Annotated in this window: 60 protein-coding genes (2 of these 60 cut by a window edge); 44 read left to right on the top strand and 16 right to left on the bottom strand. The window is 43.3% G+C overall.

Features of this window, described 5'->3' with window-relative positions; translation table 11 throughout:
* Positions 1 to 2: a 2-nt sliver of a gamma-glutamylcyclotransferase family protein gene (locus NI468_RS06205; RefSeq protein WP_180180878.1), read on the top strand. Its footprint begins 325 nt before the window's first position; a 2-nt sliver of its 327-nt coding sequence is all that appears in the window; its start codon lies off the left edge, out of view; its stop codon straddles the left edge of the window (only 2 of its three bases are visible, at positions 1 to 2).
* Positions 3 to 260: 258 nt separating this feature from the next.
* Here NI468_RS06205 and NI468_RS06200 read toward each other — a convergent pair whose 3' ends face one another.
* Positions 261 to 713 (bottom strand): DUF441 domain-containing protein, encoded by a 453-nt coding sequence (locus NI468_RS06200; RefSeq protein ID WP_004645490.1) that lies wholly within the window; start codon positions 711 to 713, stop codon positions 261 to 263.
* Positions 714 to 853: 140 nt separating this feature from the next.
* On the opposite strand from NI468_RS06200, the gene NI468_RS06195 reads away from it, so the two are divergent.
* On the top strand, positions 854 to 1,561 hold the full coding sequence (locus NI468_RS06195) for a pseudouridine synthase (protein ID WP_005103491.1): 708 nt from the start codon (positions 854 to 856) through the stop codon (positions 1,559 to 1,561).
* 42 nt (positions 1,562 to 1,603) lie between these two features.
* On the opposite strand, the gene NI468_RS06190 is transcribed toward NI468_RS06195, so the two are convergent.
* From NI468_RS06190 to NI468_RS06180, 3 genes are all read right to left on the bottom strand, one after another.
* Complete coding sequence (locus NI468_RS06190) at positions 1,604 to 2,047, bottom strand: GNAT family N-acetyltransferase (RefSeq protein ID WP_004278907.1); 444 nt, start codon at positions 2,045 to 2,047, stop codon at positions 1,604 to 1,606.
* A gap of 96 nt (positions 2,048 to 2,143) precedes the next feature.
* Positions 2,144 to 2,491, bottom strand: coding sequence for a type II toxin-antitoxin system RelB/DinJ family antitoxin (locus tag NI468_RS06185; protein WP_004645487.1), 348 nt, complete (start codon positions 2,489 to 2,491; stop codon positions 2,144 to 2,146).
* Positions 2,492 to 2,605: 114 nt separating this feature from the next.
* A complete protein-coding gene (locus tag NI468_RS06180) occupies positions 2,606 to 3,514 on the bottom strand; it encodes a pseudouridine synthase (protein ID WP_253100674.1) in 909 nt (302 codons plus the stop codon).
* A 126-nt stretch (positions 3,515 to 3,640) separates the two neighbouring features.
* Here NI468_RS06180 and tsaE point away from each other — a divergent pair, with 126 nt between their 5' ends.
* From tsaE to hfq, 4 genes are all read left to right on the top strand, one after another.
* Positions 3,641 to 4,120, top strand: a complete 480-nt coding sequence (gene tsaE / locus NI468_RS06175; protein ID WP_253100671.1) for a tRNA (adenosine(37)-N6)-threonylcarbamoyltransferase complex ATPase subunit type 1 TsaE — start codon at positions 3,641 to 3,643, stop codon at positions 4,118 to 4,120.
* The gene (mutL, locus tag NI468_RS06170; RefSeq protein WP_253100668.1) at positions 4,110 to 6,077 is read left to right on the top strand and encodes a DNA mismatch repair endonuclease MutL; all 1,968 of its coding nucleotides are present in this window, start codon (positions 4,110 to 4,112) and stop codon (positions 6,075 to 6,077) included. Before tsaE ends, mutL begins: the two co-directional genes overlap by 11 nt.
* Before the next feature lie 6 nt (positions 6,078 to 6,083).
* Positions 6,084 to 7,028 carry a tRNA (adenosine(37)-N6)-dimethylallyltransferase MiaA gene (gene miaA, locus NI468_RS06165; protein WP_004645483.1) on the top strand — a complete coding sequence of 315 codons (945 nt, stop codon included), beginning with the start codon at positions 6,084 to 6,086 and terminating at the stop codon, positions 7,026 to 7,028.
* A gap of 91 nt (positions 7,029 to 7,119) precedes the next feature.
* Positions 7,120 to 7,629: an RNA chaperone Hfq gene (hfq, locus tag NI468_RS06160; protein ID WP_253100665.1), complete on the top strand. Its 510-nt coding sequence runs from the start codon at positions 7,120 to 7,122 to the stop codon at positions 7,627 to 7,629.
* 119 nt (positions 7,630 to 7,748) lie between these two features.
* On the opposite strand, the gene NI468_RS06155 is transcribed toward hfq, so the two are convergent.
* Together NI468_RS06155 and NI468_RS06150 are read right to left on the bottom strand one after the other, a co-directional pair.
* Positions 7,749 to 9,056, bottom strand: coding sequence for a peptidylprolyl isomerase (locus tag NI468_RS06155; RefSeq protein WP_044109557.1), 1,308 nt, complete (start codon positions 9,054 to 9,056; stop codon positions 7,749 to 7,751).
* The gene (locus tag NI468_RS06150; protein ID WP_004278895.1) at positions 9,056 to 11,509 is read right to left on the bottom strand and encodes an LPS-assembly protein LptD; all 2,454 of its coding nucleotides are present in this window, start codon (positions 11,507 to 11,509) and stop codon (positions 9,056 to 9,058) included. Before NI468_RS06150 ends, NI468_RS06155 begins: the two co-directional genes overlap by 1 nt.
* Positions 11,510 to 11,630: 121 nt before the next feature.
* Between NI468_RS06150 and NI468_RS06145 the strand changes: the two genes are divergently transcribed.
* The 28 genes from NI468_RS06145 (at position 11,631) to pyrF (ending at position 33,584) form a co-directional block, all read left to right on the top strand.
* A complete protein-coding gene (locus NI468_RS06145) occupies positions 11,631 to 12,644 on the top strand; it encodes an aminoglycoside phosphotransferase family protein (protein WP_253100662.1) in 1,014 nt (337 codons plus the stop codon).
* Entirely contained in the window at positions 12,645 to 13,334 is a 690-nt protein-coding gene (murU, locus tag NI468_RS06140; protein ID WP_253100659.1) for an N-acetylmuramate alpha-1-phosphate uridylyltransferase MurU, read from the top strand. It abuts the gene before it with no gap.
* 85 nt (positions 13,335 to 13,419) lie between these two features.
* Complete coding sequence (gene rsmG / locus NI468_RS06135; protein ID WP_005097338.1) at positions 13,420 to 14,052, top strand: 16S rRNA (guanine(527)-N(7))-methyltransferase RsmG; 633 nt, start codon at positions 13,420 to 13,422, stop codon at positions 14,050 to 14,052.
* Positions 14,053 to 14,077: 25 nt separating this feature from the next.
* Entirely contained in the window at positions 14,078 to 14,860 is a 783-nt protein-coding gene (locus NI468_RS06130; RefSeq protein ID WP_005170377.1) for a ParA family protein, read from the top strand.
* A complete protein-coding gene (locus NI468_RS06125) occupies positions 14,857 to 15,744 on the top strand; it encodes a ParB/RepB/Spo0J family partition protein (RefSeq protein ID WP_253100656.1) in 888 nt (295 codons plus the stop codon). The genes NI468_RS06130 and NI468_RS06125 overlap by 4 nt, the downstream gene beginning before the upstream one ends.
* Before the next feature lie 33 nt (positions 15,745 to 15,777).
* The gene (locus NI468_RS06120) at positions 15,778 to 16,416 is read left to right on the top strand and encodes a MotA/TolQ/ExbB proton channel family protein (RefSeq protein ID WP_253100653.1); all 639 of its coding nucleotides are present in this window, start codon (positions 15,778 to 15,780) and stop codon (positions 16,414 to 16,416) included.
* Positions 16,417 to 16,426: 10 nt separating this feature from the next.
* On the top strand, positions 16,427 to 16,849 hold the full coding sequence (locus tag NI468_RS06115; RefSeq protein ID WP_253100705.1) for an ExbD/TolR family protein: 423 nt from the start codon (positions 16,427 to 16,429) through the stop codon (positions 16,847 to 16,849).
* Complete coding sequence (gene msbA, locus NI468_RS06110) at positions 16,849 to 18,576, top strand: lipid A export permease/ATP-binding protein MsbA (RefSeq protein ID WP_005106562.1); 1,728 nt, start codon at positions 16,849 to 16,851, stop codon at positions 18,574 to 18,576. Before NI468_RS06115 ends, msbA begins: the two co-directional genes overlap by 1 nt.
* 3 nt (positions 18,577 to 18,579) lie before the next feature.
* The gene (lpxK, locus tag NI468_RS06105; protein WP_004645471.1) at positions 18,580 to 19,584 is read left to right on the top strand and encodes a tetraacyldisaccharide 4'-kinase; all 1,005 of its coding nucleotides are present in this window, start codon (positions 18,580 to 18,582) and stop codon (positions 19,582 to 19,584) included.
* Positions 19,585 to 19,596: 12 nt separating this feature from the next.
* The gene (kdsB, locus tag NI468_RS06100) at positions 19,597 to 20,358 is read left to right on the top strand and encodes a 3-deoxy-manno-octulosonate cytidylyltransferase (RefSeq protein ID WP_253100650.1); all 762 of its coding nucleotides are present in this window, start codon (positions 19,597 to 19,599) and stop codon (positions 20,356 to 20,358) included.
* A 14-nt stretch (positions 20,359 to 20,372) separates the two neighbouring features.
* Complete coding sequence (locus NI468_RS06095; RefSeq protein ID WP_219309103.1) at positions 20,373 to 21,353, top strand: DNA polymerase III subunit delta' C-terminal domain-containing protein; 981 nt, start codon at positions 20,373 to 20,375, stop codon at positions 21,351 to 21,353.
* A gap of 15 nt (positions 21,354 to 21,368) precedes the next feature.
* Positions 21,369 to 21,710, top strand: a complete 342-nt coding sequence (locus NI468_RS06090; RefSeq protein WP_004645468.1) for a PilZ domain-containing protein — start codon at positions 21,369 to 21,371, stop codon at positions 21,708 to 21,710.
* A gap of 27 nt (positions 21,711 to 21,737) precedes the next feature.
* On the top strand, positions 21,738 to 22,511 hold the full coding sequence (locus NI468_RS06085) for a TatD family hydrolase (protein ID WP_005106566.1): 774 nt from the start codon (positions 21,738 to 21,740) through the stop codon (positions 22,509 to 22,511).
* Positions 22,512 to 22,552: 41 nt separating this feature from the next.
* The gene (locus NI468_RS06080; protein ID WP_005252237.1) at positions 22,553 to 23,167 is read left to right on the top strand and encodes a TetR/AcrR family transcriptional regulator; all 615 of its coding nucleotides are present in this window, start codon (positions 22,553 to 22,555) and stop codon (positions 23,165 to 23,167) included.
* A 9-nt stretch (positions 23,168 to 23,176) separates the two neighbouring features.
* On the top strand, positions 23,177 to 23,728 hold the full coding sequence (locus tag NI468_RS06075; RefSeq protein ID WP_253100647.1) for a type II secretion system protein: 552 nt from the start codon (positions 23,177 to 23,179) through the stop codon (positions 23,726 to 23,728).
* On the top strand, positions 23,718 to 24,269 hold the full coding sequence (gene gspI / locus NI468_RS06070; RefSeq protein ID WP_420909022.1) for a type II secretion system minor pseudopilin GspI: 552 nt from the start codon (positions 23,718 to 23,720) through the stop codon (positions 24,267 to 24,269). The genes NI468_RS06075 and gspI overlap by 11 nt, the downstream gene beginning before the upstream one ends.
* Positions 24,266 to 24,907: a type II secretion system minor pseudopilin GspJ gene (gene gspJ / locus NI468_RS06065; RefSeq protein WP_005247320.1), complete on the top strand. Its 642-nt coding sequence runs from the start codon at positions 24,266 to 24,268 to the stop codon at positions 24,905 to 24,907. Before gspI ends, gspJ begins: the two co-directional genes overlap by 4 nt.
* Positions 24,908 to 24,913: 6 nt before the next feature.
* Positions 24,914 to 25,885, top strand: coding sequence for a type II secretion system minor pseudopilin GspK (gene gspK / locus NI468_RS06060; RefSeq protein ID WP_253100644.1), 972 nt, complete (start codon positions 24,914 to 24,916; stop codon positions 25,883 to 25,885).
* Positions 25,886 to 26,037: 152 nt separating this feature from the next.
* A complete protein-coding gene (locus NI468_RS06055; RefSeq protein WP_180037416.1) occupies positions 26,038 to 26,634 on the top strand; it encodes a 6-pyruvoyl trahydropterin synthase family protein in 597 nt (198 codons plus the stop codon).
* 46 nt (positions 26,635 to 26,680) lie between these two features.
* Positions 26,681 to 27,394 (top strand): uracil-DNA glycosylase, encoded by a 714-nt coding sequence (ung, locus tag NI468_RS06050; protein ID WP_005247316.1) that lies wholly within the window; start codon positions 26,681 to 26,683, stop codon positions 27,392 to 27,394.
* Positions 27,391 to 28,512, top strand: coding sequence for an enoyl-CoA hydratase/isomerase family protein (locus NI468_RS06045; RefSeq protein WP_005263342.1), 1,122 nt, complete (start codon positions 27,391 to 27,393; stop codon positions 28,510 to 28,512). The genes ung and NI468_RS06045 overlap by 4 nt, the downstream gene beginning before the upstream one ends.
* Positions 28,513 to 28,518: 6 nt before the next feature.
* Positions 28,519 to 29,034, top strand: a complete 516-nt coding sequence (gene tadA / locus NI468_RS06040) for a tRNA adenosine(34) deaminase TadA (RefSeq protein ID WP_005263341.1) — start codon at positions 28,519 to 28,521, stop codon at positions 29,032 to 29,034.
* A 60-nt stretch (positions 29,035 to 29,094) separates the two neighbouring features.
* Entirely contained in the window at positions 29,095 to 29,526 is a 432-nt protein-coding gene (locus tag NI468_RS06035; RefSeq protein ID WP_005263340.1) for an SRPBCC family protein, read from the top strand.
* A gap of 17 nt (positions 29,527 to 29,543) precedes the next feature.
* Positions 29,544 to 30,227 (top strand): (d)CMP kinase, encoded by a 684-nt coding sequence (cmk, locus tag NI468_RS06030; protein ID WP_004645457.1) that lies wholly within the window; start codon positions 29,544 to 29,546, stop codon positions 30,225 to 30,227.
* Between the two features lie 110 nt (positions 30,228 to 30,337).
* Entirely contained in the window at positions 30,338 to 32,014 is a 1,677-nt protein-coding gene (gene rpsA / locus NI468_RS06025) for a 30S ribosomal protein S1 (RefSeq protein WP_004278854.1), read from the top strand.
* Positions 32,015 to 32,177: 163 nt separating this feature from the next.
* Entirely contained in the window at positions 32,178 to 32,483 is a 306-nt protein-coding gene (locus NI468_RS06020; RefSeq protein ID WP_004278853.1) for an integration host factor subunit beta, read from the top strand.
* 24 nt (positions 32,484 to 32,507) lie between these two features.
* On the top strand, positions 32,508 to 32,867 hold the full coding sequence (locus tag NI468_RS06015) for a lipopolysaccharide assembly protein LapA domain-containing protein (RefSeq protein WP_004278852.1): 360 nt from the start codon (positions 32,508 to 32,510) through the stop codon (positions 32,865 to 32,867).
* 36 nt (positions 32,868 to 32,903) lie between these two features.
* On the top strand, positions 32,904 to 33,584 hold the full coding sequence (pyrF, locus tag NI468_RS06010; protein ID WP_253100640.1) for an orotidine-5'-phosphate decarboxylase: 681 nt from the start codon (positions 32,904 to 32,906) through the stop codon (positions 33,582 to 33,584).
* A 435-nt stretch (positions 33,585 to 34,019) separates the two neighbouring features.
* Here pyrF and NI468_RS06005 read toward each other — a convergent pair whose 3' ends face one another.
* Both NI468_RS06005 and NI468_RS06000 read right to left on the bottom strand, forming a co-directional pair.
* Positions 34,020 to 34,928: a LysO family transporter gene (locus NI468_RS06005; protein WP_129716661.1), complete on the bottom strand. Its 909-nt coding sequence runs from the start codon at positions 34,926 to 34,928 to the stop codon at positions 34,020 to 34,022.
* Positions 34,929 to 34,996: 68 nt separating this feature from the next.
* Positions 34,997 to 36,418, bottom strand: a complete 1,422-nt coding sequence (locus NI468_RS06000) for a flavin-containing monooxygenase (protein ID WP_253100701.1) — start codon at positions 36,416 to 36,418, stop codon at positions 34,997 to 34,999.
* A gap of 219 nt (positions 36,419 to 36,637) precedes the next feature.
* Here NI468_RS06000 and NI468_RS05995 point away from each other — a divergent pair, with 219 nt between their 5' ends.
* From NI468_RS05995 to NI468_RS05975, 5 genes are all read left to right on the top strand, one after another.
* On the top strand, positions 36,638 to 37,645 hold the full coding sequence (locus NI468_RS05995; RefSeq protein ID WP_253100637.1) for a helix-turn-helix domain-containing protein: 1,008 nt from the start codon (positions 36,638 to 36,640) through the stop codon (positions 37,643 to 37,645).
* An 84-nt stretch (positions 37,646 to 37,729) separates the two neighbouring features.
* Positions 37,730 to 38,881, top strand: a complete 1,152-nt coding sequence (zapE, locus tag NI468_RS05990) for a cell division protein ZapE (protein ID WP_005252217.1) — start codon at positions 37,730 to 37,732, stop codon at positions 38,879 to 38,881.
* Positions 38,882 to 39,247: 366 nt separating this feature from the next.
* Entirely contained in the window at positions 39,248 to 41,413 is a 2,166-nt protein-coding gene (locus NI468_RS05985; RefSeq protein WP_253100634.1) for a malate synthase G, read from the top strand.
* A 127-nt stretch (positions 41,414 to 41,540) separates the two neighbouring features.
* Positions 41,541 to 42,989 (top strand): aldehyde dehydrogenase family protein, encoded by a 1,449-nt coding sequence (locus NI468_RS05980; RefSeq protein ID WP_253100631.1) that lies wholly within the window; start codon positions 41,541 to 41,543, stop codon positions 42,987 to 42,989.
* Positions 42,990 to 43,081: 92 nt separating this feature from the next.
* A complete protein-coding gene (locus NI468_RS05975; protein WP_005247305.1) occupies positions 43,082 to 43,744 on the top strand; it encodes an SOS response-associated peptidase family protein in 663 nt (220 codons plus the stop codon).
* A 77-nt stretch (positions 43,745 to 43,821) separates the two neighbouring features.
* Here the strand turns inward: NI468_RS05975 and NI468_RS05970 are convergent, their stop codons facing one another.
* The gene (locus NI468_RS05970; protein WP_004278843.1) at positions 43,822 to 44,286 is read right to left on the bottom strand and encodes a MarR family winged helix-turn-helix transcriptional regulator; all 465 of its coding nucleotides are present in this window, start codon (positions 44,284 to 44,286) and stop codon (positions 43,822 to 43,824) included.
* A 741-nt stretch (positions 44,287 to 45,027) separates the two neighbouring features.
* Here NI468_RS05970 and NI468_RS05965 point away from each other — a divergent pair.
* Entirely contained in the window at positions 45,028 to 46,551 is a 1,524-nt protein-coding gene (locus tag NI468_RS05965; protein ID WP_005247303.1) for a TerC family protein, read from the top strand.
* A gap of 570 nt (positions 46,552 to 47,121) precedes the next feature.
* Here NI468_RS05965 and thiM read toward each other — a convergent pair.
* From thiM to NI468_RS05950, 3 genes are all read right to left on the bottom strand, one after another.
* Positions 47,122 to 47,961, bottom strand: coding sequence for a hydroxyethylthiazole kinase (gene thiM / locus NI468_RS05960; RefSeq protein WP_253100628.1), 840 nt, complete (start codon positions 47,959 to 47,961; stop codon positions 47,122 to 47,124).
* 40 nt (positions 47,962 to 48,001) lie between these two features.
* Positions 48,002 to 49,162, bottom strand: a complete 1,161-nt coding sequence (locus NI468_RS05955) for a hypothetical protein (protein ID WP_253100625.1) — start codon at positions 49,160 to 49,162, stop codon at positions 48,002 to 48,004.
* A 161-nt stretch (positions 49,163 to 49,323) separates the two neighbouring features.
* A complete protein-coding gene (locus NI468_RS05950) occupies positions 49,324 to 49,581 on the bottom strand; it encodes a hypothetical protein (RefSeq protein WP_004278839.1) in 258 nt (85 codons plus the stop codon).
* A gap of 361 nt (positions 49,582 to 49,942) precedes the next feature.
* Here NI468_RS05950 and pepN point away from each other — a divergent pair, with 361 nt between their 5' ends.
* Positions 49,943 to 52,549 (top strand): aminopeptidase N, encoded by a 2,607-nt coding sequence (gene pepN / locus NI468_RS05945; RefSeq protein ID WP_253100698.1) that lies wholly within the window; start codon positions 49,943 to 49,945, stop codon positions 52,547 to 52,549.
* Positions 52,550 to 52,764: 215 nt separating this feature from the next.
* A complete protein-coding gene (locus NI468_RS05940) occupies positions 52,765 to 52,974 on the top strand; it encodes a hypothetical protein (RefSeq protein WP_004278836.1) in 210 nt (69 codons plus the stop codon).
* A 33-nt stretch (positions 52,975 to 53,007) separates the two neighbouring features.
* On the opposite strand, the gene NI468_RS05935 is transcribed toward NI468_RS05940, so the two are convergent.
* Positions 53,008 to 53,454 (bottom strand): universal stress protein, encoded by a 447-nt coding sequence (locus tag NI468_RS05935; RefSeq protein WP_004278835.1) that lies wholly within the window; start codon positions 53,452 to 53,454, stop codon positions 53,008 to 53,010.
* Positions 53,455 to 53,590: 136 nt separating this feature from the next.
* Positions 53,591 to 54,034 carry a universal stress protein gene (locus NI468_RS05930; protein ID WP_004731460.1) on the bottom strand — a complete coding sequence of 148 codons (444 nt, stop codon included), beginning with the start codon at positions 54,032 to 54,034 and terminating at the stop codon, positions 53,591 to 53,593.
* 266 nt (positions 54,035 to 54,300) lie between these two features.
* Here NI468_RS05930 and NI468_RS05925 point away from each other — a divergent pair, with 266 nt between their 5' ends.
* Positions 54,301 to 55,287: an alpha/beta hydrolase gene (locus NI468_RS05925; protein WP_253100622.1), complete on the top strand. Its 987-nt coding sequence runs from the start codon at positions 54,301 to 54,303 to the stop codon at positions 55,285 to 55,287.
* Between the two features lie 90 nt (positions 55,288 to 55,377).
* Complete coding sequence (locus NI468_RS05920; RefSeq protein WP_005252206.1) at positions 55,378 to 55,722, top strand: SMR family transporter; 345 nt, start codon at positions 55,378 to 55,380, stop codon at positions 55,720 to 55,722.
* A 39-nt stretch (positions 55,723 to 55,761) separates the two neighbouring features.
* On the opposite strand, the gene NI468_RS05915 is transcribed toward NI468_RS05920, so the two are convergent.
* Both NI468_RS05915 and leuE read right to left on the bottom strand, forming a co-directional pair.
* The gene (locus NI468_RS05915; protein WP_253100695.1) at positions 55,762 to 56,937 is read right to left on the bottom strand and encodes a benzoate/H(+) symporter BenE family transporter; all 1,176 of its coding nucleotides are present in this window, start codon (positions 56,935 to 56,937) and stop codon (positions 55,762 to 55,764) included.
* Positions 56,938 to 57,046: 109 nt separating this feature from the next.
* Positions 57,047 to 57,215: the 3' portion of a leucine efflux protein LeuE gene (gene leuE, locus NI468_RS05910; protein ID WP_129716684.1), read on the bottom strand. The gene runs 491 nt beyond the window's last position; the window shows 169 of its 660 coding nt (coding positions 492-660); its start codon lies off the right edge, out of view; its stop codon occupies positions 57,047 to 57,049.

The following is a 57,215-nucleotide window of genomic DNA, read 5'->3' as shown; positions in this document are numbered from 1 at the left end:
AGACTGGTGTGTGTCATTTATTGAATTTCTGATTTTTATCAGGTCACCGCTTTTAAAAATCATTCACTTTCCTTTGCTTGAATTTTGAAAGATCGAATTAATAAATATTCCGTTGATTTGATAGTATCTTCTGAGCAAGCCTGACGTACTGCGTTAGAGATTAGCGCAAGATAATCATCGGGCGATCTGCATATTTCCCGTTATATGATTATTTTTGAGAAATCTTTGCATACTGGTGAAGGGCGCTGATGATTTGAACATTATTGTGTACTAATCAATAACGATAAAATCCCAGCCGCAATTAAAGGACCGACTGGAACACCGCGTAATACTGCTACACCAGCCACTGTGCCTAATAACAGTCCGGCCACCACATCTGGCTGATTGGACATCAGCTTCACTCCACGTCCGCCCAGCCAAGCAACAAAAACCCCAATCGCGATTGCCAGCAAAGACTTCCAGCTCAGGAAAGATTTGAGAATACTTTCTCCTGAAATTTTGCCACTGGCAATCGGTGTCAGAACACCAATGGTCAGAATAATAATGCCGATATTTAAACCATGCGCCTGTACATAAGGCAATAAACTGCTGAGAGGCGTGATTTTTAAAACAATTAATACCGCTGCAGCAATGGTGACGGCGCTATTGTGACTGAAAATACCGCAAGCCAGTAAAACCAAAAGAACAATCAGATTCAGATCAAGTTGCGACATAAGCGGGAGAGAAAGAATGAAAAATAAAGCTATTGTAGAGCTTTTCAACGCATGATACCTAGAAAACAGCGGAAGAAACCAAATTCATGACTGTTTCAGGATAGAATGCACAGGTCTTCACTCGATACAGGTATAAACAGATGCTATTGGAAAAAATGTTGCAGTCACAAGGTTTCGGCTCCCGCAAGCATTGTCAGCAACTGATTAAAAATGGTGCTGTTTCAATTCAAGATGAAGTGATTGACAATCCCAAACATAAACTGGATTTGAATAACTTAAATTTCGAGGTTTATGGGAAAAGTCATACCTATCGGGAAAAAGTCTATATCGCCTTAAACAAGCCACAAGGCTACGAGTGTTCGCATCAGGCGACGCATCATTTTAGTGTGTTTGACCTGTTTGATGACATTTTGCTGAATCGGGGGATTCAGTGTGTGGGCCGTCTGGATCAGGATACCACCGGACTGTTATTGCTGACCGATGATGGACAGTTCCTGCAAGCGCTCACCCATCCCAAAAAACATGTCGCCAAAGTTTATCAGATGCAAACTGCGGATCCAGTCACGGATGAACAGATTCAGCAACTAGAACAAGGTGTCGAATTGAGAAATGAAAAAGGTATTTTTGCGGCTACTGAAGTGACTCGATTGGCTGAGAACCGTCTGCAAATGACCATTCATCAAGGCGTCTATCATCAGGTGAAGCGCATGCTAGCTGCCGTAGGCAATAAAGTTGAACAGCTACATCGTGCACAGATTGGTGCTTTGGCTTTGCCTGAACTGGCTGAAGGAGAATGGTTGTATTTAAATGCAGAACAGGTGGCGCAGGCCAAATTCCGCTCAGAATAATAAATTTTTTATTCGCTTGAAATGTGATGAAAAGATTAGGAGTTATTTCAGGAAACAGTGATAAGTCTGAAATTCATCATCCTTGATAAATCCCATAGATTCATACAATTTATGCGATTGATAATTATTCTTTTGGGTTTCCAGAGTGATTCTTAAGGCCTGTTCATGTTTGGCAAATAAAATCGCGGTATCAATCAGTTGTTTGGCTGCGCCCTGACGCCGAAACACCGGGGTGATATAGACATCATCCAGAATATAATAGGTCGAGCAGGCCACTGAGGAAAAACCCAGATACAGGATAATAAAGCCGGTAAAAGTATCATCTTTGGTATTAATGAAAATGACGGTCTGCCCATCTTCAAAACGCTGTTTTAAAAATTGGTAAGAGAGTTCAGGATTGGAAGACGTACCATAAAACTGTCGATATTCATCAAATAATACCGCCAGCTGATTCAGGTCTGCTGACTGGGCGCGTCGTACGAGCATTGCATACTCCATGCTAATTTTTATTGATTATCAGCATCAAGCATAGCGAAGTTTGTGAGTGGCAGGCTTTAGAAATTGTTCGGAAATGCAACAATGTTAAATTTTGTCGCTTTCACCCAAAATGGCATTCAGCTCTTCAAATAAATCAAGATGATCATCATCCAGCTGGATCTCCTGATCATCCAGCAGATTCAGGGCAGAACTGGAAAGCGCATTTTGCTCGGTTTTAGCTTCATTTTGTTTCAGCTTGCGCAGCCGAATCAGTTGTTCCAGATTGATATTCTGGTTTTCAATCGAGAAGGGGATCGATTTGGTAATCACCACTTGCTTGAAAAAAAGACGCACGGCCTGAGCTGGCGTAATCCCCAATTGCTTAAATACCGCAAAGGCTTGTTTCTTCTCTTGCGAGTCTAAGCGAATTTGATAAACTTCAGTTTTTCTCATAATATTTTTAAAGCTTTAAATTACTTAACTTTTCGCCTTTATTCTAATCAATTACGTTTGAAATTCAATCTTAAAGCGACCGATTTTAGAAAATAATCTGTAATGACAAGCGATTTACAGTGTCAATTCAAGTTGGGAGCTGAAATTCATGCTTTTCTGCGTGATCGGATCGACAAATTGAATATGTTTGGCCAATAAACTTAAAGGTGCAGAAAAATCATCTTCCGCCTTGTGCGCTACCTGTGGGTAAAAGGGATCGTGCTGAATCGGAATACCCAGGTGATTCAAGTGGACCCGTAATTGATGCTGCTTGCCAGTATGTGGTTTTAGCTCATATTTGGCCCATTCTGTATTATGTTCCAATAGATCAATTGCCGTCTCGCTATTCGGCGTTCCGTCTAGCACGTGCATGGTATAAAAGGGCTGTCCCTTTTCCATTCTTAATCGCGTGATCAATGGAAATTTTAAATCAGGTTGATAGGCCGCAATCGCATGATAGGTTTTTTGCACCTGCCGTGTAGCAAACATCTGTTGATATAGGCCACGTGATTCCACACATTTGGATATCAGGACAACACCTGCCGTTTCACGATCCAGCCGGTGAATGGGCGTTAAATGTTCATTACCGGTCTGATTTTTGAGCCGAACCAATAGCGTTTCCTGCAGATATTGTCCGGTCGGACTCATGGTCAAAAAATGCGGTTTATCGACCACCATGAAATGCTCATTTTCAAATAAAATCTGATGTTGAAAAGGCACATGCACTTCATTTGCCAAAAAGCGGTAATAGAAACAGTGGCTATTGGCCTGAAATGGACTTTCTGTGGTTAATTGATTGCCCTGAGCATCATAGACCAGACCCTCGTTGAAACGGGATTGCCATTCATCTGCTGTGATATGCGCAAATTGTATGCATAAATAAGCAAAAACTGTCGGGGGAGCATCTGGACTGGCTGGCAAAAACACTTTACTGGCACTGACCCCATTCAGCATAGGCGGGTTAAAATCAACAGTTGGTTGCATGGCAGGCAGATTAACCTCTTAAGGAACAGATGCTGTGAAAAAATACAGTTTCTCACACAGGTGAATAGGCTTTTAAAGCGTGGCGATGCTATCATATTTATTCTTTTGCATCATGTCGTGAGTAATATGCCTTATTCATTTAATGTCACTTTAAATCATGAAGACGATACCCAAAAACTGGCCAAAGTTCTGGCGGAAAATTTCCCTGCGGGGGTCGTGTATCTGGTTGGTGACCTGGGGGCAGGAAAAACGACGTTAACGCGTTATTATTTGCAACAGTTGGGTCATAAAGGTTCAGTGAAAAGTCCAACTTATACACTGGTCGAACCCTATCAAATTAATGGTCAGGATATTTTTCATTTTGACTTGTATCGTCTGAATGACCCTTATGAACTGGAACTGATGGGCATCCGGGATTACCTGGAAACACCGAATGCGCTATTTTTATTTGAATGGCCATCTAAAGGTGGTGATGAAATTCCGCAAGCTGACCTGATTATTGAAATTTTAAAATCTGAAGATGAACTTACCCGTACTGCAAGCCTGATTTCATCGAATCTTGCTTTACGAGAGGCTCTGGAGCGTCAATTTTCACATGTCGAATGATTTAAGTCTGCGCCGTATTCGTGCCCTTGATCCTGCACTTGCCAACCAGATTGCCGCAGGTGAGGTGATTGAACGTCCGGCTTCTGTGGTCAAGGAGTTACTGGAAAACTCGATTGATGCGGGGGCGACAGAGCTGATCATTCGGGTCGAACAGGGCGGCAGTACTTTAATTGAAATCATCGACAATGGACGCGGAATTCATCATGAGGATTTACCGCTGGCCGTGATGCGTCATGCCACCAGCAAAATCCAGAGTGCTGATGAGCTGTATGCGATTAGCAGTCTGGGCTTTCGTGGCGAAGCACTGGCGTCGATAGCAGCAGTTTCACGCCTGACCATGATCAGCAGTCAAAGTGACGAGGGTATCGGTTATCAGGTCGAAGTCAATGGCACGGCTTTTGATCATCAGGAAATTCAGGCTGTTGCGGCCTCAAAAGGAACGCATATCCGGGTTCAGGATTTGTTTTTTAATGTGCCTGCACGGCGTAAATTCCTGAAAAAACCGGGCACTGAATTTGGTCATATCGAAGAAATTGTGCGCCGTATGGCACTGACGCATTTTGATATCCGTTTTGTGCTAGAACATAATGAAAGCATCAAACTGAATTTACCCGTGGCGGATAGCGGCGCTTTGCGTTTTCAGCGGGTACAGCAATTGCTTGGCCGCCAATTTACTGAAAATGCCTACTGGATGGATGCAGACAGTATCAACATGCGTTTGTCTGGCTGGCTTGGCCATCCTTCAGATGCACGTGCACAGGCTGATTTGCAGTATGTCTATGTAAATGGCCGGATTGTCAAAGACAAAACCATTTCCCATGCCTTACGGATGGCCTATGACGGCATCCTGCATGGGCATCAGCATGCGGCTTATTTACTGTTTTTAGAAGTTGATCCAGAAAATGTGGATGTAAACGTCCATCCGACCAAGCATGAAATTCGCTTCCTGAATCAACGTGAAGTACATGAGTTCGTACGGCATTATGCCAAAGAAACGTTGGCACAATTCCAGACCGCAACTGCAGATTTAGCCGAGGCAATGAAACAGGATCAACAGCCTGGCTTGACGGCCCCGCAACCGCGTTATCAGGAACAGTTCAGCCTGCATCAGACTGCGCATTCTCAGCCACAGGTGGTGAGAACGACATCTGCCTTAAGTGAAAATGAAACTTCAGATGTGCTGACCGATTTTGCATCTTCAGGTCCACAAACAGTGCATTATTCCCAAGATTACCGTAAATCTTATTCTGGTTCACAGCAGCTGAATAATGCCTTGCAAAGTTATTTAGCACCGCTCAGAGAAAGTTCGGAAACCGAAGTATTTAGTCCTGAGCAGTCTTTTCAGACACATGTAAAGGCCAAAGTGGATGAGCATCCATTGGGCATTGCCATTGCCCAGTTACATGGTATCTACATTCTGGCACAAAATACCGAAGGTCTGATTATTGTCGATATGCATGCGGCGCATGAACGTATTGTTTTGCAGCAAATGAAATCAGCCTGGGATAAACCTGAATTCTGGACGTCACAGCAACTACTGATTCCAAAGGTCGTAAACATTAGCCGGATGCAGGCCATGCGTGTCGAAGAGCTGAAAGAGCAGTTGGCACGTTTGGGGCTGGAAATCGATCAGTATGGTGATGAGCAAGTTATCGTACGTGGTGTACCGGCTATTCTACACAAGGCCGATTTCGATGCCCTGATTCCTGAATTATTGAATGATTTAGATCCGGGGGATCAAGCACAAAGCCTATTGCAGAAGCGTGACCAAATTTTGGCGGGAATGGCCTGTCATGGTGCAGTGCGAGCGCATCGTATCCTAAGTTTGTCTGAAATGAATGCTTTATTACGGCAGATGGAACAAACCGAATTTGCCAGTCAATGTAATCATGGTCGTCCGACTTGGCGCGCCTTTCCATTGGCTCAACTAGATAAACTTTTTGCTCGAGGAGAGTAGTTTTACATGTCCAATCAATTGCCGGTCATCAATTTAATGGGGCCAACTGCAAGTGGTAAAACCGCTTTGGCATGTGAACTGTATGAGCAAGGGGGATTTGAGCTGATTTCGGTCGATTCTGCACTGGTTTATCGGGAAATGGACATTGGTACAGCCAAACCTTCTAAAGAGGAACTGGCGCGCTATCCGCATCATCTGATTGATATTATTAGTCCACTTGAAGTGTATTCTGCAGCCAACTTTGTCGAAGATGCTTGCCGCCTGATTGATGATATTCATGTGCGTGGTAAAACCCCGATTCTGGTTGGCGGAACCATGCTGTATTTTAAGGCCTTGCTTGAAGGTTTGTCAGATAACCTACCAAGTGCAGACTATGCTATCCGGGCAGAGATTGAAGCCAAGGGTGAGCAGGAGGGCTGGGAAGCGGTTTATGCAGAATTATGTGCAGTCGATCCGATTGCCGGTGAAAAATTCAAGGTTAGCGACAAGCAGCGCATTATTCGAGCCTTGGAAGTTTTTAAATTGACTGGTGAGCCGATTACAAAACTACAGGCAGAACAACCTAAAAACTTACCATATCGTTACAGTTTCCATAATTATGCACTGATGCCAGATCGGTTAGAATTACATGGGCGTATTGAACAACGTCTGGAAATTATGTGGAAAAGCGGTTTTTTAAATGAAGTTGTTAATTTAATTGAAAAATACGATTTTAATGAAAATTTACCTTCCATGCGTTCAGTGGGTTATCGTCAGGCTATGGAATTCTTAAAAAATGCTGATAAAACCAAGGAAAAGCAACGGGAAATGGAGGATAAAGCTTTATTTGCGACACGACAACTTGCAAAACGTCAATATACGTGGTTAAGGTCTTTGCAAGAAAAGCATAAATTTACAACATATTTTACGCTACAGCAGGCTCAAGAAGACTTGCGAAACTGTCACGGATAAAGCAAAATTTAGGGACTATCTTTTTTATAATTTTTAATTGAAAAATAGAGATAGTTTTTGCGCTGATTTTTAATTTTTTTGGAGTTATAACATGTCTAAAGGTCAAACTTTACAAGATCCATTCTTGAATTCTCTCCGTAAGGAACGTATCCCAGTATCTATCTTCCTGGTAAACGGTATTAAATTACAAGGTCATATCGAATCTTTTGACCAATACGTGGTTTTATTAAAAAATACAGTAAGCCAAATGGTTTATAAGCATGCAATTTCAACTGTAGTACCTGCACGTAATCCACGTCCTGCTGGCGCGCCTGCTGGTCCACAAGGTGCGGGCTTCGGTGGTCAAGGTGCTGCAGGTGGCTTTGGTGGCGGTCAAGGTGCTGGCGGCTTCGGTGGTCAAGGTGGTTTTGGCGGTCAAGGCGGCGGCTTCGGTGGTCAAGGTGGCTTCGGCGGTCAAGGCGGTGGCTTTGGTGGTCAAGGCGGCTTTGGTGGTCAAGGTGCCGGCTTCGGTGGTCAAGGTGCTGGCTTTGGTGGTCAAGGCACTGGTTTTGACAACGACACTAAATTTGAAGACTCTTCAGACGATGAAAACAATCGTTAATCGAGTTTGAAAATTAAAAAACCTCTCTATATGAGAGGTTTTTTTATATCTGTACGTTTTAAGTTTTTTAAATAAAAAGCCAACGAGATGTCGTTGGCTTTTTAGGATTATGGTAAGGCTTAACGGTTACGTTTAGGATCCAGTTGAGGATCTTTGATTTCTACATAAGCATTATTGCGCGTTTCACGTAACCAGCTATCTAATTCGGCATCAAATTGACGTTCACCAAGCAATTGGCGAGCCATACGTTCCTGATATTCCTGTGTCATATCTTGTTGGCGTGTTTCACTCACTTGCAGAATATGCCAGCCAAACTGGGATTGAAATGGTTTACTGAACTGACCTACTGGGGTGCTTTTCATCTGCTGTTCAAATTCAGGTACCATTACCCCTGGGCTAACCCAGCCAAGACTTCCGCCATCACGAGCCGAGCCAGTATCATTGGAGAACGTTGAAGCTAAAACAGTAAAATCTTCACCTTGTTTGAGGCGGTTATACAGACTATCAATCATTTGTTTGGCATTTTCAGGACTGACCACTTCAGACGGTTGAATCAGAATGTGTCGTGTTAAATATTGAGGAACAAGGGCTTTCTGTTCGCCACCTTTACGTTCCAAGAGCTTCAGAACATGTACACCATCAGCGACAGGAATCAGTTCAGAAGTTTGACCTGGTTGCAGGGTGGTCACGCGTGCAGCCAGTTCTGCTGGAATTTCTGACAGGTTTCTCACACCCATATCAGCAGCTTCGACTTTAACGCCGCCAGTGCTGTACTTTTTGCTGATCGCCTGAATGTCATTGCTGCTATTTAATTCTTGCTTTACCTTTGTTGCAATTTGTTCAGCATTTTCACCGCTTACCCGTAAATGCAGTACATGGACCTGACTGCCAAGCAAAGCTTGACCTTGCGGGGTATTTAGGAAGTTTTTAACATCTTGATCTGTAATTTGAATACGTGAAGTCACGATTTGTTGACGTAAACGATTCAGTGCTAAATCTTCAGCGATACGGTTACGTAAAGAAGCATAGGTATTGGGCGCCATGGCATCCAGTTTCTGCTGGAATGCTTCCAGACTCGGTGAACCAGAATCACGGGCAACTTTCAGGACGGCTTCATTTAAAGCTTTTTCATCTGGACGAATATTATAACGTTTAACTTGTTCAAGCTGTGCCTGACGAATAATCAGTTGCTCTAAAGCTTGTTGCTCAAGATATTGTTGTGGTGGAACTGCCTTTTTCTGTTTTTGCAGCTGATGTGAGATTTCGGCTACACCTTGAGCCAGGTCACTACGTAGAATGATACTATTGTCGACTACAGCTACAACTTCATCTTTAGGTTGGGCAACAGCAAAAGTCGTCATCGCTGAAGAAAGGCATAGCGCAAGTGCGGTTGCTTTAAAAATTTGTTTTAACTGTTTTGTCTTCATTAACGTTCTGTCCAAGTTTGATTGATATTGTTAAAACCTAGAATACGATTTTCTAGTAATGAGGTGAGTTTGCTGCTTAACCCACCTAAGCCTTTCAGGCTGACTTCGGCCATAATGGCGCGTTTGGCTTTGACGCTTGAATCATTAACGTCGTCTAAGTCATTGTAATATGAGCGACCGTAAACAGAAACTCCCCAACAGCATGACTCATAGTTCACGCCAAGTAAATATTCCCGTGCGACACTATTGTCGAGGTCAAACTGGGCATGTCCAACCAGACGCCAGTTGTTGGCAATCGGCTGGATAAATGAACCCACCACATGATCATAGCTCTTTTGACGGTTCGGAATATCTTTGCGATAGAAATAGCCTAGGTTATAAAGATTGCCTTGCTCACCGGTATAATAAACCTGCAAATCTCGTTGGGCATTCGATCCATTCGACATCCAGCTTGAGTTCAGATTAACGTGAACATTATTTGACAGCTGGCTGGTCAGTTGAATTACAGGGCCAGTATGACTTTCACGGTCGAATTCATCTGCATCATTTTCCAACGTTACACGGCGATCTTCAAAGAAAAAGCTCTGTCCAACGCTGGCACGCAGGCGCTCCAGACCTTCTTCATTAAATAGGCTATAGCTCAGACCTAAGGAGGCAAAGTTATTGTCTTCCAGGCGGTCATTACCATAAAAGCGACGCGCACTGAAAAGTTGATCATAATTAATCGAAGCGACGACTGAATCAAAGTTTGGCTGATTCTGCTGGTTCTCATAAGGTGAATACGCATAGAACAGACGAGGCGTTAAGGTCTGTAGATACGTACCTTCTTTTTCAAAAATTAAGCCGGTGTCCAGCGTGAATTGTGGCACCACAATTGAATTATTTTCACTAGACGCGCTACGGCTTTGGGTTTTTTCATCATAGAAAGTATTGATGTTGCGTACAGTTGCCTGAGGAATGAAGAATGACCACGGGGTAAAATGATTATAACGCACGGAAAAGTCGTTATAGATCCGTGTGCCACTTGGCTGATATACCTTCTCACCCGTTGGATCAGTATCGGCGAAATTTCTCAGGTCTTTCTGGAAATAAGCCGTATCGTTATTAAATTCAAGCTGTAATCCCAATGGATTACCAGTTTTGTAATTGACTAAAAGCTGCGGCAAGCGTGCATAAGGACGGTCTTCATCCAGTACAGTTGGATCTAAGGTCTGGAAATCTTCGACTTTGAATTGTGCCTTTAAGCCAGGAATACCATTTTTGTAATTGACTTCCCAGGCACGGCGTAAGTTCAGGTCAGTTTTAGAGTTCGGGTTGTTATCCAGATCGGCAAAGTAATCTTTGTCTGAAGCGTAGTTATATTCAAGGTTGGTTGATAGTTGATTATTGATCTGCCAGTTATGTAAGAAATGCAGGCTTTTACGGTCTTCGTCGCTATAGCTTTCATCGGAAGGTAAATAACCTCCCCAAATACGGCCTTCACCATAATTCTCAGTCAGATAACGGAACTCGCCATCCAGCATTACCCCACGATCGCCAATATAACGCGGCGTAATTGTCGCATCATATTGTGGTGCTAAATTCAGGTAAACCGGAACACCCAGTTCCAGACCACCATCATTGGTAAAGCCAAATGTCGGCGTCAGAATACCGGTAGTGCGGCGGTCATCAATCGGGAAGTTGAAATAGGGAACCGCTAAAACCGGAACATCTTTAACATAAAGCTTGGTATTCCGGGTTTCACCACGTCCGGTTTCCTGATTCAACTTGATCTTTTCTGCCTGGATTTTCCAGGTCGGTTTTTGCTCAGGTGGGCAGGTGGTATAGGTCGCATTTTCCAGTTCTACCGTCTCGGTCGAGGTTCTGGCGATCTTTTCTGCCCGACCATGCGCATGTTGCTGCTCGGCAATATAGAAGCTGTTATTTAGGTCGCCTTCTTGGGTCTTTAAATTATAATTAATATCATCACTTTGCGAGAGTAGGCCACCCTGAGCAAGTTGTACCCGACCTTCTGCTTTGGCATAGGTCTGGGTTTGATCAATCGTTACGCGTTCAGCACGAATCTGGCGACCTTGCTGGTCAATGATGACATTGCCTTCTAAATAAGAGTCACCTGCTGGATTGTAGTGACCATAATCTGCAGTAATGGTGGATGTAGCCTGATCTGGCGCAACGGTTGCTGCATCTGGAGCAATCGGGGTCACCCAGGTGCCTTCACAATAAGCTGAACTTAAGTATTTTTCCTGCCGCTGCTGTGCCTCAGCTGAGGATTTGTCGACATAGTATTGCGAAAAGAATGCTTCACCTGGATAGGTCTCATTTATGCGCTGTTTGAGTTGTTCTGCATTTACATCGGACGAGACATTTGATGCAGCATAGCCGGAGGCTGAGCTGCCACATAAAAGGGTTAAGATCGCAGTCGCTAGAGGATTTATTTTAAAGTGATGCTTCATTTGTCTCATTAACCAATCATGCTTTTATCGCAATTAATTATTGTCGCATCATAGAGAAAAAGTTGATAAGTAGCTACACTTAGCACTTTAAAAACTCAGCCTGTATTAGAATTAATTGCAAATGAATACACAACGCGAACAATTGATACAATCTTGGATTGCCTCTGTACTCGGTTCAGATCAATTTGAAACTCATTTTTTAGCAGGTGATGCCAGCTTCCGTCGTTATGCACGAATCAAACTGAATAATAAAACATTTATGCTGATGGATGCACTACCAGAAAAAGAAGATTGTGTGCCTTTTGTGACGATAGATGAGTTTTTTGATGTACATGGCGTGCGCGTTCCGCATATCGTGGCAAAAGACCTGGAAAATGGCTTTTTACTGCTCGAAGACTTTGGTGATGTGCTGCTGTCGAATCTGCTGAATGACGAGACTGTAGATGCCTATTATGAGCAAAGCTTTAAGCAGCTCATTCAACTACAATCGATTGCTGGAGAAGGGCATTTCCCGGCATATTCTTATGAAAAACTGATCTCGGAAATGGAATTGCTGACTGACTGGATGTTACCAGCGTTAAAGGTTCAACTGACTGAATCAGAAAGCGCCTTGATCAAACGCACTTTTGCGATTTTGGCGAATGCCGCATTGGCACAGCCACAGGTGATCGTGCATCGGGATTTCCATAGTCGTAACTTGATGAAAATCGACAATGAAACCGAACTCGGTGTGATTGATTTTCAGGATGCTGTGATTGGTGCGGATACTTATGACTTGATCTCGATTACCCGTGATGCCTATGTACAGTGGAATGCCGATCGTGTGTATCGCTGGTTCAAAAACTTTTATGACTTGTTGCCAGCATCTGCTAAAGAAGAGCGTGACTTTGAACAGTTTAAAAAAGACGCCGACATGATGGCGATTCAGCGTCATATCAAGATTTTAGGTATTTTTGTGCGTCTGTTTGAACGTGATGGCAAGTCAGGTTATCTCAAGGACTTACCACGTGTGATGTGGTATCTGCTTGAAGAATCTAAGGCTTATGCAGAACTAGAGCCATTCATGCAGTTTATGCGTGACAGAGTGATGCCTGCATTTGAAGCTAAATATGGCTCATATGAGGTGGCTGCCTGAATGAAAGCGATGATTTTGGCCGCAGGACTCGGTAATCGTATGCGGCCGCTAACGCTGCATACGCCAAAGCCTTTGCTGGAAGTTGGGGGCAAGCCCTTAATTGTCTGGCATATAGAGAAACTGGCTGCGATCGGTGTTACTGAAATTGTCATCAATACGGCTTGGCTCGGTGAAAAACTCGCAGAAGCTTTGGGCGATGGTTCGCAATTTGGCGTGCACATCCTTTGGTCACATGAAGGTGAAGGTCTGGAAACAGCAGGCGGAATTATCAATGCCTTGCCGCTACTCGGTGATGAACCTTTTATTCTGTTAAATGGTGATGTCTGGACCAGTATGGATTTTGAACCTTTACTGAATATTGATCTGGAAGATAATCTGGCACATCTCGTACTTGTGCAGAACCCTGAACAACATCCTGAAGGTGATTTTACGCTTGCAGCCGGGAAAGCTTATACCTTTGATCAGCAAGTCGAAGGTGAAAACCTGACTTTTAGTGGTGTATCCGTGCTTGATCCAAAGATGTTCCAAGGCTTAGAGACTGGCAAGCGTCCTTTGGCACCTTTATTGAAGGCAGCGATGCTGAATCATCAAGTGGTTGCCTCTAAACTGGTGGGTATTTGGGTAGATGTCGGTACGCCTGAACGTTTAACGGCACTAGATTTGGCAATCCGTGAAGCTAAGTCTGTTTAAGTGAATATTCACTAAGCACTGCCTACTATGACAAGATATAGAAAACGGTATACTTCCACCTAACTTTTTCGAGCGTAGATTGTTTATGCACATGTTTTTTCAAGAACTAAAGCAGGGTAGCCAAGCTTTGGGTTTAGAGCTATCTGAAGAAGCTTTGAATTTATTACTCAAGTATCAGGACGCTTTGGTGCTGTGGAACAAAGCATATAATTTAACTGCGATCCGTGATCCGAAAGAAATGCTGGTCAAGCATCTGCTGGACAGTCTCAGCATTCTAAAAGATCTGCCAGCGGGCCGTCTGCTCGATATCGGTACGGGTGGCGGTATGCCAGGTATGATCATTGCTTTATGTCAGCCTGAGCGTGAATGTGTATTACTCGATTCAAACGGTAAAAAAATTCGTTTCCTGAAACAGTTTATTGCCGATCTGAAACTTAAAAATGTCATTGCGGTGCAAACGCGTGTAGAAAATGAAGACAGCATTAACGAGCTGGGTCAATTTGATGTGATTACCAGTCGTGCGTTTGCATCTCTGACTGACTTTGTGGATGCCTCTAAACCGTATATGCATGAACAGACCATTATTGCCTCAATGAAAGGCTTAATTCCTGAAGATGAAGTCACTGCTTTAAAAAATGAATTTAGTTGTGAGATTATTGAACTTAAAGTTCCGCGCTTAGACGAACAGCGTCATTTACTGCTATTAAAACGTATTTAAGAATTTTAAAGGGATTGGGGGCAACATGGCACAAATTATTGCGATTGCAAACCAAAAAGGTGGTGTTGGTAAAACCACAACCGCAGTAAATTTGGCGGCATCTTTAGCTGTGTTAAAAAAGCGCGTTTTGCTGGTCGATATGGATTCGCAAGGCAATGCAACCATGGGGTCGGGCATTCAAAAGAATGACTTGCTCTATTCGGTCACCGATGTATTGCTGGGTGAAGTGCCGATTGAAACGGCGATCGCCAAGGCAGAGGTCGGTTATAAGGTTCTGGGTGCCAACCGTGATCTGGCTGGGGTTGAGCTGGCAATTGCAGATCAAGAAGGACGTGAATTCATCCTGCGTGATGCATTGCAAGAAGTCGAAAAGTCATTTGATTATATTATTGTTGATTGTGCGCCAAGTCTGAGCCTGATTACAGTGAATGCTTTGGCAGCGGTTGATGGTGTGCTGATTCCGATGCAGTGTGAATATTATGCACTGGAAGGTCTGGCTGATTTGACCCAGACCATCGATCGGATTCAGCAAGCATTGAATCCAGACCTGCAAATAGTCGGTGTATTACGTACCATGTATGATGCGCGTAATGCCTTGACCCGTGATGTCTCTGAAGAATTAGAACAATATTTCGGTAAAAAACTGTATGACACCGTGATTCCACGCAATATTCGTCTGGCTGAAGCACCAGCACACGGTTTGCCGGTGATTTATTTTGAAAAAAGCTCAAAGGGTGCAGTTGCTTACTTAAATCTGGCAGCTGAAGTATTAAAGAAAAGCAAAGTGAAAAAAGGAAGTAAAGCATGACCGTCAAGAAACGTGGACTCGCTAAAGGTCGTGGCTTGGATGCCTTGCTAGGCTCAATTCAAAAAGAAAAATTACAGATGGAAGCCCAAGGTCTTGATCATGGTCAGCTCAAACAGATTGATGTGAACCTGCTCAAGCGTGGTGAATACCAGCCGCGCCGTTATATCAACGAGCAAGACTTGCAAGAGCTGGCGGCATCGATTGAAAAACACGGCATTATGCAGCCGATTGTGATTCGTCCGGTCGATGACGAACGCTATCCTTATGAAATTATTGCCGGTGAACGTCGTTGGCGTGCAGCGCAGTTGGCAGGTCTGACTGAAATTCCTGCGATTGTGCGCGAACTTCAGGATCAGGTCGCGATTGCATTGGCTCTGATTGAAAACATCCAACGTCAGGATCTGAATCCGATTGATCAGGCCATGGCTCTGCAACGTTTCCATGAGGAATTTGGTCTAAGCCATCAGGAAATTGCAGACACAGTCGGCAAGGCACGTACTACGGTCAGTAATTTACTTCGCCTGCTCAGTCTGGCTGAAGAAGTGAAAGACTTTATGCAGCAAGGCCTGCTGGATATGGGGCATGCGCGTGCGATTCTAACGCTGAAGGCAAAAGACCAGCTCAAAGTCGCTGATATCGTGATTGAAAAAAGCTTGTCTGTTCGTCAAACCGAGCAGTTAGTCCGTGATTTTAATGTACCTAAACAAGAAAAAGTAAAACAAGCGCTTGCACCGGATATTCAGCAATTGACCCAGCGCCTTTCAGAGCGTTTCAGTGCTGATGTGAAAATTGACTATAACAAACAAGGTAAAGGAAAATTAGTCATTAGTTATCATTCTTTAGAAGAGCTGGATGGCATTCTTTCTATTTTAGAAGATGAATAATTTATATATTTTTTTTATTGGGGAATAAATTAGATGTGGGAATTGGTTAAAGCGGGTGGCTGGCTCATGCTGCCACTGGTCTTGTGTTCTATCTTTATGTTGGCGATTTCGATCGAGCGCCTGATTCGCCTGAAGAGGAAAGCGGTACTTCCGTCTACACTTCTGATGAGTCCAGTGCAAAATGCATCACAAGTCATGCAAAAAATGAATCAAAGTGCGGCCTTAAAGCAAAGCACTTTGGGCCGGGTATTTACTGCAGGCTATGCCAGCAAGCAGCAAGGTGAGCAGTATGCTCGCGCACAGATGGAAGTGGTGGCATCACAGGAAATTGGTTATCTGGAAAAAAACATTAATTTTCTGGGAACTTTGAGTGCAGTTGCGCCTTTACTCGGTTTATTGGGAACTGTACTTGGGATTATTGAATCTTTCCTGATGATCGATGTGGGAACTGGAAGTGATCCGGTCTTGATGATGCCCGGTATTTCCAAGGCTTTAATTACCACGGCAGCCGGTATGCTGATTGCAATTCCTGCACTGTTTGCTCACCGTTATTTTCAGCGTCTTGTTCAGGAATATGTGGCTGAACTTGAGCAGCAAGCGACTTTGTTTCATGCGGATCTTTTTTATCGTAATCATGCAGACATAGATCAAGACATGCAAAAAGCCAGCTAGGAGGCGGATGATGAAATTCAAACGCAACCAGGTGGAAGATGTACATATTAATCTGACACCGATGATTGATTGTCTGCTGTTTATTCTGGTCTTTTTACTTTTGTCGACGACATTTAGCCAAATGAGCCGAATGAATCTGACCTTGCCGGATGCGCAAGGTGTACCGCCTAAAAGCTATGATCAGAAAGTTGAAGTGATTGTGGATGCCAATGGTCATTACGCAGTCAATGGTCAATCCTTGGCCAGTAAGGAAGTCGCGGATTTAAATACTGCAATTAAACAGATTTCTAATGAACGCCGTGATTTAATGTTTGTCATTGCAGCTGACGCAAAATCCAGCCATCAGGACGTGATTCGTGTCATGGATGTGGCCGGGCAGCTCGGCTTTGTAAATATTAATATCAGTACCAAAGTACCCACCCGAGGTTATTAGTGAAGCACGATTTTAAGGTCTATCTTCGCCTTTTAAGTTATTTAAAACCGTTTTGGGGCATTGCATTGCTTGTCCTGCTGGGTTTTTCTATTAATGCCGCTACGGAAGTCTCTGTCGCTAAATTACTGGAATATATTATTGAGGCGATTCAAAATAAAGACCAGAGTTTCACATCACTTTTCCCGTTTTTAGTGGTCATACTCATGTTCTTCCGGGGCTTGGGTTTGTTCATGGGTGGATATTTTACTGCGGTAATTTCCCGGAATCTGGTATTCAATATCCGTCAGGAAGTTTTTGCAAAATTGCTGCGTTTACCTTCCCAGTATTATCTGGACAATACCAGCGGGCATATTACTGCCAAAATCATGTATAACGTTGAACAGCTAACCGCTGCTTCAACTGAAGCTTTAAGAACCTTGTTGCAACAAGGTTTGATCACTCTGGCATTATTAGGCTACCTGTTGTATACCAACTGGCGTCTGACCATGTGTATCCTGATTTTTGCACCCGTCATTGGCTTTATTATCAGTAAAGCTGCAAGACGGATGCGTAAATTATCGCAGCAAGTGCAAGACACCATGGGTGATGTAAACCATGTGGTGCAGGAAACGGTGAATGCCAACCTGATCGTCAAGGGTTTTGGAGGGCAAAGTTATGAGCAGGAACGCTTTAAACAGAACTCGCTGGAAAACTTGCGTCGTGGCTTGAAAATGGTCGCTGTACAACAGTTGAATAGTCCTGTGGTTCAGCTGATCATGTCGATTTCACTGAGTATTGTGATGTTTATTGCCTTGCGTCCGCAAATTCTGGGTGATACCTCTGCGGGTGAATTTGTCGCTTATATTACTGCGGCGGGTATGCTGGCAAGACCGATCAAAGCCTTGACGGATATCAATGAAAAAATTCAACGTGGTATGGCTGCGGCTCATTCGGTATTTGAATTGCTGGATATGCCTGAAGAAAAAAATACCGGGACTTTAACGGATAGCCTGAAAGGCGATATCGAGTTTAAAGATGTCAACTTGATTTATGATGATGGCCATCATGCTATTCATGACTTTAATTTGCAGGTCAAGGCCGGTGAAACAGTAGCGCTGGTAGGACGTTCTGGTGCAGGAAAAAGTTCTCTGGTGAATCTGCTGGTGCGTTATCAGGATGCAACTTCTGGGCAGATCTTGCTGGATCAGAAACCGATTGAAGATTTTGAAATTACCGCCTTGCGAACCCAGATTGCTATGGTGAACCAGCAAGTAGTACTGTTTAATCGTACCGTGCGGGAAAATATTGCTTATGGTCAGCTCGAAGGTGCTTCCGATGAAGATATTATCGCGGCAGCAAAGGCAGCCTATGCGCATGATTTTATTATGGCACTACCGCAAGGTTATAATACTCAGCTGGGTGCTCAGGGTTTAAACCTGTCTGGTGGCCAGCGTCAGCGCATCGCCATCGCGCGAGCAATTTTGAAAAATGCCTCTATTCTGATTCTGGATGAAGCGACCAGTGCGCTGGATAACGAGTCGGAATACTTTATTCAGCGTGCCTTTGATAAAGCCATGCAGGACCGTACCACCATCGTAATTGCACATCGTCTATCGACGATTGAAAACGCGGATCGTATTGTTGTCATGGATCAGGGCCGTATTGTTGAGCAGGGCAGTCATGCCGAACTGATTGCGCTACATGGTGCTTATTATCAGTTGCATCAGCGTAACTTTGAGGAACAGTAACTTATGGCACTGGCACAAATCATTCAGGATGCTTGGAATGCACAGGCAAAGTGGCTGGTGGTGCTGCGTCCTTTGTCATGGTTGTATCGCCTGGGTTTTGTCAGCAATCACTGGCTTTATCAAAAAGGCATTAAAAAAAGTTATAGTGCACCAATTCCCGTTATGGTAATTGGTAACATCACAGTCGGTGGTAGCGGTAAAACACCTTTGTTGATTCATCTGGTGGATTATTTAACCGAGAAAAATGTTCGGGTAGGCGTGATCAGTCGAGGCTATGGCGGCCAAGGTCCATTTCCTGCCTATGTCGACTTTAATACCTTGCCGGAGATTGTCGGAGATGAGCCTGCCTTGATTGTACAGGCAACAGGCGTGCCGATGGCAGTTGGTCCCAACCGGCAGAAAAGTATCGAGTTATTGCTGCACAAACATGAACTGGATCTGATTATCTGTGATGATGGCCTGCAGCATTGGGCCTTGAATCGCCAGATTGAGTGGATTGTGCTGGATAATAATCGCGGTCTGGGTAATCAGAAACTGCTTCCAGAAGGTTATCTACGTGAACCAGTGACCCGTTTGAAAACGGGAACCGTAATTGAGCATTCGGCTAACCCAAGCTCTGAACTGCATATGCATCTGGCTGCATCACAGCCTTATTTGCTTAATCAGGACAACAATAAAATCTTTGATCCTCAAGCGGCTTTTTATGCGGTAGTCGGCATTGGCTTTCCACAGCGGTTTTATCAGACCTTGCAAAATTTAGGCATAGAACAATTTCAGTGTCATGAGTTTCCAGACCATCATGACTATGACATTGAAGATTTACAGTTCGATGATAACAATCCGATTATTACCACTGAAAAAGACGCAATAAAAATTATGGCGCTACTTAAACAATATCCAGATTTTAAACAGGATATCTGGGTGGTGCCAGTCGATGCAGTCCTATCGCCAGCCTGCTATACAGTCTTGCAGCAACAGTTACAACAATACGGTATTCAAATTTCTTAAGGCTCATTCATTATGAAACACATTGTTATTCCTGCACGTTTCGCCAGTTCACGTTTACCGGGTAAACCTTTGCTGGAAATTCATGGTCGTCCCATGATTCTGCGGGTAGTGGACCAAGCCAAAAAAGTGCAAGGTTTTGACGATCTGTGTGTGGCAACTGATGATGAGCGTATTGCAGCCGTTTGCCGTGCTGAAGGCATTGATGTGGTGATTACCTCAGCGGATCATCCTTCAGGCACAGACCGCTTGAGTGAAGTGGCTCGAACTAAAGGCTGGGCCAGTGATGACATCATTGTCAATGTACAGGGGGATGAACCTTTACTGCCGGCGCAACTGGTAAAACAGGTTGCTCAACTCTTGGAAGATCAGCCTGAATCTTCCATGTCGACGCTATGTGAGCCGATCCATCAACTGGATGAATTCAAACGCGACAGCATTGTAAAAGTCGTAATGTCAAAACAGCAGCAGGCACTGTATTTTAGCCGTGCTACCATTCCTTATGACCGTGATGGCGCGAAACTCGCTGAACCGAAGCTGCATGATCAGGCCTATCGTCATTTAGGTCTATATGCCTATCGGGTAAAACTGTTGCAAGAATATGTGACCTGGGAAATGGGTGTGCTGGAGAAACTGGAATCTCTAGAACAGTTACGGGTACTGGAAAATGGACACCGTATTGCCATTGCGGTGGCTGAAGCCAATTTGCCGCCAGGGGTAGATACCCAGGAAGATCTGGATCGCCTAAATCAGATGGAGCTTTCCCATTTTGCCTAAGAAGAGTCAAATACATGCCTTTTGATGTCAATGCACATATCTATCCATGGCAGCAACAGGTTTGGGAAACCCTGACCGGACGCTTTCCCAAGCTTGGGCATGGTTTATTGTTTTATGGAAAAAAAGGCTGTGGCAAAGAAGCGTTTACCCAACAGTTTCTGGCTTGGGTGTTATGCCTGAATCGTCAGCCTGCCGGGCCATGTGGTGAATGCAGTAGCTGCCAATGGTTAAAGGCAGATACCCATCCCAACTATGTGCATATCAGTACCGATGAAGACAATAAAAAACAGAATGCTAAAATCAAGATCGAGAAGATTCGTGATCTTCTGCCTTTTGTGCAACAGACTGTAGATGGCTGGCGTGTAATTGTGATTGAGCCGGCAGAAGCCTTAAATATTGCCTCTGCTAACGCCTTGCTTAAAACACTGGAAGAACCCGGTGATAATACGGTGATTATTTTACTGGCGAATCATTATTTAAAATTGCCCGCGACCATCCGCAGTCGTTTGCAGCATTTTGCTTTGGATCGAATTTCCGCAGAACAATTTAGCGATTATGTCCAGAAGCAGTTACCAGATGCAGGCGCTAGCCAGCAACAGTTATTGATGAACCTGTCTAATCAGATGCCGTTACAGGCATTAGAGGTTGCACAAAGTGCCTGGCTGCCACTGCGTCAGGAATTCCTGCAAGACTGGCAAAAACTGGTCATTCAAAAAAATATGCCACTGGCAATTGCGACCAAATGGAATAAAAGCCTGAGTTTTGGTGAATTTGCTCAAATGTTTGAATACTTGTTGTCCGATTTAATTTGTGTCAAGCTAAATCAGACGGTGAAAAACATTGATCTTGAGTTGAATGTGCTTGCCGAACAATATTCATTAGAAGCACTTTTTAAAATTTATGAAGATTTTCAGCGCGCCAAGCAATATCTCGAGCAGAATGTCCAAAGCAATCTGGTCATCGATGAACTGTTTATCAAGCTGATGAATCTTTAATTAAGGGGAAATCACATGCAACCACGTATGGGTGGTATTATTCAGGCTACTATTCCTGACATTGAAACACTGTTTGCCAGCTATATGCCTTATGTTGTGGGTGGTGGGCTTTTTATTCCTTCCAAGCAGCCGGTCAAACTGGGCGAAGAGGTTTTTGTATTGACGACTTTGCCTGACCAGACCCAGAAAATTCCTTTAACCGGTAAAGTCATCTGGGTCTCGCAAAAGCAGAATGGCATCAAGCCACAAGGCTTTGGCATCCAGTTAAGCGGTGAAAAAGGCGTTTATTTTAAAAATGAAGCAGATCGTCTGGTTGCAGGTCTTAAATCTGAAGGACGTAAAAGTTACACTATGTAGTTAATTTACCCTTGGTAGGAACGCATCGTGTTTGTAGATACTCATTGTCATTTAACCCTGCTTGATTTGACACCATATCATGGTGATCTGGATCAGGCATTGGCTCAGGCTCGTGAAGCCGGTGTTTCCAAATTCATGAGTATCTCGGTCGATCTGGATGATCATATCGAGCTGGCCAAAATTGCCGCGCGTCATGCAGATGTCGGATATACCGTTGGCGTACATCCTTGCGAAGATGCTGCAACCATGGCGCGTGCCACGACTGAATATCTGGTCGAACTGGCGCAACCGGAGAAAGTCTGGGCACTCGGTGAAACAGGTCTGGACTATTATCACAGTACCGATTTTATTGCAGAGCAAAAAGCCTGTTTCGCCCGGCATATCCATGCGTCACAAATCACCAAAAAACCTGTAGTCGTTCATACCCGTTCCGCCAAGCATGATACCGTCGATATTATTCGCGCGGAAAAATCTACGCATGGCATCCTGCACTGTTTTACCGAGGACTGGGAAACCGCTAAAGCAGTACTGGATTGCGGCTATTATGTGTCATTTTCCGGAATTGTTTCATTTAAAAATGCGCAGGATCTGCGTGATGTCGCCAAACAGGTTCCGCTGGATCGTGTGCTGATTGAAACCGATAGTCCTTATCTTGCGCCAATGCCGTATCGTGGCAAATCTAATGAGCCTAAATACGTTCCTTATGTAGCCAAAGCGCTTTGCGATGTATATGATAAGTCGCTAGAAGAAATGGCTTTTATCACAAAGCAGAACTTTGAAAATCTTCTGAATTTAAAGTAAATAAAGTTATATAAAGTACAAAGAGAGTTTATAGGGTGAAGATGGATCGTCAGGCTCAGTTTCGAGCAAGAGAAACCTTGATTTTTCAAGTTGCAGAACAGCTCCTGTTGGAAAATGGTGAAGCAGGAATGACCCTAGATGCGCTTGCTGCCGAGCTTGATCTGGCCAAAGGGACACTTTATAAACATTTCCAGAGTAAAGATGAACTATACATGCTGCTGATTATCCGTAATGAGCGCATGTTGCTGGAAATGATTCAGGATAGTGATAAAGCCTTTCCTGAACATCTGGCCTTCTTTATGCTGCATCATTTGCATCATCCTGAACGTACCGTGCTGTTTCATCAGATTGAAGAACGTCTGTCAACGACTGGGGTCGGTATTCAGCACCTGTTTAGCGAACTTTATCAGGTACGTAAACAGCGCTTACGCCTGATTATCCGTATGACAGAAACTTATCTGGCTTCGATCAACAGCCGCATGTCGGTACGCGATTATCTGGCTTCGATCTGGTCGCTGACCCATGGCGCAGCTGCAATTCTCAATTCCAGTTTCTATCAGCGTTATTTGGGTTCACGTGATACCTTGCGTGTGGCCTATATCGATCAGGCACTGGCTTTGCCTAAGCAGGTGCATTCTGCCGAGCAGTTTGCCTAAGGTTGTCCTATGATCAGATCATCTCACATCGCAGTTCGTGGCTTTACCTTAATCGAATTGATGGTGGTGATTGTGGTTATGGGGATTATGGCTTCACTAGTGTTGTTGAATACCAGTGGCGTCGATCAGCGCAAAGCGATGCAAGCGCGTGAAATTTTATTGGTGGACTTGCAACGGGTGCTACGTGAGGCCAATGACCAGTCCAGAATACTCGCGCTTGACGTTCAATCAGCGACAGATGTCACGCCATTTCGCTATGGAATTATAGAATATCGTTCAGCAGCGCAGACTGAACAGAACCTGCAAAATGAGAAATGGCAAAATTATGCAGATTTTAAATTGCGTAGTTTGCCTGATCATATTTCCTTTCAGATTCAGGCACTGGAACAGCAGCGTTACGCCAAGGCACAAAACCGTGACCTGACTCAGGCAAATTCACCTCAATTGATCTGGCTCGGCAATGGTGAAGTCAAACCGGTGCGGATTCAATTCTTTTTAGAAGACCGTGAAGTGGGTGCTGCGATTGAGATTGATCATCTGGGTAAAATCAATGAAATCTAGATATTTCAAGCAGAATACTGGATTTGGTGCGATCAAGTCACTTAAGTCGAGTGTGCATGGATTTGATCATGTGTGCTGCAAGCATAGGACTTCGTCTTGCGCTGCTATCGGACTTTCTTGCGCGACAATGTCGCTCAGGTCGAGTGTTACTCGACTTAATCGTGCCTCAGGTTTTACTTTGTTGGAAGTCATGGTGGCCTTGGCAATTTTTGCAACCGCAGCTATGACCCTGACCAAAGTCGCGATGCAATATACCCAATCGACCTCGAATGCCATTCTACGTACAAAAGCACAGTTTGTTGCCTTAAATGAAGTAGCACAAATGGAAATCAATCAGGAATGGATGGAAGGCACGGCTTCAAAACAACTGACCCAGCAGGGTGAAACCTGGCAGATCGATAAACGCAGTGAACTGACGGTCAGTCCGAATGTTCAGCGAATCGAGCTGCAGGTGAGTCTGGTTAATCAGGCCAGTGGTCAGGTGGAATCTGGTATCAGCAGCCTGATGTTCTTTAATCATCGTATGAACAATACTCCATGAAGTCTAAAGGATTTACTCTGGTTGAATTATTGGTCGCAATTGCGATCTTTGCAGTGCTGTCTGCTTTGGGTTGGAAAGTTTTTGATTATATTGTCAAAACGAAAGATCAGAATGTGATTCATGAACAGCGTTTAGGTCAGTTACAGCAAACCTATCAGCAGATTCTGCGAGATACCGTACAGGCAGTACCCTTAACGGCCAACATCAATGGCGATATTCAACCGGCTCTGGTGCTGCAGAACGGACGTTTTAACTTTAGTAAAACCGGGGTAACTGATCCTTTAGAAGAAGGGATTTCCCCAGATGAACGCATTGAATATCAGTACCGAGCCGATGAGCAGAAACTTTATCGCTTGAAATACCGGAATCTAAATCAGACAGGTCAAGATCAGCCCGAATCCAGTGTTTTATTGTCGGAAGTGGAACAATTCCAGATCGTCGTACTCAATCCGAATGAACTCACGCAATGGCCGGATACTTCTACTGATCTGAATCAGTTAGAGCATAAACAGCGTTTGCCTAAAGGGATTAAAATCAATTTAACCGTGAATGGCGTCAGTTATGAATGGATGTTCAGTTTATTAAATACTGACTTTTTGCTTGATACTCAGAACACCGGTCAACCCAGCTCAGAATAATAAGAAATGAAAATGAATAAAGCGATCATGATCAAACAGCAGCAGGGCATTGCACTGATTACCATTCTGGTGATGGTAGCGCTAGCGACTATTTTGGCTGCCACGATTGCCCAGCGTCAGGCTGCAACTGCTGAAAGCACTGCTTATTTAATGCGACAAAACCAGTCTCTCATGTATGCCAAAAGTGCCGAGGCCTTTTTTTCTGAATTGCTGGTCGATGATGCTGAAAATGCTGCAGAGGTCGACCATCTGCAGGAAACCTGGGCGCAACCCATGCCGGCTTTTCCGGTAGATGACGGTTATGTCTCCGGAATTGTGCAGGATGAATCGGGAAAGTTTAATTTAAATAGCCTGATCACCGCCGAAGGTACGGTGAATGAAAATGCCAAGGCATGGTTCGAGCTGATTCTAAAACGTGCCGGTTTGCCGGCACAGCTGAGTGAAGCAGTCATTGACTGGCAGGATGCAGATGAGCTGGTCAGTGGAGGTATGGGCGCCGAATCTAACTATTATCAAGGCTTGCCCAATGCTGCTTTGCCGCCGAATGCAAAATTTCATAGCCTAGAAGAGTTAAAGCTGGTACGCGGTTTTGAAGAGAATAAATATAAGTTGATTGAACCGTATCTCAGCGCTGCACCGGTGCAGGAGAGTTCGGTCAATATTAATACGACTTCAGCTTTTCTTTTGGCCAGTATGGATGAAAAGCTGGATGTGAATGCAGTGCAGCAATTGCTGGATCAGCGTCAGGCTAATTTGGAGCACTTTTCCAATGTATCTGATTTGTGGTCACTGGAGCCTTTTGCTCAGGTCGATGCGGACAAGCGTAATTTGTTTAACAGTCTGCTTGGGGTGCAATCCAATTATTTTAAAGCCCGAATCGAAGTGGTTTTAAGTGAGCGTAAGCGCCAGTTTAGCAGCGATCTGGTTCGTCAGGGCAAACAGGTTTATGTGGCATATCGCAGCATGGCGCCATTTTAATTTCAGCTCATGAATTGTACAGGCTGTATAAGCGCAAATGCCGGGCTGATGCCTTTTCCCTATCATGCTAAACAGCAAAATTAATCCTCAAAGCTTTACTTTTGCTTTATAATCAAAATTAATTCACCTATTTTTTGACGACATTACGGCATATGTTAATTCGTAAGTTATTTAAGTTTGAGAATGCTCATATTGTGCGTAACTGCACGTCAGATCGCTGTAAGCGTTCGATCCATGGCCATAGTTATAAAGTCGAGTTATTGCTAAAAGCCTCGAAGCTAGATCATGGTCAAATGGTCTATGACTTTGGGCTGCTTAAAGGTGTGATTAAGGATTTCTTTGATTCTTTCGATCATGCCATCTGCTTCTGGCAAAATGACGACCCGGAATATATTCAGGCCTGCAAGAATTTCAGTGCGCGCTGGGTGTCTTTGCCGGTATCGCCATCAGCAGAACAGTTTTCACGTATTTTCTTCTTTCTGGCACAGCAGGTGCTAGCATCGACGGTGACGCAAAATGGTGAAGGCGATGTTGAAGTCTACTCTGTGATTGTGCATGAAACCGATACCGGCTATGCACAAAGCTTTTTAGAAGATATTCAAAATGAACAAATGGGCATCCTCAGTCTGGAGCAACTTGAGTTTTCTGAACAGGTGCAAGCTGAATGGACAGATCCGGACATGTTCGCCAAGCTCAAACAGGGCATACCATTTCATAACCCTACAGTAGATTTACAGGTACAGATTTAAAGTCTGCGTGACTTTAAATCCATTGACATAGATTTAGGATTGAAGAATGTCTTTAAATGAACAGCAACTGGCCAAGCTGAATAAAGTTCAGTTGGATGAAAGCTGGAAATATGGATTGAGTGAATTTTTGCTCAGTCCGAAAATGGATGAATTAAAAGCGTTTCTCGTTGAAGAAAAAAAAGCAGATAAAATCATTTATCCTCCCAATCATCTGATTTTTAATGCTTTGAATACCACACCGCTAGATCGGGTAAAAGTGGTGATTTTAGGGCAAGATCCTTATCATGGCCCAAATCAGGCGCATGGATTAAGCTTTTCCGTGCAAAAGGGGGTTGCATTACCACCATCTTTGCGTAATATTTTTCATGAGTTACATGCTGATGTTGGGGTTGAAAGACCGAAGCATGGTGACTTGACGCATTGGGCAGAGCAGGGTGTGCTTCTGTTAAATGCAGTACTGACCGTAGAAGCAGGTCAGCCGACTTCGCATCAAAAGCGCGGTTGGGAAGAATTTACCGATCACGTCATTGATGTATTAAATGAACAGCGTGAACATATTGTCTTTATTCTTTGGGGCGCATACGCACAGCGTAAAGGACAGCGCATTAATCAAGACAAGCATCTCGTGTTAAAGGCAGCACATCCATCGCCTTTGGCCGCAAACCGTGGTGGTTTTTTTGGTTGTAAAGTATTTTCAAAATCGAATAATTACCTCAAACAACATGGCATTGAGCCTATAGATTGGCAGCTGGACGCATGAAATATTCTCCCCTTACTAAACATTATCATCCAGATTTGATTGTTGAAGAAGCGCACAATGGTTGGCGTATCGTTCGTTTAAATCGCCCGAAATCTTTGCATGCGCTGGATGAATCGATCGCTTCCGCACTTCTGGAAGTATTTCAGGATTTCCATCATGATGACAGTGTAAAAGCCATCTGGCTGGATTCAACCACACCGAAAGCGTTCTGTGCGGGTGGGGATGTGCGTAAGCTGCGTCAGTTAGTTATTAATGACGAAGTCGCGGCTGCCAATAAATTCTTTGAACAAGAATATGCACTTGATCTGTTATTGCATAATTATGCCAAACCCGTTTTAGTCTGGGGTGAAGGTTATGTGATGGGTGGTGGCTTGGGCCTGTTTATGGCAGCGCCTTTCCGTTTAGTGACGCCATATTCACGTTTGGCCATGCCTGAAATCAATATCGGTTTGTATCCAGACGTGGGTGCAACCCGCTTCCTGGCAGATCGTGGTGCGATTGGTCTATTTACCGGCTTGACCGGTTCGATCATGACCGCTGCTGGTGCTTATGGTATTGGTTGGGCAACGCATATTTGTGATGCACAGCGTGATTCAGTTTTGGATAAAGTCATTAATATTGACTGGGAACATTATCCTGCGGGTGACTTCCGTGCCATTGATGATACCCTGAATAGTATGCACCGTCCGGTAGGCCCGGGACCGCTACAAAACTCTCTGGACGTGATTCATAGTGTTTGCCGTGGCATCAACTTTGAGCATGATTATGAGTCGATTATTGGCCTGAGTGATGCACGCAGTGACTGGTTACGTCAGGCCAGTGAAAACCTGAAAAAAGGTTCACCAACCACTGCAGCCTTGACCTGGCTATTATGGCAATGGGGTAAGCAGGTACATTCCTGGAATGAAGTTTTCGAACTGGAAGTTCAAATTTCTGATTGGAAAATCCGTCATCATGATTTTGTCGAAGGTGTGCGTGCACGTCTGGTCGATAAAGACCTTAGTCCTGAGTGGAAAAAGGGTGCAGATATGAGTTTAAAAGGCATCCTGTCTGGAAATCCTCCAGTTACGACTATTGAAAGCTGGAATGAGCTGCTCAAACATTATGGTGTGATTTAAGCCCCAATGTCCGAAACACAATTTACAGATGAATACTGGATGCAGCGTGCTTACGAGCAGGCTGCACTTGCTGCTGCACAGGGAGAAATCCCTGTTGGGGCAATTATCGTCAGCCAGAATCAGATCATTGGTCGGGGGTTTAATGCGCCCATCTCGTTGAATGATCCGACTGCGCATGCTGAAATTGTTGCGCTACGTGACGCGTGTCAAAACATCCAAAATTATCGTTTACCTGATGATGCAGTGCTCTATGTGACTCTTGAGCCGTGCACCATGTGTGTTGGGGCGCTGGTGCATTCACGGGTTTCACGGGTAGTATTTGGCGCATTTGAAGCGAAAGCAGGTTCACTGGTGAGTGCGCGTCAACTGTTTGAAACTGGTTATTATAATCACGTATTTCCTTTCGAGGCAGGCTGCATGCAGCAGCAATGCTCTGAACAGCTCAGTGCATTTTTTAAGTTGCGCCGCGAGCAGAAACGAGAACTCAAGTTACAAGAAAAATTATTAAATACGCAGAAATAAATCTGCTTTATCCGCTAAAATTTGCTTACTTTCAAATATCTGCAATCTTCAGGAACAATAATGAATAGTATTCAAGTAAAAAAAGAATTCCCGGCAGCGCTTGATGATGTCTTTAATTTAATGTCTAAGCATGCCACCTATAATATTGCTTTCGCGCCGATGCAGGTTGAGCGGATCAAGGATTCTGCGGATGCTGAATATCCTGATGGACTCGGTTCGGTACGTGCAATGGGTATGGGGCCAATAAAGCCGCTGAAAGAACAAATTACCTTGTTCGAGCCAAATAATCGCATCGAATACCAGATTATTAAAAATCCGTTAATCAAGCATCATTTGGGTATTATTGAATTTGAAGCACTGGCTGATGACAAAACGCTAGTAACTTATACGATTGAATTGCAGGCACGTGCGCCTTTTGTGAGTAAATTAATCCTTGCACAGTTACAGGCAGCGATTAAACTAGGCCTGACAAAACTCGCAAAATCTGTTTAAACAACAACGGGAAAGCAATGACAGTTCAAATTATTACCATTGATGGTCCAAGTGGGTCTGGCAAGGGCACGTTAGCAGCGAAACTGGCTGCACATTATCAGTTTCACTTATTGGATTCTGGTGCTTTATACCGCCTTTTGGGTTTGTCATTGCATCACCATGATTTGCTGGATTCTCTAGACACGAAATTGCCAGAATGCGTACAAATCGCAACAAATTTAGATATCCAGTTTGTCAGTACCGACACTGGGGTGCAGGTGTGGCTGGATGGTGAAGATGTGTCCCAAACTATTCGCACTGAGCGGGTAGGAGAGTTTGCTTCAAAAGTTGCAGCAATTCCTGAGCTTAGAACAGCGATGGTTTCACGCCAACATGCCTTTGCGCAGGCACCGGGTCTGGTAGCAGACGGACGCGATATGGCGACAAGTATCTTCCCGAACGCCCAGGCAAAAATATATTTGACGGCCTCGGCTGAATCCCGTGCGCAAAGACGTGTAAAGCAGTTGCAGGGCATGGGGCTGGATGTTAAAATAAGCGACATTTTAGCTAATATCATCGCTCGCGATAAACGAGATATGGAACGCACTGTCGCTCCACTCAAGCCTGCGGATGATGCTTACATTATCGATAGTTCAGATTTGAATATCGATGAAGTATTCCAGCTGATGACCACTTATGTGGATCAGCAATTAGCAAACTAACCCAATTTTATCAGCAAACGCATAGCTTGATCAGTTTTATATGGACTATGTAGATGCTTAATTAAACCGGCCTTGTCTGATCCAAGACCGCTGACTTTATCGGAAATATCATGACCGAATCTTTTGCAGCCCTCTTTGAAGCAAGCGAATTAAACCTCAACGTTGAAAAGGGTGCAGTTATCCAGGGCGTTGTAGTAAGCATTGACTCTGATTGGGTAACTGTTGACACTGGCCTTAAATCTGAAGGCGTTGTTGACCGTGCTGAGTTCTTAAATGAACAGCGCGAACTTGAAGTTCAAGTTGGCGACACTGTAGACGTAGTTGTTGAAGCACTTGACAACGGTATGGGTCAAACAGTTCTTTCTCGCGAAAAAGCTAAACGCGCAGAAACTTGGACTAAACTTGAAAAAATCTTTGAAGACGGCGAAATCGTTACTGGTGTTATCTCTGGTAAAGTTAAAGGTGGTTTCACTGTTGACATCGGTCCAGTACGTGCGTTCCTTCCAGGTTCTTTAGTTGATACTCGTCCTATTCGTGATACTACTCACCTAGAAGGCAAAGAGTTAGAATTCAAAGTAATCAAACTTGACGCTAAACGTAACAACGTTGTTGTTTCACGTCGTGCTGTTATGGAAGCTGAATCTTCAGCTGACCGTGAAGCTCTTCTTGCTCAGCTTGAAGAAGGTCAAACAGTTACTGGTACGATCAAAAATCTTACTGACTACGGCGCATTCGTTGACCTTGGCGGTATTGATGGTCTTCTTCACATCACTGACATGGCTTGGAAACGTATCAAGCACCCTTCAGAAGTTGTTGAAGTGGGTCAAGAAGTTACTGTTAAAGTACTTAAATTCGACCGCGAACGTAACCGTGTTTCTCTAGGTCTTAAACAGCTTGGCGAAGATCCATGGTTAGCGATAATGAACCGTTACCCTAAAGGTTCAATCGTTAAAGCGCGCGTAACTAACCTGACTGACTACGGTTGTTTCGCTGAAATCGCTGAAGGCGTTGAAGGTTTAGTACACGTTTCAGAAATGGATCACACTAACAAAAACATCCACCCATCTAAAGTTGTTCAGATTGGTGACGAAGTTGATGTTATGGTTCTTGAAGTTGATGAAGAACGTCGTCGTATTTCTCTTGGTATCAAACAAACTCGTGCTAACCCATGGGAAGAGTTTGCTAAAGACCACGACAAAGGCGAAAAAGTTTCTGGTACGATCAAATCTATCACTGACTTCGGTATCTTCATCGGTTTACCAGGCGGTATCGACGGTCTAGTTCACTTGTCTGATATTTCTTGGAACGAACAAGGCGAAGAAGCGATTCGTCGTTACAAGAAAGGCGACACTGTTGAAGCGGTTATCCTTTCTGTAGACGCTGAAGGCAACCGTATCAGCCTTGGCATCAAGCAAATGAACAACGATCCGTTCAATGACTTCCTTGCTGCTAACGAACGCGGTGCTTTGGTTAAAGGTACTGTAACTGCAGTTGACGCTAAAGGCGCTACTGTTAAGTTAGCTGACGAAGTTGAAGCGACTTTGAAAGCATCTGAAATCAACCGCGATCGCGTTGAAGATGCAACTAAGTTCCTTGAAGTTGGTCAAGAAGTTGAAGCGAAGATCATCAACGTAGATCGTAAATCTCGCGCAATCAACTTGTCTATCAAAGCGAAAGACGAAGCTGAAGAGAAAGAAGCAGTTGCTAACTTGAAAACAGCTCCTGCTGGTCAAGACAATGGTCCTAAGACGATTGGTGACCTGATTAAAGCTCAAATGGGCAACTAAGTAAGCGTTTGAATTGTATTGTTAATGTAAGTTAACTAATACTTTTTATACAAATACTGTAAACGGTAGCGTAGTATTTAATTATTGCGCTACCGTTTTGTATTTAAACAGGTTATTATCGGGAAATAGATTCCAAGTAGCTTGATAATTAAAGAGGTCGCAGATGACTACTGAAGCACTTAATAAGTCTGACTTAATAGAGCGTATTGCGTTAAAAAATCCGCATTTGGCTGAGCCTTTAGTGGAAGAAGCAGTTAAAATTATGATTGATCAAATGATAGAAGCATTATCAACTGACAATCGTATCGAGATTCGTGGATTTGGTAGTTTTGCATTGCATCACCGTGAACCGCGCGTAGGTCGTAACCCTAAAACTGGTAAATCAGTAGAAGTGGCTGCAAAAGCAGTTCCGCACTTTAAACCAGGCAAGGCACTTCGTGACGCTGTGAACGAGTCTGCACAAAAATAATTGTAAATATTTTGCGGGGTGTTCATGCGTTACGTTCTGGTCATTCTTTTATTGGTACTGTTTGGTTATTCATTAGCTTTGGTTTTGCAAAACGGTACCGAATTGTCAGTGGACTTGTTATTTACTCAAGTTCCCGCAATGCGCCTGGGATTATTACTTCTCCTCACGTTATCTTTAGGTGTCGTTTTGGGCCTGTTATTGGGCGTTCAGATCTTCCGGGTTTTTCAGACGAATTGGGAAATTAAACGACTGCGTAAAGACATTGAACATCTACGTAAGGAACAGTTGAATACAGCCAAGTTAATGGCCGCTGAAGCAGCAGCCCATACCCGGCATGAAAAAACTGTATTAGATATTACCAATGAAAATCAAAGCCCATTATAATGGGCTTATTTTTTGCCTATATGAAGGGGTAATCTCTTGAGTATCATCGTCGCACTAGATGCCAAAAGCCAATTTGATGCCTTAGTCATTGCAGAACAGTTAGATCCTGCCTTGTGTCGACTTAAAGTTGGTAAAGAGTTATTTACCCATGAAGGTCCAATTATTGTCAAAGCACTTCAAGATAAAGGCTTTGATGTATTTCTGGATCTGAAATTTCATGATATTCCAAATACAACAGCACAGGCAGTATGCGCGGCAGCAGATTTGGGTGTGTGGATGGTCAATGTGCATGCCTCAGGTGGCCGCAAGATGATGGAAACCTGTGTAGAGCGTTTGCAAGCGGGTAATTATAAAACTCAGTTGATTGCAGTGACTGTATTGACGTCAATGGGCCGTGAAGACTTGAAAGATATTGGTCTGGATATTGAGCCAAATGAGCATGTAAAACGTCTGGCACAACTGACAAAAGACAGTGGTCTAGATGGGGTGGTTTGCTCAGCTCAAGAAGCGAAAATGTTACGTGAAACGATTGGAAAAGACTTTGCATTAGTGACACCCGGCATTCGTCCAGAAGGGTCGAATGCAGATGACCAGAAACGTATTGTGACACCGAAACAGGCAATGCTAGATGGCTCAACACATCTGGTAATTGGTCGCCCGATTACCCAGTCTAAAAATATGCGTCAGACTTTGAAAGATATTTTGGCAACGCTTTAATACGGTTTGAATGACAAAAAGCCTTTCAGTCGAAAGGCTTTTTTTATATATTGAAAAAATGGTTATAAAATAAAAAGGAAAAATGATGACTTCATCTGAACCACAATTAGAAAAAGTACAGAATGACGTGATTCAAAATATTCAACAGGCAGAACAGCTTAAGCAACAAGAATAGCAACAACAGCAGGCAAGCTCAGCAAATCGGACAGCGGGGATCGATGTGGTCAGTTTGGCATCTGATGCCATCAGTCTTGCTTCGGATGTTATTGAAACAGTAGGCGATGCCTTAAGTGATATTGATTTAAGTTTTTAGTCAGCCCGCTCGGCCTACTTGCTTGTGCTTCGTTTTAAAATTCTGCTTTTAAACTGAATCAGGGAGGAGAGTTCCTCTTTATAAAAGAGGAATTTAGTGAGATTGAGAAAGTGATAAAGTAATTAAATCGCTGCCAGTACACTCACCATGACTGGTGCTAACAGTGACAAAATAAAACCACTGACCATGGCATGTGGAATAAAATCATGCCCACAGGCCTGTTTAACCATCGGTAGAGTCACATCCATCGCAGTTGCACCCGCTGCGGAAATGGCGGATCTTGGGTATCTCCAGCCCATACAATACATGAGTAAGATGGCAAAAATTTCTCTAAACAGGTCATTCATTAGCGCGATACTGCCGAGTTCTGCATTTCTGAGTTCTGTTACGACAACACCTGACATTGAGTAAAATCCATAGCCTTGTGACAGCATGATCAAATCTTTTAGACTGATGTCTGTATTCCAGAATGAATAAAGCATGACTGCAAATAATGAACCAAAAATACAACCAATCGGAACTAAGAGAATTTTAAAATTTAACCAGGAACGATCTAAAGGTGAATAAGCCAGATCCAGGCCAATCATGAACATAAATACCAGCAACAAATGCCAGGTGCTGATTTGCACGGATAGATCAAATAGATTCAAGCCCGTATGTAAACAATATCCGCCTGCGAGAGCCAAAAAGGCATAGCTCATGTTCAGTAGGGATTTAAGCACCAGGTCGACGGATACCCGACCGGAACTCGGAAGATAACCTGCCCATTTAAATAGTAGATAACAAAATGCAAAAGCACCGAGCGAGGTCAGAAAGGCAATGCTGATCGACGTACTCAAAATCTGGAGAGGATGCTGCAATTCATCTACCAATTGTGAAAATTCAAAGGCAATTGCAATCAATAAAACATAGCTAAAATAGGGCAATAGCTTGAAACAGATTTTAATAATCGAAAGCGGAATTCGTTTTGCCATGGCAAAACCGAATGCTAGACAGAATAGAAGCTGAAAGATAAGCCAAAGCGATTGCATAAATTTAATGGAGTGAAAAAATTACCTATAAATTATGCCACCGCTTGATGTCAGATGGTAAAAAGCTTTTAGGCGACTTTATTCAATAATCGATAATCTGCGACATTTGGTTTTTTTGTTTTGAGCCAGTATTTCCAGGTATAAGTTGGCCATAAGGCAAAGTTCTTGCCGCCTTCCTGTTGATACCAGCTGACACAGCCAGATTGCCACACAGTCTTTTCAAACATATGTTGCACCTGCTGATTAAATGTATCCTGTGCCTGGTCTTTGACCATGATGGCATCACTTTGGGATTGATCGACCAGTTGCATCAATTGCAAAATATATTCGACTTGTGCCTCAATCATAAAAATCACAGAGTTATGTGCCAATAAGGTATTTGGGCCCAATAACTGAAACAGGTTTGGAAAGTCTTTCACGCAAATTCCATAATAACTTTCAGCGCCTTGTTTCCAGACTTCATTCAGTTCTATGCCATCGAGCCCGGTACATTGAAAATTCTTCATATAGATATGTGGATCAGTAATGAATCCGGTACCATAAATCAGACAGTCAATCGGCCGCTCTTTTCCATCTTGTGTAATGATACTGTGTTCAGTCAGTTCCTGAATCTTCTCGGTTACCAGTTCCACATTATGGCGATTAAACGTTGGGAAGTATTTATTCGAGACCAGAATGCGTTTACAGCCCATGATGTAATCGGGAGTCAGTTTTTTGGCTAATTCAGGATTTTTAACCTCATATTTAATCAGCAGTTCTGCCAGTTTTTGGGTGAATTTCATAATGCCCGGTTTGACAATCGGTACGACACGCGATTCATTTGACCAATACAGGCGGGCACGATGTGGCTTTCTAAACCAGTCATATTTTTTAAAGAGTTTCTTTTCAAGATTCGGGTAGGCACGTTCATCACGAGGAATGACCCAAGCCGCAGTACGTTGCATGACATACAGATGTTTGCATTGCGGGGCAATTTCCGGAATATATTGAATGGCACTGCCACCTGTCCCAATCGATGCGACATTTTTGCCAGTCAGATCATAAGCGCGATCCCATTGCGCAGAATGAAAGACTTTGCCTTGGAATTTCTCAATACCTGGAATATGTGGAATCTGCGGAATATGTAAAGGCCCGGAAGCGAAGATAACAAACTGGGCTTCAAGGATACTTTGATCCTGAAGCTGTAATTGCCATAGACAGTGGTCTGCCTGGTAATGTGCTGCTAGTACCTCGGTATTTAAACGGCAAAAAGCACGCAGGTTATAACCGGTCACCAGATCCTGAATATAAGAAAATATCTCGGGTGCTTCCGCATAACGTTTGGACCAATTGCTTTTCGGTGCAAATGACAAGGAATATAAATGTGATTGCACATCACAGGCTGCTCCAGGGTACTGATTGTCCCGCCAGGTTCCGCCAAAATTTCTACCTTTTTCAAGAATAATAAAATCATAAATACCATGCTGTTGTAAACGTAATGCCATGGCGATACCACCGAAACCTGCTCAAATAATGGCAACTTTGGTATGGGGATGGGAACGTGTAGCGGTGGCATGATCTAGCATCAGTACATTCCTTACTTATTTTAATGTTGGATATTTATCGTAATTCGCTCCTTGATGATTAGATAGAAAATTGATCTAATCGGCAATAGCCGACACATTATTTTTATAGTACAACTAGAGCAATCACATTGTATTTGTATGGTTATGAAACGTTCTGTTCTCAGTCTGATGTATTTGATTCAAGGGATGCGTAAGGCTGGCATGGAGGTCGATCAGAAACTGCAAAACATTGGGCTGCGTGTAGATGCCTTTGATCCGAGCTCGGTGATTCACCCCAGTCTGGAACATGATGTGCTTAAGGTGGTCGGACAGGAAATCCCGCCTGAACAGGGATTATTGATTGGCCAGCATTATGCTTTGGCAGGTTATGGTCCCTTACTCATGTTGCTGGTGACCAGTCCTACGGTACGTGATGCACTGAATCAGGTGATCCGTTTTCAGCAGTTGACGCATTTGACCGGTCAGTTGGCCTTGCAGCAAAGCGAGCATCATAGCGCGCTGTGTTATCGAGCCAAGCAGCAGGATGATCATTTGGGAAGGCTGCTGGCACAGGCGGAGATTTCCGGGACGTTTAAGTTTATCCGGGAAATTTACAAATTGATGGGCTTATCCAAACCTGATTTGCGGATCGAGTTGCCATTTGCCTATCCAGAAGATCTGAATACCTTAAAGGTCTACCATGATTATTATGGAACACAGGTACAGTTTGATGCATCTCGGGCAGCATTCTGGTTTGATGATGCGGTTCTGGATATTAAAATTCCCTCTGCGGATGCGGTGACTTTTGCTGTCTATGAAGCCAAATGTCTGGCTGAACTGGAACGTTTGCAACAGGATGAGCAGACGCCGACTGTGGTGCAGCGCGTGCAGGATTATCTGGAAATTCAAAGCGGCCTGATGCCGAGCATGGCTGAAACAGCACAAGCACTGAATATCCCGGAACGAACCTTGCGGCATCAGTTACAGCAGTGTGATACCAGTTATAAGCAGATTCGCGAAGAAATTATTAAAGATAAAGCTTTGCGATTAATTGAATACAAACAGTATTCGATTGAAATGGTTGCAGAATTATTAGGCTATTCCGAGCCGGCCGCTTTTAACCATGCCTTTAAACGCTGGTTTGGGCAAAGTCCTCGGCAATATATAAAATAGCCTAAGTTTGTTTATGCCAAAGTGTTATAGCGTGTTGATTAAACTCCGCTATAATTAAATTGATCCCAAATAGTACGAAATTCTATGTCCGATTTTAATTCACAGCACAGCACCGCTTTTAGTCCGATTTCTCCTGCAGAACGTTATGCGCAAGCGATCTCTTCAGGACAGTTTATGCCTGATGAAGCACAGGCAATGGCAGTACATGAACTGAATCGTGTCTGGCTGGAATTGATTCAGCGTTTTAAGGCATCGAAAAAAGCATTTCGCCGTTTTCGTCGTCAGACGTCTCCCAAAGGCGTCTATATGTGGGGCGGAGTAGGACGTGGCAAAACCTGGCTCATGGATCAGTTTTACGATTCGATTCCATTTCGCCGTAAAACCCGGATGCATTTTCACCATTTTATGCAGCATGTGCATCGTGAGTTAAACAAATTATCCGGACAGCGTAATCCGCTAGATATCGTGGCGGATCGGATTTATAAAGAAGCGGTCATCATCTGTTTTGATGAATTTTTTGTATCCAACGTAACGGATGCGATGATTCTGAGCGATCTGTTCCAGAAGCTATTTGAACGCGGTATTACTTTGGTTGCTACTTCGAATATCGCACCGGACGGTTTATATAAGAACGGCATTCACCGTGACCGTTTTATGCCTACCATCGAACTGGTCAAGAAAAACTGTGTGGTCTTAAATGTCGATGCCGGAGTCGATTACCGTCTACGGGTTCTAAAACAGGCACAACTGTTTAAATTCCCATTAACCCATGATCATAAAAACTGGATTGCTCAACGTTTTAGTGCTTTGACCCAGACTCAGACCTGTTCTGAAGAGCCGATTATTATTAACAACCGTATTGTTGAAACCGTGTCACATACTGAAGATGTGTTGTGGTGCGAGTTTTCTGAACTGTGTTTAAAGCCCCGCAGTCCAGCTGATTTTATTGAAATCGCCAATATTTATAATACGGTTTTGGTGAGTAATGTGCCGCACCTGACCGATTTTCTGAATGATGGAACACGCCGTTTTATTTATCTGGTCGATGAATTTTATGACCGCGGCGTCAAGTTACTCTTAACCTCGGAAGATAATATCGTGGATATTTATCAAGGTGAGAAACTCGCCTTTGAAATTGAACGGACCCGTTCCCGTTTGCTGGAAATGCAGTCGGATGAATACCTGAATTCTGAACATCGCCAGATTGAGAAAATCGCCTCCGTGAACGGAGAGTAAGAATAAAAGCGCTGGTTATTTACTGGCGCTTTTTTTATAAAAATAGGTACTTAAATTATCGACAAGCCTGATCAAACATGGCTTAATCTTGATCTAAATATGATCGTGTATAATTAGAATGCATAATTTTTACTCGAAAATCTGAACTTAAGTCTAATTTCTACATTTCGAAAACTTTATACACTGTCATTAAGGTATTTAGCAGAATGATATCTATTTGCAACTGACAAAGATCAAATATGTTTATGAGGGTATTCATATTGGAAAAAATGCTCAGTATTTAGCAATGTGATAATACTATTCAGCTAGATTTTAATCGGTATACTAGAATCTCTTGTATAAAAAGTAGCAATATCAGGAAAGACAATGACTGCACGTATTCAAAAAGGCAAGTTAGCGATTGCTAAAGAACTTTACGATTTCATCGAAAATGAAGCACTACCAGGTTCTGGTTTAGACAGCGAAACATACTGGAAAAACTTTGAACAAGTCGTTGTTGATCTTAGCCCTAAAAATAAAGCACTTTTGGCTAAGCGTGATGACATTCAGGCGAAAATTGATGAATGGCACCGCAATAACACATTTGAATTACAAGCTTACAAAGCTTTCTTGACTGAAATTGGCTACTTGTTACCAGAAGTAGAAGATTTTCAAATCAGCACTGAAAATGTAGACGAAGAGATTGCAGTACTGGCAGGTCCACAGTTGGTGGTACCGGTACGTAATGCACGTTACTGCCTGAACGCTGCAAACGCACGTTGGGGTTCTTTGTACGATGCACTTTATGGCTTCGATGTCATCTCTGAAGAAGATGGCGCGGAAAAAGGCAAAGGCTATAACCCGAAACGTGGTGAAAAAGTTGTCGCATTTGCAAAGAATTTCCTCGACGAAACTTTCCCATTGGCACAAGGTTCGCATGCAGATGCAACTCAATACGCAGTTGAAGCTAATGCACTGGTTGTTACCCTAAAAGACGGTTCAAAAACAACTGTGGCAGATGCAGCTAAATTCGTTGGCTACAATGGCGAAGCTTCAGCACCGACTGAAATCGTATTTAAAAATAATGGCCTGCACGCTATTGTGCAAATTGATGCCAGCAGCCCGATTGGCCAAACTGATGCCGCTGGTGTAAAAGATGTAGTTCTTGAAGCTGCGGTTACGACCATTCAGGACTTGGAAGACTCGATTGCAGCTGTTGATGCTGAAGAGAAAGTAGAAGGCTACCGTAACTGGTTAGGCCTGATGAAAGGTACTTTAGAAGAGTCTATTGAGAAAAACGGTAAAACTGTTACCCGTAAACTGAATGAAGACCGTACTTTCAAAAATGTAGAAGGTGGTGAAACTAAAGTTCACGGCCGTTCATTGATGTTGCTGCGTAATGTTGGTCATTTAATGACAAACCCTGCGATTCTGGTAGATGGCGCAGAAATCTATGAAGGCATCATGGATGCATTGGTTACGCCATTGTTGTCTTTTGCAGACATCAAAGGTGAAAACACGATCAAGAACTCGCGTCAAGGTTCAATGTATATCGTTAAGCCGAAAATGCATGGTCCTGAAGAAGTGGCATTTGCCGTTGAATTGTTTGAACGTGCCGAACAGGCACTTGGCTTACCTGCAAAAACTTTAAAAATCGGGATCATGGATGAAGAACGCCGTACTTCTGTGAACTTGAAGAACTGTATTGCACAAGCCAAAGATCGTACTATCTTCATCAATACAGGTTTCATGGACCGTACCGGTGATGAAATCCATACCTTTATGGAAGCTGGTCCATTCGTTCGTAAAGGCGAAGTAAAAGGCCAAATCTGGTTCCCGGCTTATGAAAACCGTAACGTGATGATCGGTCTGCAAGCAGGTTTACGTGGCAAAGCACAAATCGGTAAAGGCATGTGGCCAAAGCCAGACATGCTGCTTGACATGTACAAAACCAAAACTGAACATCCTGAAGCGGGTGCGAGCTGTGCATGGGTTCCATCACCTACAGGTGCGGTGATCCACGCGATTCACTATCACCAGATTAATGTTGCAGACCGTCAGCAAGAACTATTGTCGACTCAGCCTTTATCTCTAGATGATTTGTTGACACCGCCATTGGCGAAAGACACTAACTGGTCTGAAGAAGAAAAAACCAAAGAACTCGAAAATAACTGTCAAGGTATCTTGGGTTATGTCGTTCGTTGGGTAGATTTGGGTGTAGGTTGTTCTAAAGTGCCAGACATCAATGATGTCGGTTTAATGGAAGACCGTGCAACTCTACGTATTTCTTCACAACACGTTGCGAACTGGTTGCGTCACGGTATCGTAAGTCGTGAGCAAGTAGAAGAAGTCATGCAACGTATGGCGAAAATTGTGGATGAGCAAAATACCAATGATCCACTGTATACGCCAATGTCTGCTGACTTTGCCAACAATATTGCATTCCAGGCAGCATCTGACCTGATCTTTAAAGGTGGTGAGCAGCCATCAGGTTATACTGAGCCGCTTCTACATGCAGCGCGTTTAAAGTTAAAAGGTTATAAAGGTGATTAATCCTGTCTAGCTTAAAAAGCCTCTTCGGAGGCTTTTTTATTGTCTAATGGTAAGCCGCTGTCGTTCTGACTAGAAATTTTCCAGCCGAACTTTTAAAGTGGGGCAAAGCATGCGAGGAAACAATAAAATGACAACGGTATATCAAAATTTAGACCAGCAGTTTATTCATGGTCAGTGGCAAGCTGGTACTTCAACCAGAACAATAAAAAATATCAACCCCTATACCCAGAGCGAAATTTTTAGCATGGCAGCTGCCAGTTCTGTCGATGTCGACAGTGCTTATACCGCAGCAGAGCAGGCTTTCCAGCAAGGGGGCTTGAAATCCATTGAAGTACGTAAAACAGTGCTGCAAAATTTAATCGCGATCATTCAGCAGCGTCGGGACGAAATCATTGACTGGCTCATTATTGAATCAGGCAGTACGCGCATTAAAGCCGGCGTTGAGGTGGATGCTGCTCTGGGCATCATTCAGGAAAGTCTGGCTTTTCCAGACTGGATCCAAACAGAACAGCTGGAAAGTAAGGATCCGGCACGTAAAAGTATGGTTTTGCGCAAGCCCTTAGGCGTGATTGCTGTCATTAGTCCATGGAACTTTCCATTTCATTTATCCTTACGTTCAGTGGCAACTGCAATTGCCTGTGGTAATACCGTTGTGCTGAAGCCAGCCAGTGATACACCAGTGACTGGCGGCACCTTAATTGGTAAATTATTTGAAGAGGCAGGTTTGCCTGCAGGTGCACTGAATATTGTTGCCGGTGCTGGCAGTGAAATCGGGGATTATTTTGTTGAGCATTCAGTGCCGAAAATGATTTCATTTACCGGCTCCACCGAAGTGGGAAAAAGTGTTGGCAGTAAGGCTCTAGCCAGTTCGAGAATCAAACGTCTGGCACTTGAACTGGGTGGCAATGCACCTTTGGTCATTCTGGATGATGCCGATCTTGATCTTGCGGTTGAACTAACGCTGATGGGGCGTTTTATGCATCAGGGACAAATTTGCATGAGTACTAACCGGGTCATTGTCGATGCCTCTATTCATGATGCTTATGTAGATAAGCTCCTGGATCGGATCAAAATAATTCCGGTGGGTGATCCAAATCTGGAAGATACAGTGATTGGTCCAATCATTAACCAGAGTCAGGTTGAAAAGCATCAACAGATCATTCAAACAGGCAGCGAGCAGGGCGCACAACTGGTCTATGAAGGAGGAATTGAAGGGAATCTGGTCTATCCACATATTTTTATTGATGTCGCGGAAGATTCCGATCTGGCGCAGCAAGAAAGCTTCGGTCCGATTTTACCTATCTTAAAAGCCCGGGATGAAGCGCATGCTTTAAACCTAGCCAATGCGACCGAGTTTGGCTTATCCAGTGCAGTATGTACTTCAAACATCGATCGAGGCACTGCTTTTGCCGCACAACTGGATATTGGTATGACGCATATTAATGGCATTAGTGTAGCAGACCAGTCAAATGCACCCTTTGGCGGCGAAAAAAATTCAGGATTGGGTCGTTTTAATGGCCGCTGGATTTTTGAGGAGTTTACCCGAACACATTGGTTGACTGTACCGAATTCATAACAGGCAATGCGCCTAAAACTATAGAAATACGACAGGCTTCGACTTGGCATCACGCTATAATCTTATGGTCGAATGATTTACATATATGAACCATGTGTGCCAACTTTAAGCCTTTAACCTTAGAACAGTTGCATAACCTGGGATTGCCAGAAATTCCTTTTGAATATCCAGAGGAGGTCTATCCCAATTATGCTACACCACTTTTATTTCATTCCGCTCAAGGACTGGAATGGCGTTCCGTGAATTTTGGACTCATTCCGAAATGGGCAGAAGACAAAACTATAGGCACCAAGACCTATAACGCCAGAAATGAAACCTTACTGCAAAAGCCCACTTTTGCTGAGGCCACTGCCAAATGTCATTTTGGCGTCATTCCGGTATCGGAATTTTATGAGTCCAAATATTTTGACAATAAACCGCAGCGTTGGGGTGTAAGACGTAAAGATGGTCAGGCGACTTTTATTGCAGCTGTGTATGAGATTGCTCGGGTACAAGGGGAAATTGTACGCTCTGCCAGTATGATTACCATGGATGCAATTGACCATCCCATGATGAAGGAGTTTCATGAGCCGGGTAATATCAAACGCTCGGTTATTGTGATTCCACAGCAGCGACTGCAAGAATGGCTAACGCTAAGGCATCCGGATATTCGTAGCTTTGTAGAGGGCTTTCCGGTAGAAGATTTTGAATGCTCACATGTACCAAAAGAAAAAATCAAAAAAGTCAGTCCACAACTGAACTTTTTTGATTTTTAGAAAGCTCTGGCGAATTATTTATTATTATAAAGTATGCACCAATTCGCCAGCGTCTATTTAAAATAAAAAGTAGGTCTTTAACGAGCTAAATTTTTGAAAATATGACGTAAACTTTCCATGGTTTTTTCAATTTGCAAAGGCGTCAGGCCTTCAAATGACTGTTCCAGTACGACATTGGTCAGATCATTGATCTTATGTGTCATTTGCATGCCTTTGTCAGTCAAAAATACTCGGGTAATCCGTGCGTCATCCTCACATGAATAGGTTTCAACCAGACCTTCGTCTTTTAAGCGGTAGACAATTTTAGTCGTGGTCGACATTTTAGAAACAACCATCTCTGACAAATCAGAAACACTGGCATGCGGTTTGGCTTTTAGTGCAAGAAGGATGCGGCGGCGGGAATTGTCAACACCATACTTTTTTAGTGCATGATCGACATTAACGACGTATTGAGCATGAACCTGAGTTACCCAATAATATGGAAAGTTTTCTAAATTAAATTCTTCCGTACACGGCAAAAATTTTGCATATTTCTTAGTCATGAAATGTTCCTTGTATTTATTTTTCTAGGGCCCTTTCATTTTATGAAAAAGTTTATGCATATTTCAACCTTTATTTTAAAAATGTTAAAGCGCTAACACTTTTAGTTTTGCTTAACATCCCAAGGAGTTGATCAGTTCTGCATGTGAGCCTTATCTGGCGCGGAGACTGTTCTTTAAAATCGGATGAAAGGCGATAATATTTTGTATAAATTTAATTCCTCATTATGTATTTCGTGAGTAGAAATGTTTTCCAAGACTTTTTATTGTTCTTAAGCAGCCTGTCTGAATAGGTTTTAATGCAAATAATTGTATTTCAATAAATTAATCGATTTAAGAAATATAGGGTGATTGAGTGGTTTTAGTCAATATAGTAAATGATTATTTACAGCTATATTTTTAAGTGATTGTTCTTTCAATAAAAAAATAGTTTATGCTCTAATCTTTAAGTGACCTTAAAAGTAATGGTCTAATCAAACTAAATTCTGTTTATTTTTAATTCAATTCGAATAAATGATGTAGAAAAAATTAAAATTAATCAGTTTCAGCATCAATCAGTTGATCATAAAAGTCTCAATAAAATCATGATCATGTAATTTTTTTGTAAATTAATACATTACAAAATACTCAGTTTATGCATAATGGAATAGTCTTAAGTTGCATAGGTTAAATTTTAATGGATCCCTCGCCGTGCGTTGATCTTCCATCTCTATTTCTAGCTTACTCGAACGGGGTCATTCTCTAATGGAATTTTTATTAGATCCCGGAATCTGGGTAGGTTTAATTACTCTTATTATTCTTGAAATTGTTTTAGGTATTGATAACCTAGTCTTCATTGCCATTCTGGCTGAAAAACTTCCTCCTGAACAACGCGATAAAGCACGTGTTATTGGTTTGTCTCTCGCATTATTCATGCGTCTAGGCCTGTTATTTGCCATTGCCTGGTTGGTCACTTTGACACAACCATTGATTACTGTGTTTGACTGGACCTTCTCCGGTCGGGACCTGATCTTGTTATTTGGTGGCTTGTTCCTGGTGTATAAGGCCGTTACTGAGCTGCATGAAAAGATTGAAGGTAAACCTGAAGTCACAGTGTCTACCAATGTGGTATATGCAAGTTTCACTGCTGTTGTTGCACAGATTGTTGTTTTAGATGCTGTTTTCTCTTTAGATTCAGTGATTACCGCCATTGGTATGGTCGACAATATTTATGTCATGATGGCTGCCATGATTGTTGCAATGGGCGTGATGCTACTGGCATCGAAACCATTGACCAACTTTGTGAATCGCCATCCAACCGTGGTGATTCTGTGTTTAAGCTTCCTACTTTTGATTGGTATCAGCCTGATTGCAGAAGGTTTTGGTTTCCATATTCCAAAAGGCTATATCTATTCAGGTATTGGTGTTGCGATCATAATCGAAGCATTCAACCAGTTCGGTCAGCGTAATGCTGCTAAACATGAATCCAAGATTCCTTTGCGTCATCGTACGGCTGACTCGATCCTGAAGTTAATGGGTGGCAAGCTAGAGACGACCGACAGTCAAAATAATCAGGCACAAGAAACCTTTGCAGATGAAGAACGCTATATGATTGGTGGGGTGCTTACCCTTGCAGAGCGTTCAGTCGCTTCGATCATGACGCCGCGCGGTCAGATTTCATGGGTTGATCTGGAAGATAGCCCAGAACAGATCCGTGAAAAAATTCTGTCTGTTCCACACAGTCTGTTCCCGGTATGTCGCGGTAGCCTAGATAAGGTGATTAGCGTAGTACGTGCCAAAGAATTATTGGATGTACTGGAAGAGCCGGAAGAATTAAAAGCACTGATTAAACGTCATCGCCCAATTTATATCTTTGAAAAGATGAAAGTTATTGATGCGATTAATACCTTGCGTACTTCTAAAGGTTCTTTGGTCTTGGTGAGCGACGAGTTTGGTAATGTACAGGGTCTGATTTCACCGCTAGATGTATTTGAAGCAATTGCTGGTGAATTCCCGGATGCAGACGAACAGCTAGATCTAGTTAAAATCGATGATACGCACTGGATTGCATCGGGCATGTTAGATCTTTATCAGCTTGAGCTTGAGCTTGGCATGATTGATCTGATTGATGAAGATGCCGGTTATATCAGTGTGGCGGGTTTGATTCTGGATAAAACCAACAGTACGGTTGAAGTGGGCACCGAGTTAAATTATCAAGGTGTGCAGTTCAAAGTCACTGAAATTGAAAGCAATCGTATCAAGTCGGTCAGCATTCATTACGTAGGTTAAACAGGTGTTTTAAACACGTTATTTGTTCAAATTCTAAAAGTCAGTTGCTTTAGTGGCAGCTGGCTTTTTTAATGCATGTCTGTTGAATGTGGCTCATTAAAATAATATGAGCCTTCGTTTAAACTGATTTTTATCAGTTTATTCATACTATTAGTCATGTTCCCGATTGAACTGAATATCCGGATATTGCAGTGAGATTTTGAAGCCGAAAAAGTCAATTCAGCAATCGAAAATAAGCATGATCAAGCATCAAATATTGATTCATGTAACCTGTTAATCAAAACTTAAAAGTCATATTTAAATACTGACAAAAAATTGAACTACAATTCACATGAACTAGATTTGCATGATGCAAACAGATCTTAAGTAAAATGGAAACCGTTTGTGTGGAAATCACTAGATAAGTTGCATGAAGCCTACTCAGTTCAGAATAAAACTACTCAAAAATGATCTCCGAAAGAGCTAGACAAAACATTTCTAATGAGGTCAATAGAGCAAATGAGCAGGATCAATCTAAATAGGGATGTTTATCTATTAAAGAGAATAAACACCCATGAAGTGACCCGTAAACTAAATGGATTCTGGCAGAATTTTAAAGTTGGCGTATTGTCGGATTGTTTCAGTATTGAGTTGATGGATTTCATCCAGAAAGGCGACATTAAAACAGCCTAACTGTTGTGCGCGTTCAAATGCCAATTGACCGGCAATTGCAAAATGTACATGCGCAGTCAATGCAGCAAGGACGGGAGACGTTACTGCACTATATGCAGCAATCAGTGCACCGAGCGCACATCCCATCGCCGTGATTCGGGGCTGTAAAGCAGAACCGCCTGACACCTGTATCACAGGATAGTCTTTCGAAATAATGTAATCAGATTCACCGGAGATTGCGATACATTCACAATGATCCAGCAAACTTCGCGCCTGTAAATACACATCTGCACTGTCTACTGTGCTGTCGACACCTTTGGATTCGATTTGCTTGCCAGCCAAAGCACCAATTTCAGAAGCATTGCCTCGTAAAATCGTAGGCTGGGAATGCATCAACTGATCTACGACGCCAGAACGCCAGCGCAGAACTGTTCCATAACCGACCGGATCAAGCACCCAGGGTTTTTGCAATTGATGTGCAGTTTTCGCAGCAATCTGCATCGCCTGAACCTGCTCGGTAGTTGGTGTACCCAGATTCAGACTGATCGCTGCAGCAATCTTGGCAAAACTTTCAGCTTCAAACGGATTGTCGATCATAGCCGGAGATGCATGTGCAGCCAGTACAATATTGGCGACATAGTTACTGGCCACCGTATTGGTCATTATATGTACCAGGGGCTGCTGTTGCTGAAGTTTCAACCAGGCCTCACAGATCTGATCCAGAAGCGTTTGCTGTAGTGCTTGCATCGAAGTAGTCATCGTGGTTATTTAGAAGAAGAGAAATATTCGTTGTATTCGGTCAGCGGGTAAAATAGTGGTCTTGATGCTTGCAGCTACGACAGAACAGGCTGACATAATCACTGGCATCATAATCCACCGACAGTTCCTGTGAGCCGCAGTGCATACAACGTTTTTGGGAATAAAATTTCAGGCGAGGTTCGATCTTATGCCACGAACGCCACACCGGCTGAAAGAAGATATTTTCATCATAGCCCAGAAAACGGTAAAACAAGATTTCGCTCATCTTGCTAAATGCCAGTTGAGGTGGTCGAGGCAAAGTAGAGGTTTCCCATTTTTCTGTAACTGAACGTTCGCGGTACTGCTGCAAGGTTTTTTTCAGCAGATTGGTATTAATAAAGTTTTCATTGCGAGGCTTGAGGGCTTTTTGTTTGTACAGATATTCAAGTCCCGTTTGTACCAGATAATAAATCTGGCCTACAGCCAGTACATCCAAAAGACGATAGCAAAAGGTCTGAAAGCTCTGATTTCCGGCAATCTGCACATTCCAGCTACGGCAATAGAATTGAGCAAACTGAATGATTTCTTCATACAGCAGGCAATAGAGTGCATCTTTGACTTCATCTGCACTTTTAAAGGGCACACCTTGGCTCAGGTTCTGATAAAACCAATTGCGCAGCTGCTGGGTAATGCTGAACAGGGTCGGTTCAGAATAGCCATCCAGTCGCACATTAATATAATAATGCTGATTTTCCTGCTGGAGATCTTTGGGAATCAGAACCTGATCCCGGATCAGGCTTTTCACCAGACCATGCTGAAACAGATAGTTGGGACTGATGGAATAATATCGAATTTGATGCCAGTCAATATATTCGCGGTGCTGGCTATATTCCTGAACCTGTTCATCCAGAATCGCGAGTAAAAACAGTTTATTGATAAAACTGAGCTGATTCAGCTCAAGAACCGGTCGATCCTGTTTTTTATGATATTGACGGTTTTCCTGTAAACGGACTTCCTTGAGCATGCGTTTACGCTGCGCCAGACAGTGGTCGCAATAACAATTGTGCTTTTGATCGGAATACAGCTGATGCTGACAATGGCTGCATTCGTGATAGCTCAGTTCCTGATCATATTGCTCTGCCTCAATCCAATACATCGATGCCTTACACAGCGGACAGTGGGTACTTTCATCAAGCTGTTTTTGCAGAACACTGAATACCATGGTCGCGAGCAACTCTAGAATGGACGGGCATTTGATTATACACGGCTGATGAGATGCAAACGTAGTGGACTGGTGCAATTTTTCTAAATCAAAATTAGTCACCCAAACAGGAGAAGAGCTACCGAAGTAGCTCTGATTTTAAAAACATGAAATGACGCTTTTTAAACCGGGCAGGGTAATGTGTCATCCTCCTCGCCGCGATGTTTGGCATGAATTAAGGCCTGAACCTTTTTAGAGGGCACTTTTTTGGCACCGAGTGCATCGTAGGTGTTGAGAATGGCAGTCACTTCATGGGCCTGAAGCGGAATGCCTTCACAGCTCATCAATAGGGCAATCACTTTATGGTCAATATTGGCCTGATCCAGGGTCTGCAAAGTTTTGATATTTTCGATCCGTACAACATGCTGTTTTAAATACATGGCTCACCTCATCATCGTTATCATTATTCTTTCATTGGAAGTGTGGAAAAACACAGTTTAACTGTAGCAAGAAGTGTGCTCATTTATTAATCAGAATTTATTCGGTACTCAGCAAATAAAATTATATATTTTTAAATCAGTGATTTATGAAAATTTAAGAAATTATGATCCTGACTATTTTTATGGCACAGATATTTCTTATGTAGAGTCGAGTGCTGCTCAATTAGGCAGAATGCATTGAAAGTGGTGCATGAAATGCCCATATTAGATCTAACAATACAAATGCACAGACAGCGTTTAAAACTTGGCGTATGATTTTGACATGAACAATGTCGAACACGATAAAAGATTAGGACAGGACATGAATATTGCGGCAAACCCGGTGATCGAAGCGGATCAAACCATTTATTTAAAAGACTATCAAAAACCTTCCTTTATTGTTGATTCCATCGACCTGAATATTCAAGTCTATAGTGACCACAGTCTGGTCAGCAGCAAGCTGGAGATGCAGCGCCAAACTGCTGGCGATCTGGTTCTGCTTGGCCGCGATCTAGAGCTGCAATCGATTAAGTTAAATGGTCAAACCCTGAATGCCAGTGACTACCACTTGGATGCTGAACAGCTGGTCATTGCCAATGCACCTGATCAAGTGTTGCTTGAAATTGTGGTTAAAATTCATCCTGAAAGTAATACTATGCTGGAAGGTTTATATCAGGCTAGTTCAGATCTGTTTGTGACCCAAAATGAACCAGAAGGGTTCCGTAAAATTACTTTCTATCCAGACCGTCCAGATGTGTTGTCAGTCTTTACGACGCGTGTCGAAGCAGACAAGAAATATCCGGTCTTGCTCGCGAATGGTAACCTGCTAGAAACCGGTGAAGTCGATGCCAACCGTCATTATGCCATCTGGCAGGACCCGACCAAGAAACCGAGCTATTTGTTCGCCTGTGTCATTGGTGATTTGGCAGTGATGAAAGATTCCTATATCACATCGGAAGGCCGCAATGTAGCTCTGGAAATCTACGCAGAAGAAAAAGATATTCCAAAATGCAAGATCGCCATGGAAGCGCTCAAACATTCCATGCGCTGGGATGAGGAGCATTATGGTCTGCCTTATGATCTGGATAACTACATGATCGTGGCGACCAGTGCATTCAACATGGGTGCCATGGAAAATAAAGGTCTGAATATCTTCAATACTTCATGTGTGCTGGCCGATGAAGAGTACACCACTGATGCTGCTATCATGCGAGTGCAGTCAGTCATTGCGCATGAATATTTCCATAACTGGACTGGTAACCGGATTACCTGTCGTGACTGGTTCCAGTTGTGTCTGAAAGAAGGCTTGACCGTATTCCGTGATCAGTCTTTCTCGGAAGATTTACAGTCGGCTGCAGTACAGCGTATTGATGATGTGGCAGTTCTGAAAGCACATCAGTTCCCGGAAGATTCAGGCCCATTGTCACATCCACCGCGTCCGGATCATTTTGTAGAAATTAACAACTTCTATACCGCCACCGTTTATGAAAAAGGTGCGGAAATTAACCGCATGATGGCGACCTTGCTTGGCAAGGAAAAATTCCGTCAGGGAACCGATGAATATTTCCGCCGTCATGATGGTCAGGCGGTAACGGTTGAGGATTGGGTGGCTGCACTAACAGCAGGTTCAGGTGTGGATCTTTCAAATTTCCTGACCTGGTATAACCAGCCGGGTACGCCTAAACTTCAAGCAAAAGCTGAATATGATGTAGAGACCCAAATCTATCGCCTCAGCTTTAAGCAAAGCCTGAAAACCCATGCTAAATATCCAAATCTGAAAGCAGTACCCATTCCAGTCGCTTTGGCATTGTTTGATGCTGAAACAGGTGAGCAGCTAACGTTGAACTCTGAGGCACTCTTTGAAAATGGCGTGAAAGATGGCGTGTATCTGTTTGATCAGGATGAGGCAACGATCGAATTTAGCGGTGTGACAGCAAAACCAGTGGTGTCCTTGCTGCGTAATTTCTCTGCACCAGTGAATCTGGACTTTGACTATTCAGAAAAAGAGCTGGCTTTCCTGTTGCAATATGAAACGAATGGTTTTAACCAGTGGCAAGCAACTCAGACCTTACTCGAGCGTATCTTGCTGGATGACCAGCCTGCAGAAATTTATATCGAGGCTATGCTCAATACCTTGCCGGATGTGATTGAGAAAGATCCGCTGTTGGCATCACGTCTGTTTGATGTGCCGTCTGAAGGTTATTTAGGTAGCCGTATTGATCAGGATTATAATCCAGTCATGATTCAGGAAAAACGTGAGGCTTTGCTGCATACCTTGGCACGCGCATTTGGGGAAACAGCGAAAGAAACTTATCTCAATCTGGATCCTGATCTACAATCTGAATTCTCGCAAGCAATGGGCGTGCGCGCCTTAAGAAACATCATGCTGACGATGATTGCTCGTCAGGGAGATGCATTTGCCTTTGATTTAGCCCATGAGCAATATCACACAGGCAATATGTCTGAACGTTTGGGTGCGCTGAAAGTCTTGGTCTGGAATGATGCACCACAAGCAGAAGAAGCTTTGGCAGATTTCTATAGCCGCTTTGAAGATGAAGCCTTGTCTTTAGACCAATGGTTTATGGTTCAGGCAGCACATCCAAAAGCAACGGATGCAACGATTGCGTATCTGACCCAGCATCCGGATTATGATCTGGCTGTGCCTAACCGTATCCGTGCAGTGAGCGGGGGGCTGAATGCTAATCCGGTCAATACCTGGAGCTTTGGCGTGCAGCATTTTATTGGACTGGCAAAATATCTGGACGAGAAAAATCCGATTGTAGGCTCACGTTTGCTACAGGTATTGTCACGCTGGTATACCTTGGCAGAACCGCAACGCAGTGAAGTGAAAGCACAGCTTGAAACCTTAAAGCCACTGGTTAAATCTAAAAATGTGTCTGAGACACTCAATAGTATGCTCAGCGTATAACATCAATATTCATAAATAACCGGATCGACCTGATCCGGTTTTTTATTTCCTGTTTATTTCAAACGCTGGCTTTAAATACAGTTGAATTTCTCTAAAGGCTTAGGTAAGTACTAAAGGGTGTTACAGTATGATTATACGGAAAAGAGTATTTGTTTATTAAGCTGTAAGCTAGGTAAAGGGATCTACAGATTCGCTTACTAGAGGTTGTCCAAGATATGTTAGTGAAAATTGAAGATGGTTTTTATTTAAATAGCCAGCATATTATTGCCGTACATGTCAGCAAGAATCCTGAAAATGGCTTACTTGAAATCTCCATTCAATATACGCCGCATTCCATTCAGCAGGTCGGAGAATACAAAAAAGTATTTCAAAGCCAGCTTGATGCTGAAATATTCTTAAGTGAGTTAAATCAAAAACTTCGCTAAAAGCCTGCATCATACAGGCTTTGATCAAGCATCTTATTGTCTGACGATGAGGACTGGAATAGAGGAAAGTGCCAGAACATTCTGAGCGACACTGCCCAGCATCAGTTTTTGCAGACCCTTACGACCATGTGAACCCATAATGATCATATCGGTCGGGGATTCATTTGCAGCCTGCATAATGCCTTCTGACGGCGCCATGCCATGCAGGATTTTTGTCGTCACCTGGATGCCATCACGAACAAAGTTCAGTTTCAGTTCATTTAAACGATCCAGCGCATTTTGTTCTGCATGCATAAAATAGTCTGTGACTGCAGGAGCAACTTTGTAAAAATCTACGCCCTTAAAGGGATCCACCGCAATCACACTGAGTAAAGTGACATGGCTATGAAATACTTTGGCCAGTTCCAGGGCATGATCTGCGGCAGCATAGGAAATCGAGGACTCATCGAGTGCTACGAGAAGATGATCATAGTTATTCATGGTGCTTCCTCATATTTATTATTGCAGTAAAGGGGGAGTGTGGTTTAAGCGAGTAAATCTCCACAGCATGTTTTGTTAGACTTCCAAATGTAAAAGTAGCAAGTACTGCGCATCTTGAAGATGCGCAGCATCAGGATTATTTTTTCACGATCAGTACGGGAATTTCACTCGCACCCAATACATCTTGTGCAAAGCTGCCCAGAATCATTTTCTGGAAGCCTTTACGGCCATGAGAACCCATGACGATCAGGTCGGCTTTCACCTCACCCGCGGTTTCAGCAATATGTTCTGCATTGACTAAACCTGTCACAATGCGGGATTGCGCTTCAATACCTTCACCGGCTGCGATGGCAGTGGCTTCTTTCAAGGCCTTTTTGGCATTGGCATGTGCCTCGATAAAATATTCCTTCATGATAGAGGAGCTGTAATAGAAATCAGCCTCGGTAAAAGGATCTTCTGCGATCAGGCTGATCAGGGAAAGCTGACTACCAAATGCCTTGGCAATTTTGGCAGCATGTCGTACTGCAGAAAAGGAAATTTCTGAACCGTCCACTGGGACTAAAATATGTTGATAGACCATGGCTTTTCTCCGCAGGTTGTCTGATTTTTAGGCTTGGTTTATTGATAGCACAGTGCTGTGGCGGGTGCAATTGCAAAAAAGCGGTAAAATTGAAAAAACTCATTAAATTACAAATATTTTTCATGTAAAAGTGATGAAAAAAACAGAGTAAAAAACTCGGAATTGCAGTTTTAGTGATCAAAAATAAGAGCATGAATAGTCCTTGTTTGCAGCAGGATAGTTTAAACTGCCGTAGCCTGTTTTTAGATCATGTATAGGGGACTGTTTTGAGGTTTTTTGCCATTCATCTTTTGCTCATAAGTTCAGTTATTCTTTCCGGCTGTCAGACCGCACAGAACAGTAAAGTCATTGCCGGTGCTTTTAACCTGACCACAGGCTTGCAGCAAAAAGTGATGGATCGTTATGCGCCTGGTGCGGTTATCGTCCAGCAAAATATTACCTATGCGCCGCAGCAGAAATTATCTCTGGATCTGTATCAGCCGCAGAATATTGCCAGTATTGGCCCACGACCGACCATTGTCTGGATTCATGGCGGCGGCTGGATTTCAGGTTCTAAAGAACATGCACGGGGTTATTTCAAGCTGCTGGCGGCACAGGGCTATAACGTGGTATCCGTGCAATATCAGTTTGCGCCACAAGTGACCTATCCAAGCCAGTTACACCAGATCAATCAGGCACTTGAATTTCTAGATACCTATGCAGACACCTACCAAATTGATGCCCAGAACTTATATCTGGCCGGAGATTCTGCCGGGGCGAATATAGCTAGCCATTACGCCGCGCTTTTGACCAATCCTGTATTTGCCAACCAATCCGGTATTCAGCCTCATCTGCAACCCGCGCAGCTTAAAGGTTTAATCTTGCATTGTGGAATTTATGACTTGGAAGCATTTGCCAGCACAGCGCCTGAAGAAATGAAAATTATTGAATGGGGTGTCTTTAACCTGATTCAGGCTTATACCGGCGATCGTAAATATGATGCCGAGTTTTTAAAGCAGATTTCTCCGATTCAGTATATTACGCCGTCTTATCCGCCCGTGTTCATCAGTGGCGGGAATAAGGACTTCCTGACCGATACTCAGTCGCTACCATTTGTAAAAGCTTTGAAGGAACAGCAGATTCCTGTGACTGAAATATTTTATCCAGAGTCTAAGGCCTGGCTCATTCATGAATATCAGTTTTTTATGGGCAAAAAGGAAAGTCAGCAAACTTTTGTCAAAACCCTGGATTTTTTACATCAGCTTTCCCCGTGAAGAGAAAACTGTGCAAAATGAATCTCTCAAGATTGATCGTGTCAGATCGTCCCGACAGCAATCATTGAAAAATAGTTTGGAGTTTAAAAAATGAATCCTGTGTCATGGGCATATTTATTGTTGGCATTGGCTATTATTGCCGAAGTGACTGGATCAACATTTCTGGTGAAGTCTGAAGGCTTTACCCGATTATGGCCATCTCTGGCAGTAGTCGTTTTATTCTGTATTGCGTTTTATTTGCTGTCTCAGGTGATTAAAGTAATCCCCTTAGGCATTGCATATGCAATCTGGGCGGGAGTAGGCATCGTTCTTACGGCAATCGCAGGCTATGTGATCTTTAAGCAGGCGCTAGATTTGCCCGCTTTTATCGGGATTGCACTTATCATTTCCGGTGTGGTGGTGATTAACCTGTTTTCCCAGACTGCAGGGCATTAAAAAGGCAGACAAGGTAGCTGCCTCATTTCTACAATAAGCTTATGCCACTTGCGGTTTAAGCTTAAACATTAAATAAACTATCAGACCAAGTAGCAGTCCCCAAAAAGCGGAGCCAATACCAAAAAACTGGATATTAGAGGCGCTAAACAGGAATGTCATCAGTGCTGCTTCACGGTCATGACTGTCCTGAAAAGCCAGCGCGATATTGTGGCCAATGGTGCCAAACAGGGCAATGCCTGCCAATACTGTAATCAGAATCCCCGGAAAAGCCATTAGTACACTGGTCAAGGTCGCAGCAAAAAAACCCATCAGGATATAAAACAGGCCGCAGCTCATACCGGCAATATAACGTTTGGCCGGATCAGGATGCGCTTGGACATCCAGGCTGACCGCCGCACTGATTGCGGCAAGATTGACACTAAAACAGCCAAAGGGCGCCAGCATCGTCTGTGTAATACCCGTCCAGCCTAGAATAGAATTTACTTTCGGCGGACAACCATAACTTTTGATGACGGCCAAGCCAGGCAGGTATTGCGATGCCAGATTAATCACCATTAAAGGTAAGGCTAATCCTAAAACAGCCTGCAGACTAAATTCAGGTGTAATCCATACCGGCTGGGCAATACTCCAGTTCAGTGCAGGAATAGTGAAATTAATAAAGAAAGGACAGAGAGCAATAGCCATTAACACGGTAATCACGATGCTATAGCGCGTACTCAATTTTTTAGAAACCAGATAAATCGCCAGTACACAAAGCACAAATTCCCAAGACTGTTGCAGACTGCCAAAGACCGAGATACCAAATTTCAGCAAGACACCTGCCAGCATGGCACTGGTCAAACTTTGTGGAATAAACTGGAAAATTCGCTCGAAAATTCCAAAAAATCCTAGACAAGCGATCAGAATGCCAGAAATCAGAAAAGCGCCAATTGCTTCCCCCAGACTATAATGACCGGCAGAAGCAATGACCAGCGCCAGACCGGCAGTCGACCAGGCGGTTGAAATCGGATAGCGATATTTCCAAGAAAGCAGAAACCCGGAAACTCCAATGCCGATACCCAGTGCCCACAACCAGGAGCTGATTTGCGCGGCATTGGCACCCAGGCTTTGCGCAGCTTCAATGACCAGTACGGCGGAAACACTGATACCAATCATGCAGGTAATAAAACCGGCCATGATGGCAGGAAAGGAGAGATCTTGTAAAAGTTTTGGCATCATCCATGACACTATTTTTAAATGCGTTTAAATCATACGCTTTTCACGTATCAACACAATGTTTTTAACAATTTTATCCAGAGGTCTGGTGGCTTGAAGCCGGTCAATACTAGAAAGTTGAAGTCGCCAGTTTAAGGCCAAAACCACAAAATAGAATCCCGACCGCCGCGACACAGCTGGCAGTCACTTTATAATTTTGATTGAAATAGGACGCCAGTTTTACACCAGAAAAAATCAGGATTGACAGATAGGTCATACTGATCAATTGCAGGATCAGA

The sequence above is a fragment of the Acinetobacter lwoffii genome (assembly GCF_024129355.1).
GTDB lineage: Bacteria > Pseudomonadota > Gammaproteobacteria > Pseudomonadales > Moraxellaceae > Acinetobacter > Acinetobacter lwoffii_I.
Note: the sequence above shows the minus strand (reverse complement) of the source record. Positions and strands in the feature narration are given on the sequence as shown.

Excerpts from the sequence above, each read along its gene's own strand:
- NI468_RS05980 (WP_253100631.1), top strand. The coding sequence starts at position 41,541 with ATGACAACGGTATATCAAAATTTAGACCAGCAGTTTATTCATGGTCAG.
- NI468_RS06075 (WP_253100647.1), top strand. The coding sequence starts at position 23,177 with ATGATCAGATCATCTCACATCGCAGTTCGTGGCTTTACCTTAATCGAA.
- NI468_RS06055 (WP_180037416.1), top strand. The coding sequence starts at position 26,038 with ATGTTAATTCGTAAGTTATTTAAGTTTGAGAATGCTCATATTGTGCGT.
- NI468_RS06180 (WP_253100674.1), bottom strand. The coding sequence starts at position 3,514 with ATGCAACCAACTGTTGATTTTAACCCGCCTATGCTGAATGGGGTCAGT.
- NI468_RS06130 (WP_005170377.1), top strand. The coding sequence starts at position 14,078 with ATGGCACAAATTATTGCGATTGCAAACCAAAAAGGTGGTGTTGGTAAA.
- NI468_RS06015 (WP_004278852.1), top strand. The coding sequence starts at position 32,508 with ATGCGTTACGTTCTGGTCATTCTTTTATTGGTACTGTTTGGTTATTCA.
- kdsB (WP_253100650.1), top strand. The coding sequence starts at position 19,597 with ATGAAACACATTGTTATTCCTGCACGTTTCGCCAGTTCACGTTTACCG.
- NI468_RS06195 (WP_005103491.1), top strand. The coding sequence starts at position 854 with ATGCTATTGGAAAAAATGTTGCAGTCACAAGGTTTCGGCTCCCGCAAG.
- lpxK (WP_004645471.1), top strand. The coding sequence starts at position 18,580 with ATGGCACTGGCACAAATCATTCAGGATGCTTGGAATGCACAGGCAAAG.
- NI468_RS06115 (WP_253100705.1), top strand. The coding sequence starts at position 16,427 with ATGAAATTCAAACGCAACCAGGTGGAAGATGTACATATTAATCTGACA.
- NI468_RS05985 (WP_253100634.1), top strand. The coding sequence starts at position 39,248 with ATGACTGCACGTATTCAAAAAGGCAAGTTAGCGATTGCTAAAGAACTT.
- NI468_RS05965 (WP_005247303.1), top strand. The coding sequence starts at position 45,028 with ATGGAATTTTTATTAGATCCCGGAATCTGGGTAGGTTTAATTACTCTT.
- NI468_RS06145 (WP_253100662.1), top strand. The coding sequence starts at position 11,631 with ATGAATACACAACGCGAACAATTGATACAATCTTGGATTGCCTCTGTA.
- NI468_RS06095 (WP_219309103.1), top strand. The coding sequence starts at position 20,373 with ATGCCTTTTGATGTCAATGCACATATCTATCCATGGCAGCAACAGGTT.
- rpsA (WP_004278854.1), top strand. The coding sequence starts at position 30,338 with ATGACCGAATCTTTTGCAGCCCTCTTTGAAGCAAGCGAATTAAACCTC.
- rsmG (WP_005097338.1), top strand. The coding sequence starts at position 13,420 with ATGCACATGTTTTTTCAAGAACTAAAGCAGGGTAGCCAAGCTTTGGGT.
- miaA (WP_004645483.1), top strand. The coding sequence starts at position 6,084 with ATGTCCAATCAATTGCCGGTCATCAATTTAATGGGGCCAACTGCAAGT.
- NI468_RS06125 (WP_253100656.1), top strand. The coding sequence starts at position 14,857 with ATGACCGTCAAGAAACGTGGACTCGCTAAAGGTCGTGGCTTGGATGCC.
- hfq (WP_253100665.1), top strand. The coding sequence starts at position 7,120 with ATGTCTAAAGGTCAAACTTTACAAGATCCATTCTTGAATTCTCTCCGT.
- gspK (WP_253100644.1), top strand. The coding sequence starts at position 24,914 with ATGAAAATGAATAAAGCGATCATGATCAAACAGCAGCAGGGCATTGCA.
- NI468_RS05970 (WP_004278843.1), bottom strand. The coding sequence starts at position 44,286 with ATGACTAAGAAATATGCAAAATTTTTGCCGTGTACGGAAGAATTTAAT.
- NI468_RS06080 (WP_005252237.1), top strand. The coding sequence starts at position 22,553 with ATGGATCGTCAGGCTCAGTTTCGAGCAAGAGAAACCTTGATTTTTCAA.
- NI468_RS06020 (WP_004278853.1), top strand. The coding sequence starts at position 32,178 with ATGACTACTGAAGCACTTAATAAGTCTGACTTAATAGAGCGTATTGCG.
- NI468_RS05995 (WP_253100637.1), top strand. The coding sequence starts at position 36,638 with ATGAAACGTTCTGTTCTCAGTCTGATGTATTTGATTCAAGGGATGCGT.
- mutL (WP_253100668.1), top strand. The coding sequence starts at position 4,110 with ATGTCGAATGATTTAAGTCTGCGCCGTATTCGTGCCCTTGATCCTGCA.
- NI468_RS05950 (WP_004278839.1), bottom strand. The coding sequence starts at position 49,581 with ATGTATTTAAAACAGCATGTTGTACGGATCGAAAATATCAAAACTTTG.
- NI468_RS06045 (WP_005263342.1), top strand. The coding sequence starts at position 27,391 with ATGAAATATTCTCCCCTTACTAAACATTATCATCCAGATTTGATTGTT.
- tadA (WP_005263341.1), top strand. The coding sequence starts at position 28,519 with ATGTCCGAAACACAATTTACAGATGAATACTGGATGCAGCGTGCTTAC.
- pepN (WP_253100698.1), top strand. The coding sequence starts at position 49,943 with ATGAATATTGCGGCAAACCCGGTGATCGAAGCGGATCAAACCATTTAT.
- NI468_RS06120 (WP_253100653.1), top strand. The coding sequence starts at position 15,778 with ATGTGGGAATTGGTTAAAGCGGGTGGCTGGCTCATGCTGCCACTGGTC.
- NI468_RS05975 (WP_005247305.1), top strand. The coding sequence starts at position 43,082 with ATGTGTGCCAACTTTAAGCCTTTAACCTTAGAACAGTTGCATAACCTG.
- gspI (WP_420909022.1), top strand. The coding sequence starts at position 23,718 with ATGAAATCTAGATATTTCAAGCAGAATACTGGATTTGGTGCGATCAAG.
- cmk (WP_004645457.1), top strand. The coding sequence starts at position 29,544 with ATGACAGTTCAAATTATTACCATTGATGGTCCAAGTGGGTCTGGCAAG.
- NI468_RS06200 (WP_004645490.1), bottom strand. The coding sequence starts at position 713 with ATGTCGCAACTTGATCTGAATCTGATTGTTCTTTTGGTTTTACTGGCT.
- ung (WP_005247316.1), top strand. The coding sequence starts at position 26,681 with ATGTCTTTAAATGAACAGCAACTGGCCAAGCTGAATAAAGTTCAGTTG.
- NI468_RS06090 (WP_004645468.1), top strand. The coding sequence starts at position 21,369 with ATGCAACCACGTATGGGTGGTATTATTCAGGCTACTATTCCTGACATT.
- NI468_RS06185 (WP_004645487.1), bottom strand. The coding sequence starts at position 2,491 with ATGAGAAAAACTGAAGTTTATCAAATTCGCTTAGACTCGCAAGAGAAG.
- gspJ (WP_005247320.1), top strand. The coding sequence starts at position 24,266 with ATGAAGTCTAAAGGATTTACTCTGGTTGAATTATTGGTCGCAATTGCG.
- NI468_RS05930 (WP_004731460.1), bottom strand. The coding sequence starts at position 54,034 with ATGGTCTATCAACATATTTTAGTCCCAGTGGACGGTTCAGAAATTTCC.
- NI468_RS05935 (WP_004278835.1), bottom strand. The coding sequence starts at position 53,454 with ATGAATAACTATGATCATCTTCTCGTAGCACTCGATGAGTCCTCGATT.
- thiM (WP_253100628.1), bottom strand. The coding sequence starts at position 47,961 with ATGACTACTTCGATGCAAGCACTACAGCAAACGCTTCTGGATCAGATC.
- NI468_RS06150 (WP_004278895.1), bottom strand. The coding sequence starts at position 11,509 with ATGAAGCATCACTTTAAAATAAATCCTCTAGCGACTGCGATCTTAACC.
- NI468_RS06035 (WP_005263340.1), top strand. The coding sequence starts at position 29,095 with ATGAATAGTATTCAAGTAAAAAAAGAATTCCCGGCAGCGCTTGATGAT.
- NI468_RS06005 (WP_129716661.1), bottom strand. The coding sequence starts at position 34,928 with ATGCAATCGCTTTGGCTTATCTTTCAGCTTCTATTCTGTCTAGCATTC.
- zapE (WP_005252217.1), top strand. The coding sequence starts at position 37,730 with ATGTCCGATTTTAATTCACAGCACAGCACCGCTTTTAGTCCGATTTCT.
- NI468_RS05920 (WP_005252206.1), top strand. The coding sequence starts at position 55,378 with ATGAATCCTGTGTCATGGGCATATTTATTGTTGGCATTGGCTATTATT.
- NI468_RS06190 (WP_004278907.1), bottom strand. The coding sequence starts at position 2,047 with ATGCTCGTACGACGCGCCCAGTCAGCAGACCTGAATCAGCTGGCGGTA.
- tsaE (WP_253100671.1), top strand. The coding sequence starts at position 3,641 with ATGCCTTATTCATTTAATGTCACTTTAAATCATGAAGACGATACCCAA.
- murU (WP_253100659.1), top strand. The coding sequence starts at position 12,645 with ATGAAAGCGATGATTTTGGCCGCAGGACTCGGTAATCGTATGCGGCCG.
- NI468_RS06155 (WP_044109557.1), bottom strand. The coding sequence starts at position 9,056 with ATGAAGACAAAACAGTTAAAACAAATTTTTAAAGCAACCGCACTTGCG.
- NI468_RS05940 (WP_004278836.1), top strand. The coding sequence starts at position 52,765 with ATGTTAGTGAAAATTGAAGATGGTTTTTATTTAAATAGCCAGCATATT.
- NI468_RS05955 (WP_253100625.1), bottom strand. The coding sequence starts at position 49,162 with ATGGTATTCAGTGTTCTGCAAAAACAGCTTGATGAAAGTACCCACTGT.
- NI468_RS05915 (WP_253100695.1), bottom strand. The coding sequence starts at position 56,937 with ATGCCAAAACTTTTACAAGATCTCTCCTTTCCTGCCATCATGGCCGGT.